Annotated in this window: 46 protein-coding genes (1 of these 46 running past the window's edge); 17 read left to right on the top strand and 29 right to left on the bottom strand. The window is 73.2% G+C overall.

Features of this window, described 5'->3' with window-relative positions; all coding sequences use genetic code 11:
• Positions 1–1,418, bottom strand: the 5' portion of a protein-coding gene (locus tag FGE12_RS29545; protein WP_153870001.1) for a hypothetical protein. The gene continues 379 nt to the left of window position 1, outside the view; 1,418 of the gene's 1,797 nt are visible here — the first part of the coding sequence; it begins with the start codon at positions 1,416–1,418; its stop codon lies off the left edge, out of view.
• Positions 1,419–1,522: 104 nt separating this feature from the next.
• Entirely contained in the window at positions 1,523–2,257 is a 735-nt protein-coding gene (locus FGE12_RS29540) for a hypothetical protein (protein WP_153870000.1), read from the bottom strand.
• Positions 2,258–2,379: 122 nt separating this feature from the next.
• Between FGE12_RS29540 and FGE12_RS29535 the strand changes: the two genes are divergently transcribed.
• Positions 2,380–3,570 (top strand): acyltransferase, encoded by a 1,191-nt coding sequence (locus tag FGE12_RS29535; RefSeq protein WP_153869999.1) that lies wholly within the window; start codon positions 2,380–2,382, stop codon positions 3,568–3,570.
• A gap of 57 nt (positions 3,571–3,627) precedes the next feature.
• Positions 3,628–4,146, top strand: coding sequence for a GNAT family N-acetyltransferase (locus FGE12_RS29530; RefSeq protein WP_153869998.1), 519 nt, complete (start codon positions 3,628–3,630; stop codon positions 4,144–4,146).
• 18 nt (positions 4,147–4,164) lie between these two features.
• Here the strand turns inward: FGE12_RS29530 and FGE12_RS29525 are convergent, their stop codons facing one another.
• On the bottom strand, positions 4,165–5,178 hold the full coding sequence (locus FGE12_RS29525; protein WP_153869997.1) for a bile acid:sodium symporter family protein: 1,014 nt from the start codon (positions 5,176–5,178) through the stop codon (positions 4,165–4,167).
• Between the two features lie 162 nt (positions 5,179–5,340).
• Between FGE12_RS29525 and FGE12_RS29520 the strand changes: the two genes are divergently transcribed.
• Complete coding sequence (locus FGE12_RS29520; RefSeq protein WP_153869996.1) at positions 5,341–7,509, top strand: bifunctional alpha,alpha-trehalose-phosphate synthase (UDP-forming)/trehalose-phosphatase; 2,169 nt, start codon at positions 5,341–5,343, stop codon at positions 7,507–7,509.
• Between the two features lies 1 nt (position 7,510).
• Here the strand turns inward: FGE12_RS29520 and FGE12_RS29515 are convergent, their stop codons facing one another.
• The 5 genes from FGE12_RS29515 to rsfS all read right to left on the bottom strand — a co-directional run bounded on the left by FGE12_RS29515 (position 7,511) and on the right by rsfS (position 14,701).
• Positions 7,511–11,230, bottom strand: coding sequence for a DUF3857 and transglutaminase domain-containing protein (locus FGE12_RS29515; RefSeq protein ID WP_153869995.1), 3,720 nt, complete (start codon positions 11,228–11,230; stop codon positions 7,511–7,513).
• Between the two features lie 146 nt (positions 11,231–11,376).
• Positions 11,377–12,102, bottom strand: a complete 726-nt coding sequence (locus FGE12_RS29510; RefSeq protein ID WP_370459205.1) for a double zinc ribbon domain-containing protein — start codon at positions 12,100–12,102, stop codon at positions 11,377–11,379.
• Positions 12,099–13,649, bottom strand: coding sequence for a 2,3-bisphosphoglycerate-independent phosphoglycerate mutase (gene gpmI / locus FGE12_RS29505; protein ID WP_153869994.1), 1,551 nt, complete (start codon positions 13,647–13,649; stop codon positions 12,099–12,101). The genes FGE12_RS29510 and gpmI overlap by 4 nt, the downstream gene beginning before the upstream one ends.
• Positions 13,650–13,688: 39 nt before the next feature.
• Positions 13,689–14,153 (bottom strand): 23S rRNA (pseudouridine(1915)-N(3))-methyltransferase RlmH, encoded by a 465-nt coding sequence (locus FGE12_RS29500; RefSeq protein ID WP_153870012.1) that lies wholly within the window; start codon positions 14,151–14,153, stop codon positions 13,689–13,691.
• Positions 14,150–14,701: a ribosome silencing factor gene (rsfS, locus tag FGE12_RS29495; protein ID WP_153869993.1), complete on the bottom strand. Its 552-nt coding sequence runs from the start codon at positions 14,699–14,701 to the stop codon at positions 14,150–14,152. Before rsfS ends, FGE12_RS29500 begins: the two co-directional genes overlap by 4 nt.
• A 39-nt stretch (positions 14,702–14,740) precedes the next feature.
• On the opposite strand from rsfS, the gene FGE12_RS29490 reads away from it, so the two are divergent.
• Complete coding sequence (locus FGE12_RS29490) at positions 14,741–15,052, top strand: tetratricopeptide repeat protein (protein WP_153869992.1); 312 nt, start codon at positions 14,741–14,743, stop codon at positions 15,050–15,052.
• A 23-nt stretch (positions 15,053–15,075) separates the two neighbouring features.
• Here FGE12_RS29490 and FGE12_RS29485 read toward each other — a convergent pair whose 3' ends face one another.
• The 3 genes from FGE12_RS29485 to FGE12_RS29475 form a co-directional block, all read right to left on the bottom strand.
• Positions 15,076–16,137: a hypothetical protein gene (locus FGE12_RS29485; RefSeq protein ID WP_370459204.1), complete on the bottom strand. Its 1,062-nt coding sequence runs from the start codon at positions 16,135–16,137 to the stop codon at positions 15,076–15,078.
• A gap of 294 nt (positions 16,138–16,431) precedes the next feature.
• The gene (locus FGE12_RS29480; protein WP_153869990.1) at positions 16,432–17,556 is read right to left on the bottom strand and encodes a TetR family transcriptional regulator; all 1,125 of its coding nucleotides are present in this window, start codon (positions 17,554–17,556) and stop codon (positions 16,432–16,434) included.
• 196 nt (positions 17,557–17,752) lie between these two features.
• On the bottom strand, positions 17,753–19,156 hold the full coding sequence (locus FGE12_RS29475; protein ID WP_153869989.1) for a sigma-54 dependent transcriptional regulator: 1,404 nt from the start codon (positions 19,154–19,156) through the stop codon (positions 17,753–17,755).
• A 58-nt stretch (positions 19,157–19,214) separates the two neighbouring features.
• Here FGE12_RS29475 and FGE12_RS29470 point away from each other — a divergent pair, with 58 nt between their 5' ends.
• A complete protein-coding gene (locus tag FGE12_RS29470) occupies positions 19,215–19,811 on the top strand; it encodes an NUDIX hydrolase (protein WP_153869988.1) in 597 nt (198 codons plus the stop codon).
• 27 nt (positions 19,812–19,838) lie between these two features.
• Here the strand turns inward: FGE12_RS29470 and FGE12_RS29465 are convergent, their stop codons facing one another.
• The 5 genes from FGE12_RS29465 to FGE12_RS29445 all read right to left on the bottom strand — a co-directional run bounded on the left by FGE12_RS29465 (position 19,839) and on the right by FGE12_RS29445 (position 27,824).
• Complete coding sequence (locus tag FGE12_RS29465) at positions 19,839–21,092, bottom strand: AI-2E family transporter (RefSeq protein WP_153869987.1); 1,254 nt, start codon at positions 21,090–21,092, stop codon at positions 19,839–19,841.
• A gap of 99 nt (positions 21,093–21,191) precedes the next feature.
• Positions 21,192–22,634 (bottom strand): ATP-binding protein, encoded by a 1,443-nt coding sequence (locus FGE12_RS29460; protein ID WP_194798408.1) that lies wholly within the window; start codon positions 22,632–22,634, stop codon positions 21,192–21,194.
• A gap of 31 nt (positions 22,635–22,665) precedes the next feature.
• Entirely contained in the window at positions 22,666–23,037 is a 372-nt protein-coding gene (locus tag FGE12_RS29455; protein WP_153869986.1) for a response regulator, read from the bottom strand.
• Positions 23,034–23,312, bottom strand: a complete 279-nt coding sequence (locus tag FGE12_RS29450) for a hypothetical protein (RefSeq protein ID WP_153869985.1) — start codon at positions 23,310–23,312, stop codon at positions 23,034–23,036. Before FGE12_RS29450 ends, FGE12_RS29455 begins: the two co-directional genes overlap by 4 nt.
• Before the next feature lie 201 nt (positions 23,313–23,513).
• Positions 23,514–27,824, bottom strand: coding sequence for a collagen binding domain-containing protein (locus FGE12_RS29445; protein ID WP_153869984.1), 4,311 nt, complete (start codon positions 27,822–27,824; stop codon positions 23,514–23,516).
• 153 nt (positions 27,825–27,977) lie between these two features.
• On the opposite strand from FGE12_RS29445, the gene FGE12_RS29440 reads away from it, so the two are divergent.
• Together FGE12_RS29440 and xrtK are read left to right on the top strand one after the other, a co-directional pair.
• Positions 27,978–29,981, top strand: a complete 2,004-nt coding sequence (locus FGE12_RS29440; RefSeq protein WP_153869983.1) for a VIT domain-containing protein — start codon at positions 27,978–27,980, stop codon at positions 29,979–29,981.
• Positions 29,982–30,013: 32 nt separating this feature from the next.
• Positions 30,014–30,739, top strand: coding sequence for an exosortase K (gene xrtK, locus FGE12_RS29435; protein ID WP_153869982.1), 726 nt, complete (start codon positions 30,014–30,016; stop codon positions 30,737–30,739).
• A gap of 101 nt (positions 30,740–30,840) precedes the next feature.
• On the opposite strand, the gene FGE12_RS29430 is transcribed toward xrtK, so the two are convergent.
• On the bottom strand, positions 30,841–32,010 hold the full coding sequence (locus FGE12_RS29430) for a hypothetical protein (RefSeq protein WP_153869981.1): 1,170 nt from the start codon (positions 32,008–32,010) through the stop codon (positions 30,841–30,843).
• 230 nt (positions 32,011–32,240) lie between these two features.
• Complete coding sequence (radA, locus tag FGE12_RS29425; RefSeq protein WP_153869980.1) at positions 32,241–33,605, bottom strand: DNA repair protein RadA; 1,365 nt, start codon at positions 33,603–33,605, stop codon at positions 32,241–32,243.
• Between the two features lie 194 nt (positions 33,606–33,799).
• Here radA and FGE12_RS29420 point away from each other — a divergent pair, with 194 nt between their 5' ends.
• The 6 genes from FGE12_RS29420 (at position 33,800) to FGE12_RS29395 (ending at position 38,689) form a co-directional block, all read left to right on the top strand.
• Complete coding sequence (locus FGE12_RS29420; protein ID WP_153869979.1) at positions 33,800–34,069, top strand: GlsB/YeaQ/YmgE family stress response membrane protein; 270 nt, start codon at positions 33,800–33,802, stop codon at positions 34,067–34,069.
• 112 nt (positions 34,070–34,181) lie between these two features.
• Positions 34,182–35,225: a biotin synthase BioB gene (bioB, locus tag FGE12_RS29415; RefSeq protein ID WP_153869978.1), complete on the top strand. Its 1,044-nt coding sequence runs from the start codon at positions 34,182–34,184 to the stop codon at positions 35,223–35,225.
• A 13-nt stretch (positions 35,226–35,238) separates the two neighbouring features.
• On the top strand, positions 35,239–36,435 hold the full coding sequence (bioF, locus tag FGE12_RS29410) for an 8-amino-7-oxononanoate synthase (protein WP_370459203.1): 1,197 nt from the start codon (positions 35,239–35,241) through the stop codon (positions 36,433–36,435).
• Positions 36,432–37,130: a dethiobiotin synthase gene (gene bioD, locus FGE12_RS29405; protein ID WP_153869976.1), complete on the top strand. Its 699-nt coding sequence runs from the start codon at positions 36,432–36,434 to the stop codon at positions 37,128–37,130. The genes bioF and bioD overlap by 4 nt, the downstream gene beginning before the upstream one ends.
• Before the next feature lie 126 nt (positions 37,131–37,256).
• Positions 37,257–37,535: a hypothetical protein gene (locus FGE12_RS29400; RefSeq protein WP_153870010.1), complete on the top strand. Its 279-nt coding sequence runs from the start codon at positions 37,257–37,259 to the stop codon at positions 37,533–37,535.
• The gene (locus FGE12_RS29395) at positions 37,532–38,689 is read left to right on the top strand and encodes a pyridoxal phosphate-dependent aminotransferase (protein ID WP_194798407.1); all 1,158 of its coding nucleotides are present in this window, start codon (positions 37,532–37,534) and stop codon (positions 38,687–38,689) included. Before FGE12_RS29400 ends, FGE12_RS29395 begins: the two co-directional genes overlap by 4 nt.
• A gap of 15 nt (positions 38,690–38,704) precedes the next feature.
• Here FGE12_RS29395 and FGE12_RS29390 read toward each other — a convergent pair whose 3' ends face one another.
• Together FGE12_RS29390 and FGE12_RS29385 are read right to left on the bottom strand one after the other, a co-directional pair.
• On the bottom strand, positions 38,705–39,943 hold the full coding sequence (locus FGE12_RS29390; RefSeq protein ID WP_153869975.1) for a GAF domain-containing sensor histidine kinase: 1,239 nt from the start codon (positions 39,941–39,943) through the stop codon (positions 38,705–38,707).
• A 117-nt stretch (positions 39,944–40,060) separates the two neighbouring features.
• Positions 40,061–40,933 (bottom strand): NAD(P)-dependent oxidoreductase, encoded by an 873-nt coding sequence (locus tag FGE12_RS29385; protein WP_153869974.1) that lies wholly within the window; start codon positions 40,931–40,933, stop codon positions 40,061–40,063.
• A gap of 148 nt (positions 40,934–41,081) precedes the next feature.
• On the opposite strand from FGE12_RS29385, the gene FGE12_RS29380 reads away from it, so the two are divergent.
• Entirely contained in the window at positions 41,082–42,134 is a 1,053-nt protein-coding gene (locus tag FGE12_RS29380; protein ID WP_153869973.1) for a hypothetical protein, read from the top strand.
• Between the two features lie 13 nt (positions 42,135–42,147).
• Here the strand turns inward: FGE12_RS29380 and FGE12_RS29375 are convergent, their stop codons facing one another.
• The 6 genes from FGE12_RS29375 to FGE12_RS29350 all read right to left on the bottom strand — a co-directional run bounded on the left by FGE12_RS29375 (position 42,148) and on the right by FGE12_RS29350 (position 48,373).
• Positions 42,148–42,678: a glycine cleavage system protein R gene (locus FGE12_RS29375; protein ID WP_153869972.1), complete on the bottom strand. Its 531-nt coding sequence runs from the start codon at positions 42,676–42,678 to the stop codon at positions 42,148–42,150.
• Positions 42,678–44,717: a M13 family metallopeptidase gene (locus FGE12_RS29370; protein ID WP_153869971.1), complete on the bottom strand. Its 2,040-nt coding sequence runs from the start codon at positions 44,715–44,717 to the stop codon at positions 42,678–42,680. The genes FGE12_RS29375 and FGE12_RS29370 overlap by 1 nt, the downstream gene beginning before the upstream one ends.
• 76 nt (positions 44,718–44,793) lie before the next feature.
• Positions 44,794–45,168 carry a response regulator gene (locus tag FGE12_RS29365; protein WP_153869970.1) on the bottom strand — a complete coding sequence of 125 codons (375 nt, stop codon included), beginning with the start codon at positions 45,166–45,168 and terminating at the stop codon, positions 44,794–44,796.
• Positions 45,165–45,608 carry a response regulator gene (locus tag FGE12_RS29360; RefSeq protein ID WP_153869969.1) on the bottom strand — a complete coding sequence of 148 codons (444 nt, stop codon included), beginning with the start codon at positions 45,606–45,608 and terminating at the stop codon, positions 45,165–45,167. Before FGE12_RS29360 ends, FGE12_RS29365 begins: the two co-directional genes overlap by 4 nt.
• A 141-nt stretch (positions 45,609–45,749) precedes the next feature.
• Entirely contained in the window at positions 45,750–46,526 is a 777-nt protein-coding gene (locus tag FGE12_RS29355; RefSeq protein WP_153869968.1) for a YdcF family protein, read from the bottom strand.
• A gap of 71 nt (positions 46,527–46,597) precedes the next feature.
• Positions 46,598–48,373 carry a phosphoenolpyruvate carboxykinase (GTP) gene (locus FGE12_RS29350; protein WP_153869967.1) on the bottom strand — a complete coding sequence of 592 codons (1,776 nt, stop codon included), beginning with the start codon at positions 48,371–48,373 and terminating at the stop codon, positions 46,598–46,600.
• 278 nt (positions 48,374–48,651) lie between these two features.
• On the opposite strand from FGE12_RS29350, the gene FGE12_RS29345 reads away from it, so the two are divergent.
• Positions 48,652–50,514, top strand: coding sequence for an SLC13 family permease (locus FGE12_RS29345; RefSeq protein WP_153869966.1), 1,863 nt, complete (start codon positions 48,652–48,654; stop codon positions 50,512–50,514).
• Here FGE12_RS29345 and FGE12_RS29340 read toward each other — a convergent pair.
• Complete coding sequence (locus tag FGE12_RS29340; protein ID WP_153869965.1) at positions 50,511–51,140, bottom strand: tRNA-(ms[2]io[6]A)-hydroxylase; 630 nt, start codon at positions 51,138–51,140, stop codon at positions 50,511–50,513. The genes FGE12_RS29345 and FGE12_RS29340 overlap by 4 nt on opposite strands.
• A 259-nt stretch (positions 51,141–51,399) precedes the next feature.
• Here FGE12_RS29340 and FGE12_RS29335 point away from each other — a divergent pair, with 259 nt between their 5' ends.
• Both FGE12_RS29335 and FGE12_RS29330 read left to right on the top strand, forming a co-directional pair.
• The gene (locus FGE12_RS29335; protein ID WP_153869964.1) at positions 51,400–53,025 is read left to right on the top strand and encodes an MFS transporter; all 1,626 of its coding nucleotides are present in this window, start codon (positions 51,400–51,402) and stop codon (positions 53,023–53,025) included.
• A gap of 78 nt (positions 53,026–53,103) precedes the next feature.
• Positions 53,104–53,694, top strand: coding sequence for a YdeI family protein (locus FGE12_RS29330; protein ID WP_153869963.1), 591 nt, complete (start codon positions 53,104–53,106; stop codon positions 53,692–53,694).
• Between the two features lie 10 nt (positions 53,695–53,704).
• Here FGE12_RS29330 and FGE12_RS29325 read toward each other — a convergent pair whose 3' ends face one another.
• Both FGE12_RS29325 and FGE12_RS29320 read right to left on the bottom strand, forming a co-directional pair.
• Positions 53,705–54,154: a hypothetical protein gene (locus tag FGE12_RS29325; protein WP_153869962.1), complete on the bottom strand. Its 450-nt coding sequence runs from the start codon at positions 54,152–54,154 to the stop codon at positions 53,705–53,707.
• A gap of 47 nt (positions 54,155–54,201) precedes the next feature.
• The gene (locus FGE12_RS29320) at positions 54,202–55,041 is read right to left on the bottom strand and encodes a GNAT family N-acetyltransferase (protein WP_153869961.1); all 840 of its coding nucleotides are present in this window, start codon (positions 55,039–55,041) and stop codon (positions 54,202–54,204) included.
• Positions 55,042–55,769: the final 728 nt, after the last annotated feature.

Below are 55,769 nucleotides of genomic sequence, written 5' to 3'. Positions count from 1 at the left end.
GGCGGCGAAGGCGGATGGTCGCGCACGAAGCCGTAGAAGCCGATGTCCTGCTCGGCCACGTGCGGCGCCGCGTAGTGGAGGTTCATGGCCACCGTCCAGTTCTCCTCCGGTGGCGCGTCGAAGGTGAAGATGAAGTCGCCCCCTTCGCGCGCGTAGCTCCAGGTCACGGCCTTGTAGACGACCGGGTTGAGGCTCGGGGTGAGGTAGCTCGCATTCACGCGGAGCGTCTCGGAGTGCCGCGGCGTCGCAGGGGCCAGCTCGATGCGGAGAGCGGACACGCCGAAGGTCTCGGCTCCCCAGCTCAGCAGCTCCTGCAGCATCGCCAGTCCCTTCGAGAGCGTGGAGCCGGGCGGCACCAGCGACGCCGTGAGCGACCGGTAGCTGGAGAGCACGCGGATGCGCTTGGGCTGCTTCTTGACGAAGTCGGCGGTGAACGAGCCCGCCAGGCTGAGCGCGGATGCCGCGCTCACCCGGGGCCCGACCGACAGGGCCTGGCTGGACGAGGAGCTGTCCATGTCCTCCACGAGCGCGGTGCCGAAGCGCTCGATGGCGCACGCCGTCCCCTTTCCGGCCTCCTCGAGGATGTTGAGCAGCCGGCCGAAGGCAAAGAGATTGCCCATCGCAGCGCGGAGTGCGGAGACCCGCGAGCCGCCCACCTCGCGCACCTCGCGGTAGGTCTGCACCGGGTTGATGCCCGTCAGCTGACCCTCGATGTGTGCGAAGACCTGGTCCATCCGCTTCTGCGGGTCCACACCCTTGACGCACCAGGGCTCGCCCTCGAACAGGGCGGCCTTCACCAGCGCGGCCGTGGGCCCAGCCCCCGAGCTGCTCGAGACGCCGACCAGGCCCGGGTTGGCCGCGATGTAGAGCGCCGCGTCGGCGCGCTCGGCGTCGCTGGCCTGCGCGAGCAGCGCCTCGACCTGCTGCGCCAGCTCCTCACCCTTCGCGGACAGCTCTGCGAGCTGCGACTCGCTGTAGGACTCGGTGGCGCGCAGCGAGAGCTGGGTCTGTGCCATGGCGGCGCGGCTGGCGCTCACGGCCTCGGTGATGCGCGTCGCGGGGTCGGCCACCGGCGCCGCCGCGTCCACCCGCAGCTTCACCGTCGCCTTGCGCCCGCCGTCCAGCTCCACCTGCAGCGCGTACTCCCCAGGCGCCTGCTGCGGGAGCTCCAGTCCGAGCTGGCTCACGCCCACGCGCGCGAGCTGCACCGGCGCGTCCCCGAGCGTGGCCGGGTACGTCTGCTGCGCCAGCGTGGTGCCGCCGGACACGTTCAGCGTCACCAGCGCCGTGGGCAGGTAGCTCGCCCTGTCCGGCGTCAGCGCCAGCTCGGAGCTGCCACCGGAGCCGTCGGAGCCACCCGGCGCACAGGACGCGGCGAGGGCCAGGGTGAGCAGGGCGAACAGCGGGAGGGCGCGCATGGGGGACCTTTGCAAGACCAACGACCGGAGCGAGGCCGGCACCATTGCAAAGGTGTGATTCCAGCGGCAAGGGGGCCTCCGCGCTCGCCCGCCTGTCCAGCGCCTCAGAAGAGGGTGAAGTAGAGCGCGAGCGACGCGTAGGCGCCGTGCACGTGTCCCGTGTAGGTGTCGTTCAGCGCCCCCTCCGCGGTGTTCAGGAGGGGTTGGGCGAGGGTGGCGAAGGGCTCGGAGACCTCGGCCTCGAGTGAGCTGGAGGCCGCGAAGGTGGTGAAGCCCCCGAGGCCCAGCTTCAGCTTCAGGCGCGCCGGCAGCGTCCACTGCCAGCCCAGCTCGAGCGCGCCCTGGTGCAGCGTGGAGTGCACGCGGGCGAGTGCCACCTCATCCAGCAGGTCCGGCGGCACGTCGATCCCCAGGGCGCGGAACAGGGTGCGCGTGCTCGTCACGTTGCCGCCCAGAGTGATGAGCGTGTAGCCGCCGGCGAAGTAGAAGCCGCGGTGCGGGAAGGGTCGCCAGCCGAGGAAGGTGCGCCACACCACCGCGCTCGAGAGCGAGTCCTCGACGAGCTGCGCGTCGTCCCTGCCGTACGCGCCCGTGCGCACGAGCACGTCGTCGAGCGTCTCCAGGTAGGAGCGGGGCATGCGGCCCACGGACGTGGACAGCTGGACGCGCCCGGGCAGCTCCAGCAGCGCCGCCGCATGGACGGAGAGCGGGAAGTCCGTGCCGGCGCCGAGCGAGAGCGAGACGGGCGACGCGGGGCGCGGCTCGGGAGCCACCGGCTCAGGGGCCGTGGGCGCGGCCTGACTCAGCACCACTGCGAGCACTGCGGCAGTGGCGGACATCACGGAGCTCCCGGGCTGCGCGCGGACATGCCCGAGAGATGGGGCCGGAGCGCCCCTTCCGCCAGCCCGCGCGCCTGCCTGGTCGCTCACGCCCGCGGGGGCGGCCCTGGTATCAGTAGCGGATGGACTCCGCGCCCCGCGCTTCCAAGCCCACCGAGCCCGCCGAGCCCCTTGTGTCACGCAACGCGGGCATCGACCTGCTGCGCGGCCTGTCCATCCTACTCGTGGTGCTGCACCACCTGGGGCTGCGCATCCCGCTGCGCAAGACGCTGCTGGGAGAGTTCCTCCCGGTGCGCCTGCTCAACGCGCTCAACTACAACGGCTACGAGGCCGTCTTCGTCTTCTTCGTCATCTCGGGCTTCCTCATCACCCGCGGCGCGCTGCTGCGCTGGGGGCGGCTGTCCGAGCTGGACCTGCGGGCCTTCTACGCGCGCCGCTTCTCGCGCATCGTGCCGTGCCTCGTCGCGCTGGTGGCGGTGCTCGGCGCACTGCACCTCGTGGGCGCACCGGACTACGTCATCGAGCGTCCGGGGCAGTCGCTCGCGGGGGCCATCGTCGCCACCTTCGGCCTGCACCTGAACTGGTACGAGGGGATGAAGGGCTATCTGCCCGGCGGCTGGGATGTGCTCTGGAGCCTCTCCATCGAGGAGGTGTTCTACCTGGGCTTCCCGCTCGCGTGCCTCCTCGCGCGGCGCACCTGGGTGCTCGCGCTCGCGCTGGTGCCGCTCGCGCTCTCGCTGCCGTGGATGCGCGCGGCGCTCGCGGGCAACGAGATCTGGCAGGAGAAGGCCTATCTGCCGGGCATGTCGGGCATCGCGCTGGGCGTGCTCGGCGCGCTCCTCGCCGCGCGCTGGAAGGCACCCTCCCGGGCCTGGACCCGCGCGCTGCTCGCGCTGGGCACCGCGGGGCTCGTCGCCGTGCTCTTCTGGGAAGGGCCGCTGTGGAAGGTGCTGAAGGATGGCGTGATGCTGTGGCTCACGCTCTCGGCGCTCGCGCTGGTGCTGGCCTTCGACGCGCATCCGCCGCGAGCGCTGCGCGCGACCGCGTGGCTGCGCGCGTGGGGGCGGATGAGCTACGAGATCTACCTCACGCACATGTTCGTCGTGTACGCGGCGGTGCGGCTCTTCCGCGCGGGCGGCGGCGAGCTGCGCCACGGCTGGCTCTGGTACCTGCCGGTGGTGCCGCTGTGTGGCCTGCTCGGGTGGGCGACGGAGCGGTGGCTCTCCGTGCCTTGCGAGCGCTGGCTGCGCGCGCGGCTGCTGCCCACCGCCTCCCGCGCCGAGGCGCGCGGCGAGGTCGCGCTCCGCGGCTGAGCCCGGGAAGCGCACAGCGAAGCGCAGGACGCGCTGCACGAGCGCTAGGATGCCCCCATGCATCCCGCCTTCGAGAGCGCCGCCACCGAGCGGCTGCTGCTGCGTCCCTTCCGTGAGACCGACCTGCAGGTGATCTTCGCGCTGCACAGCGATCCGGAGACGAGCCGGTACCGCGTCTCCGGGACCATGCGCTCGCTCGACGATGCGCGCGCGCTGCTCGGCCCGTGGCTCGAGGACTGGGCCGAGCGCGGCGTGGGCTACTGGGCGGTCGCGCGGCGTGAGGCGCCCGGGGTGGTGGTGGGCGTCGGGGGCGTGCGGCACAAGGAGCTCGAAGGCCGACCGGTGCTGAACCTTGCCTACCGCCTCGATCCCTCCACCTGGGGCACGGGCTTCGCCACCGAGGTCTCCCGCGCCGCGATCGACCTGGCCCGCGTGCACTTCCCCCGCATCCCCGTGGTCGCCGTCATCCACCTTGAGAACGCTTCCTCCATCCGGGTGGCGGAGCGGCTCGGGATGCGGATGGACCGGGTCATCGACTACGAGGGCACGCCGCACCGGGTGTACGTCGCGGACTGAGGGCCTCCTGGGCGCGCCTCAGGGTGGGTCCTGGAGGCGGCGCGCGTAGCGCTCGGCCATCAGTGAGCACACGAAGAGCTGCGCCTGGTGGTAGAGCATCAGGGGCAGCACGATGAGCCCCAGCGCCGGGTCCGCGCCGAAGAGCAGGCGCGCCATGGGCACCCCCGAGGCCAGCGTCTTCTTCGAGCCGCAGAACACGGCGGCGATCTCGTCCTCCTTCGTGAAGCCCAGCGCGCGCGAGGTGACCGTACTCAGCCACAGCACGAAGGCGAGCAGCGCGAGGCTTCCGACCAGCGCGATGCCCACGGTGGCGTAGCCGTAGCGGGTGAACACCCCCGTGGCCACCGAGTCGCAGAAGGACGCGTAGACGAGCAGCAGGATGACGGCGCGGTCCACGCCGTGGGTGGAGCGGCGGATGCGCTCGGCGCGCGCGCCCAGCAGCGGGCGCAGCGCCTGGCCCAGCGCGAGCGGCAGGAGCAGCAGCAGCGCGAGCTTCCCCACCGCCTCGCCCAGGGGCAGGGCCTGGCTCTGCGTGTGGCCGAGCACGCGCAAGAGTAGCGGCGTGAGCACCACGCCCAGCGCGCTGGAGAGGCTCGCGTCGAAGATGGCCCCGGGCACGTTGCCGCGCGCGACCGCCGTGAAGGCCACCGAGGACGAGATGGTGGAGGGCACGGCGCACAGGTAGAGGAAGCCCAGGCTGAGCGCCGGCGGCAGCCAGCGCCCCGCGAGCGCGTCCGCGAGCAGCCACAGGAGCGGGAAGAGCCCGAAGGTGAAGGCCTGCACGAAGAGGTGGAGGCGCCAGCGGCGCGCACCCTCGGCCAGCGCCGCCGGCGAGAGCCCCAGCCCGTGCAGGAGGAAGACGAGGAAGATGCCCGCGTCCGCGAGCAGGTCCGCGTGCAGGGGGCCGCCGCTGCGGCCGAGGCCGGGCAGCAGCACCGCGAGCAGCACTGCGGCCGCCATGCCCAGCAGGAACCGGTCGCGCGCGAGGCGCCGCAGGGCGGAGAGGGGAGCGGGGAGGGCGGCGGCGCGCATCGTCCCGGAGGACCTAAGCACGCCGCGATTCCTCCGGGAGCGACTGCCTGCCTGGTCAGGGGCTTGGCGCGCGGCGTCCGGGGCTGCGAGGGCGTAGGACGTTCACGAGGGGACGGAAAGGCCTCACGCCGCGCACCCGCAGTGATTACTGCCATAGGGCCCATGGCCCGCCTCCTGCTCGTCTCCAACCGCCTGCCGGTCACCGTGAAGCTGGACCGGGACACCGTCTCCGTCGTCCCGAGCGCGGGCGGGCTGGCCACCGGGCTCAAGGGGCCGCACGAGCAGTCGGGCGGGCTGTGGATCGGCTGGCCCGGAGACGTGTCGCGCCTCAACGGCGCCCAGCGCGCGGCGCTGGACGTGCAGCTGCGCGAGCTGCGCTGCGTGCCGCTGCACCTGAGCGCGAGCGAGGTGAGCCGCTTCTACGAGGGCTACAGCAACCGCTTCCTCTGGCCGCTCTTCCACTACCTCGTCGAGCGCATGCCCAACCAGGACCGCGACTGGGAGGCGTACCGGCGCGTGAACCAGCGCTTCGCGGACCTCGCGGCGAGCCACTACCAGCCCGGGGACACCATCTGGGTGCACGACTACCAGCTGATGCTGGTGCCCGGCATGCTGCGCGAGCGGCTGCCGGACGCGCGCATCGGCTTCTTCCTGCACATCCCCTGGCCCTCCTCGGAGATCTTCCACACGCTGCCGCGCCGCGCGGAGCTCTTGCGCGGGCTGCTGGGCGCGGACCTCATCGGCTTCCACACGCTCGCCTACGTGCGCCACTTCGCCAGCGCGCTCCTGCGCATCCTGGGCGCGGAGCTGAGCGTGGACCGCGTGGCCTACGAGGGGCGCGAGGTGCGCCTGGGCGCCTTCCCCATGGGCATCGACGCGCAGAGCTTCGAGAGCCTCTCGCAGGACCCCGCGGTGCAGGAGGAGGCGAGGAGCCACCGCGAGCACGCAGGGGACCAGCGCCTGGTGCTGGGCATCGACCGGCTCGACTACACCAAGGGCATCCCGCGCCGCATGCTCGCGGTGCAGCGGCTGCTGGAGCGCGAGCCCGCCTGGCGCGGGCGCCTGCGCTTCGTGCAGGTGGCGGTGCCCAGCCGCACCGGCGTGGAGGACTACGCGGTGTACCGCGAGAAGGTGGACGAGCTGGTGGGGCGCATCAACGGCGCCTACGGCAGCGTGGACCGCGTGCCCATCCACTACCTCTACCGCTCCTTCACGATGCGCCAGCTCACCGCGCTCTACCGCGCCGCGGACGTGCTGCTCGTCACCCCCATCCGCGACGGCATGAACCTGGTGGCCAAGGAGTTCTGCGCCGCGCGCACGGACGGCGACGGCGTCTTGGTGCTCAGCGAGTTCGCGGGCGCGGCGGCCGAGCTGGGCGAGGCCGTGCAGGTGAACCCCTACGACGTGGACGGCATGGCGGACGCGCTGCAGGTGGCGCTCGAGATGCCCGAGCCCGAGCGGCGCGAGCGCATGCAGGCGATGCGCCGGCGCGTGCGCCAGAACGACGTGCACTGGTGGGCGCGCACCTTCCTCTCCGCCCTGGAGGAGGAGCCGCCCCCGCGCGCGAAGAGCGGCGGCCCCGCGGTGGAGGCGGCGCTCGCGCGCATGAAGGCGGCGCCCCACCTGGTGCTGCTCTTGGACTACGACGGCACCCTCAAGGGCTTCGCCCCGCGCCCCGAGCTCGCCGCCCCGGACGCGGGCCTGCGCACGCTGCTCGAGCGCCTGGTGAAGCGGCCGCACACGAGCGTGAGCCTCATCAGCGGGCGCAAGCGCGAGACGCTCGAGGAGTGGTTCGGCCCGCTGCCGCTCGGCCTGCACGCGGAGCACGGGCTGTGGAGCCGGCTGGGGCCGGGCCAGCCGTGGACGATGCTGCCGGACGTGCCCACTGACTGGAAGCCGCGGGTGCGCGCGCTGCTGGAGGCCTTCGTCGCGCGCGTGCCCGGCAGCCTCATCGAGGAGAAGACCGCGGCGCTCGCCTGGCACTACCGCCAGGTGGACTCGCAGTTCGGCGCCTACCAGGCGCGCGAGCTGCGCCTGCACCTGGCGGAGACCTTCGCGCAGGGGCCGCTGGAGGTGCTGCCCGGCGACAAGGTGGTGGAGGTGCGCCCGCGCGGGGTGAACAAGGGCCGCGTGGTGGGCGCGGCGGTGGGCGCCGCGCCCAAGGGCGCGCTCGTGGTGGCCATCGGGGACGACCGCACGGACGAGGACATGTTCCAGGCGCTGCCCGAGGGCAGCCTCGCCATCCACGTGGGCAGCCGCCCCACCAGCGCGGGGCTGCGCATCCCGGACCCGGCCGCCGTGCGCGCGCTGCTCGGCCGGCTTCTGGATTAGCTCAGGGCGAGGGACTCGCGGCGGTGGTCCCGCCGGACACCGCCGTCACCTTGCGCGCGAAGGCCTGGTCGATGCGGCCGAGGAAGGCGCGGAAGGCGGCGTAGTCCTCGGCCTTCACGCGCGCGGTGGTGAGCGCGAGCTCGCCCTCGGCCACGAGCTGCCCGTTCTCCATCCGCTGCGTGAGGCGCACGCGGCCGAAGGGGGTGGTCTCCTCGTAGGCGGGGGGCAGCTGCGCCACGCGGTAGCCCTGCGGCAGGTGGTAGCGCAAGGAGAAGCGGTTCACCCACGGGGTGCTCATCACCAGGTCGTAGTGGCGCTCCACCAGCGGCGCGTAGGTCTGCACGTAGGAGCGCGGGCTGCCGAAGGCGAGGAAGCGCAGGGCGCCGGGGCCGGCCTCCGCGTAGCGCGGCACGCGCATCTGGAAGTCCACCGCCACGTCCTCGTCCAGGCGCGTGGGGTCCGAGAGCTTCACCTCGTTCACCGTGAGGCCCGGGAAGGTCTGGGCCCAGGCGCGCTCGAGCGTGCTCTTGCGGGTCGCGGGCGACTGGTAGGCGCGCCGGTACTGCGGGGCGCTCTGGCCCGCGGCCTTCGAGCCACCCGCGAGCGCGGCGCTGCCGTCCGGCTGCAGCGTCACCTCGAGCGAGAGCTGGGTGAGGTTGTCCTCGGGGCGCGCCTCCGGGGTGGTGAGGAAGCGGCTCACGCCGTTGGGCTCCACCACCAGCACGTTCGCCACGCGGTCCGCGCTGGGCAGCTCCTTCGCGCCGTGGAACTCGGCGGTGCCGTCCAGGTAGAGGTCGAACTGGGGCACGTAGGCGATGGCGTGGTTGAAGGCCGCGAGGCTCGCGGGCTCGCCGCTCAGCTGCCCCAGGTCGCGCATGCGAAGGAGCACCAGCCGGCTGTCCACCCCGGCCACCTTGAGCATGGCGTGGATGAGGCTCGCCTTGTCCTTGCAGTCGCCGAAGCGCCTGCTGAGGATGCGGTCGACGCGGTAGGGCTTGTAGCCGTGGATGCCGAACTCCAGCGCCACGTAGCGCGTGTTCGTCACCACGAAGTTGTAGATGGCGCGCACCACCGCGAGCTGATCCTTGCGGTCCACCTTCGCCTGGGTGAGCACCTGGTCCACCGTGCGGCGCAGCTCCTCGTTGGGGGTGAGCTGGTCGCGCACGAGGCCCCAGTAGTAGCGGCCCACCTGCTCCCAGCTCTTGTAGGTGGAGACGTGCAGCTGCGTCGCCACCTCCGCCCAGCCGGGCATGCCGGGCTCCGGCACCACCTTGGACACGCTCTTCGCGCTCCAGCGGTACAGGGTGCGCCCGCCGGGCAGCTGCTCCTGCTGGTGGCTCAGGCCTCCCACCTGCTTCTGGTTCCAGTACAGCGGGCGGCCCTCGGGCATCTCCACGAGGAACTGGTAGCGCACCTTGGGATAGGTGCTCTGCACGCTGTCCACGTCACCCCAGTAGTCCGACAGCAGGTTGTCCTGCGCGGTGTCGTCGAGGCGGTACTCGAGCTCGAGCAGGTCTCCCACCGCGAGCGCGCTGAAGGAGAGCACCTTGGCGCGCACGTCGTAGTACATGCTGCTCTGCGTATCGTTGATGTTGCGCTCGTTCTCGCTGTAGCCGTCCACCACGGTGCCGTCCGGCTTGGTGATGCGGGCGCGCAGGATGCGCACCTCCTGGCGGTCCGGCGAGTAGGTGATGGGGAAGGTGCGGAAGGCGTCCAGGCCGCGGGTGTTGAGCACCTTCACCGCGAGCTGGTTCTGCCGGCTGCTCAGCCCCGAGCGCTGCACGCGCACGAAGGTGCTGTCCACCACCAGTACCGCGTCCTCGTTGGCGAAGGCGTCCGCCTCGCGCACCAGCGGGGCCACGTCCACCCGGTACTGGGTGCTGCCGCCCTCGTCCTCGCCCTTGAGGGTGCGCAGCACGTCGCGCAGGCCCGGGTTCTGCGGGCGCAAGGTGAGCGAGCGCTCGAAGGCGGCGAGCGCATCCGCGCGGCGGCCCGCGGTGAGCGCCACGTGGCCCTCGCGCTCGTACACCTCGGGCTCGTCGGGGCTGAGCGCGCGCGCCTCGGCGAAGAGGCGCGTGCTCTCGGCGGCCTGGCCGTTCGCGCCCAGCAGCTCGGCGAGCTGCAGGCGCACGCCGTTGTCGAAGGGGTCCTGCGCGAGCAGGGCCTGCAGCTCCTTCGCCGCCCCCGCCACGTCCGCCATGTCCGCCAGCTTGCTCGCGAGCGCGCGGCGGCTCGCGCGGTCGTCCGCGCGCAGCTGCAGCGTGGCGCGCAGCCGCTGCACCATCTCCGCGGGGCGCTCCATGCGGGCGCTCGCGCGCGCGGCGGCGCGCACCACCGAGGGCTGGCGCGGCAGGCGCTGCAGGCTCTCCTCCAGCAGGGCCTGCGAGCGCGGCTGCTCCCCCAGCGCCTCGAGCGCGCGCGCGAGCATGAGGCGCGCGGAGGCGCTGTCCGGCGCGTCCCTCACCGCCCCCTCCAGCAGGGGCAGGGCGCGCTCGGGGTGGTCCTGGCGCAGCTCGTGCTCGGCGAGCGCCACGCGCGCATCCACCGAGCGCAGGCCTCCGCCGGGGCCGCCGGCCGCCGCGAGCGCGCGCTCGAGGAAGCGGCGGCGCAGGTTGAGGTCGTCGTCGTGCAGGGCGGCCGTGAGCATCTGGGCCTCGGGGTCCTCGGGCAGCAGCTGCGCGGCGCGCTCCGCCTCCACCGCGGCGGTGTGCTCGCCCTCGTCGTAGGCGCGGTTGAAGGCGAGCACGCGCGCGTAGTCCAGGCGCAGGTTGCCGTCCTGCGGCGCCTTCGCGACGAGCGCGGCGAGGCGCTCGGTCACGGTGGGCATGGGCCTGGGCGCGGGCGGCGCGCCCTTCGCGAGCGCGGGGAGCACGTCCGGCAGCACGGCGCGCGCGGGCGCGTCACCGGTGGCCGCGGGCGTCTGGCGCAGCGCGAAGCCCAGGGCGCCCGCGTCCTGGCACACCTTGAGCAGCACGCGGTTGAGCCCGGGGCGCAGCTGCACGGAGACGCGCGCCTGGTCGGGGCGGGGCGCGTTGTAGTGGTCGCTCGCGAGCGCGCGCTCGCCGTTCACCCAGAGGCGGAAGGCGCCCGAGGTGCCCACCGAGAGCGCGGCGCGGGTGGCGCGCGTGGCCTCGAGGTAGGTGAGCGCGTAGGCCACCACGCCGCGGTTGGGGCGCAGCGCGGCGCCCAGGTCCACGCTGCCGTCCAGGGGGCGCACGGGGAGCTTGCGCCAGGTGAGCTCGCGCCCGCCCACGCCGCTGTACTTCTGCGCGAGCGAGAGGCCCGCCGCCTCGGGGCCGAAGTCGCGGTCGCACCCCGCCTTGCCCTCGTTGTCGAAGCCGCCCACCACGTAGAAGTCCCCCACGAAGCCCAGCGCGCGCGCCTGCTCGGCGGCGGCATCCAGGCGGCCGCGGCCGCGCTCCAGGTCCAGCAGCAGCAGGCGCGCGGTGTCGCGCGTGCCCGGGTCCGTGCCCTTGCGCGCGAGCACCTGCTCGTACACGGCGGCGAGCGGGGCGAGGTCCTCCACCTCGTCCGCGAGCCCGTGCAGGCGCACCAGCTGCGCGGCGCCGCGGGGGCTGCCCGCGAGCTGCAGCGCGCGCGCGGAGGCCTCGCGCACCTGGGCAGGCACCGGGTCCCTGTCCGGCGCAGGGGCGCCGGCCGCGGCCCCGGACGGGAGGGGGGCGAGGGCCAGCAGGAGGAGGGGGAGGGTCCAACGCAGCATGGAGGGGGTCCTTCGGCGAGGCGGGAGGGCAGGCCCTTGTGTAACAGCCGAGCAGCCGCACACAAGGCGCGCAGGGTAACGCCTGGTGCCCTGTGGAGCTTCCATGACCTTCCACGGAAGCAGGCGGCCAGGCGCGAGGCCCAGCGTCAGGCGCTGAACGCCCGGGCGAGGGTGAGCACCTGCACCTGCCCCGCGCCGCCCGAGCGCAGGGCGGCGGTGGCGGCGCGCGTGGTGGCGCCGGTGGTGAAGACGTCGTCCACCAGGAGCACGTCCGCGCCCGCGAGCGCGGGGCCCACGGCCTCGAAGACGCCCTCCACGTTGAGGGCGCGCTCGGCCTCGCTCAGGCCCACCTGGCGGCGGGTGGGGCGGGTGCGCGCGAGCACGTCCAGGCGCAGGGAGCGGCCGGTGGCCCGGGCGAGCTCCGCGGCGAGCAGGCCCGCCTGGTCGTAGCGCCGCTCGCGAAAGCGCGCCGCGTGCAGCGGGAGGGCGACGATGAGCCGGGGCGCCTGCGCGAGGAAGCTCTGGGCCTCCCCGGCGAGCAGCCGGGCGAGGCCGGGGGCGAGCTCCGGGTGGTCCTCGTACTTGAAGCGCTGGATGGCGCGCGCCACGGGGCCTGCGTGGGCGAAGGGCGCCCAGGCGCGGGCGAAGGGCGGCGCGCTGCGGGTGCAGCGCGCGCACGTGCCGTCCGCGCTCTCGAAGCGGCCGGGCTCGGCGCAGCGCGGGCAGTGCGCGGGCGGGGTGCGCTCCACGGCGAGGTCGCAGGGCTCGCAGAAGAAGCCGTCGGCGGGCAGCACCCGCGCGCAGCCGAGGCAGGAGGGCGGGTAGAGCAAGTCCAGCAGCGCGCGCCCCAGCCCTGCTGCCGCCTCTCTCACGGCAGCAGGCCCTGGCGGTTCATCGCCTCGGGCTGCGGCAGGCCCATCACTTTCAGCAGCGTGGGGGCGATGTCCGCGAGGATGCCGGGGCGCAGCCGCTGCCCGCGGAACTCCGGGTGGATGAGGTAGAAGGGCACCGGGTTGAGCGTGTGGCTCGTCATCGGCTCGCCCGTCTGCGGGTCGGTCATCTGCTCCGCGTTGCCGTGGTCCGCGCTCACCGCCATCACCCAGCCGTTGCGCGTGCACGCGGCGCCCAGGATGCCCAGGCACTCGTCCACCACGCGCACCGCCTTCATCGTGGGCTCGAGCATGCCGCTGTGGCCGACCATGTCCGGGTTGGCGAAGTTCACCAGCGCGAAGTCGTAGTTGCCGGAGTCCAGGCGCTTCACCAGCTCCGCCGTCACCTCGCGCGCGCTCATCTCCGGCTTCAGGTCGTAGGTCTTCACGTCGCGCGGGGAGGGGATGAGCACGCGGTCCTCGCCGGGGAACACCACCTCGCGGCCTCCGTTGAAGAAGAAGGTCACGTGCGCGTACTTCTCCGTCTCCGCGGTGCGCAGCTGGTGCAGGCCCGCGCGGGAGACAATCTCCGGGAAGATCTCCGTGGGCTGGTCCGGCGCGAAGGCCACCGGCAGCCCGAAGGTCTCGTCGAACTGGGTCATGCACACGTAGCGCCCCAGGTGCAGCCCGCCGCGGTCGAACTCCTTGAAGGAGTCGAAGGCGAGCGCCTGGGTCATCTCTCGCGCGCGGTCCGCGCGGAAGTTGAAGAAGAGCACCACGTCCCCGTCCTGGATGCGGCCCACGGGGCTGCCGTCCCCGGCGGCGATGACGGTGGGCTTCACGAACTCGTCCGTCACCTTCTCCGCGTACGCCGCGCGGATGGCAGCGAGCGCGTCCGGGGCCTTGGGGCCCTCGCCGCGCACCATCGCGTCGAAGGCGAGCTTCACGCGGTCCCAGCGCTTGTCGCGGTCCATCGCGTAGTAGCGCCCGCTCACCGTGGCGATGCGCGCGCCCGTGCGGTGCACCACCTTGGAGAGCTCCTCCACGTGGCCCAGCGCGCTCTGCGGCGGCGTGTCGCGCCCATCGAGAAACGCGTGCACGAACACGCGCGGCAGGCCGCGCTCCTTCGCCGCCTCGAGCAGCCCGTACAGGTGCTCCATGGAGGAGTGCACGCCGCCGGGGCTCGTGAGCCCGAGCAGGTGCAGCGCGCGCCCCTCGCTCTTCGCCTGGTCCATCGCGGCGCGGATGACGGGGTTGCGCCCCAGCTCGCCGCTCTCGGTGGCGCGGTTGATGCGCACCAGGTCCTGGTAGACGATGCGGCCCGCGCCGATGTTGGTGTGGCCCACCTCGCTGTTGCCCATCTGCCCGTCCGGCAGGCCCACCGCGAGCCCGCTCGTCTGCAGCTCGGCGAAGGCCGCGTCGTGCGCGAGCTTGTCCAGCTGCGGCGTGCCGGCGAGCAGGATGGCGTTGCTGTCGCGCTCCTTGCGGATGCCCCAGCCGTCCAGGATGACGAGCAGAACCTTGTGCGCAGGCTTGGCCTTGGAAGTCATGGCCTGACTGTATGCAGCGGGTCCGGGGTGCGCTACGGCCTACTTGTGGTAGGGCTCGCCCTTGAGCAGCGTGAACGCCCGGTAGATCTGCTCCACCAGCACCACGCGCGCGAGCCGGTGGGGCAGGGTCATCCTGGAGAGGCTCAGGGTGAGGTGCGCCGCCGCGCGCACGCTGTCCGCGAGCCCCTCGTCCCCGCCGATGACGAAGAGCAGGTCGCGGCTGCCGCCCTGCGCCTTGCCCACGTAGCGGCTGAGCTCCACCGAGTCGAGCAGCTGGCCGCGCTCGTCGAGCGCCACGAGCCAGTCCTGGGGCTTGCGCCGCTGCAGGATGGCCTCGGCCTCCAGGCTCTTCGCGTCGCCGGACTTGAGCTTCTTGCCGCTCGCCTCCGGCAGCTCCACCAGCTCGAAGCGCGTGTAGTGCGCGAGCCTTTGCGCGTAGGTCTGGACCGCGGGCTCGTACAGGCCCGAGCGGTCCCTTCCCACGCTCAGGACGCGGACCTTCAGGCCACCTGCTCGCGGGCGGCGTCCGCCCACAGGCCCTCGAGGTCGTAGAAGGCGCGCACCTCCTCGAAGAACAGGTGCGCCACCACCTCGCCGTAGTCGATGAGCACCCACTGGCCCGTCTCGGTGCCCTCGTGGCCGATGGGGCGCAGGTTCTCGCTCTTCTTCATCTCGCTGAGCACGCCGTCCGCCATGGCGCTCACCTGGCGGTCGCTCTCGCCCGAGGCGATGACGAAGTAGTCCGCGTACGAGGTCATCCCGCGCACGTCCAGGATGAGGACGTCCTTGGCCTTCTTGTCCAGCACCAGCTGGGCAATCTTGCGCGCGAGCGCCTGGGCGCGCGGGTTCTCCGCGGGGCCGGCGGGGACCGGGGCAAGCCCTGCGGGCAGCTTCTTCTTCGCGGGCTTCTTGCGCGCGAGGCTCTTCTTGGCCGGGGCCTTCTTCTTCGCGGCCGCCGCCTTCTTCGCGGCCTGCGCCTTGCCCTTCGCCTTGCCGGCCTTCGTGGAGCCCGGGGCCTTCTTCTTCGGGGACGTCTTCTTCTTCGTAGCCATGAGGGCAAACACCCTATCGCTGAGTTATAGAGCGCGTCCATGAGCGACACGCGCCTCGAGCAGTTCAAGCAGATGGTGGCCGAGTTCCCCGACTCGCCCATGGGGCACTTCTCCCTGGGCAAGCTCTACCTCGAGCGGCGCGAGTTCTCCGAGGCCGCCGGCTGCTTCGAGCGCGCGGTGGCGCTGGACCCCACCTACGCGGCCGCCCTCGTGAGCCTCGGGGACGCGTACGCCGGCGCGGGCCAGCCCGAGCGCGCCCGCGAGGTGCTCGGCCGGGCGCGCTCCACCGCGCTCGCCCAGAGCCACCAGAGCCTCGCCGAGGACATCGACGCGCGGCTCGAGGACCTCTAGCTCAGCGCCGCTTCACAGCCTCTTCAGAGTCTCCACGTCACCCCCACGCCCGCCATGCTGCGCGTGTAGCTCAGGCCGTTGCGCGGCAGGCGCGTCCCGTAGATGCCGCCGGACAGCTCCAGGTCCAGCGAGCGGGTGAGGGGGCGCACGAGGCGCAGGGAGAGGTTGTTCTGCGCCTCCTCGTCCTCGGTGAGGATGATGTCCGGGGAGAGGAACACCCCGTCCGGGTAGTGGCTGAGCACGAGCGCTCCCTGCGCGAGCAGCGTGAACTGCAGGGGCAGGTGCACCCCGGCGCTCGCGCTGAGCCGGTGGCGCAGCAGGGTCTCGCCGTAGCTGTTGCTCGCGAGCTCCTGGAAGCCGTAGCCGAAGGAGAGGGCCACCGGCCCGCGGTACGCGTAGCCCACGCCCGCCGAGAGCTCCTGGTCCTCGCGCCGGCCCAGCGCCGGGCTCACGAGCTCCGGGGCGCTCTGGGCCCCCACGCCGTAGCGCCGCCGCCCCCACTCCCCCGAGGCGCTGAGGCTGTGGCGGCGGTCGATGCGGTAGCGCCCGGTGAGCGAGAGCTCGGGCCCGCCGAAGTCCGCGCGCTCGTCCGGCCGGTACACGAAGCGGTGGGCGCCGGCGCGCAGGCGCACGTCGAGCCGCACGTCGGGCACGTACTCGAGGAAGGCGCTCGCCCCCAGGTCCGAGTAGGCGCGCGCCCCGCCGCGCCGGTCCTTCGCGCGCGCCTCCACCCCGGCGCCCAGGGTGGGGCCCAGCGCGTGGCTCGCCTCCACGGTGCCCGCCTGCACCAGCAGGCTCTGCGAGCGGTAGCGCAGGTAGAGCCTGGTGCCCAGGTCGTAGCGGCCCACCAGCTGGTAGCGCTCGGCGGTGTAGCGGCCCGCGGCGCTGCCCAGCAGGTGCAGCCCCACGTCCGGCTGGGCGCTCGCCCCGCTCCCGTCCGTCTCGGTGAAGTCGCGCGGGGCGTTGCCGTCCACCAGCGTGCCCGCGCTCAGCCGCAGGCTGCCCTCGCGCACCGCCTGCGCCCGCACGGGCAGCGCGAGGCCAGTGAGGAGCAGCAGCAGCAGGAGCGGGAGGGTGGAGCGCACGCGGCCCCGCACCTTAGCGCGCCCCCCCGGGGGCCGGTCGCTTCTCTGCAGCGGGTGGGCTGCGGGCGTGCGCCCCTGCGCTTGCCTCGCGCCCCCTGCGCGAGCGCCCTGCTCCTCCTGCTCGCCTGCGCCTGCTCGCCCTTCCTGGACGTGCCCGAGGTGGAGCTGCAGCCGTACGTCAGCGCGCCCACCAGGAGCATCGTCGTGCGCGGCAAGGGCCGCGTTCCGCCCTCTGACGTGCGCCTGCAGGCCGTGGTCTCCCTCGCGGTGAAGGTGAAGCTGCTGTCGCGCGCGCTACTCGCGCTCCCGGCCTCGCGCCTCGAGCGCCGCCGCGCGCCGCTCCAGCTCGCGCGCCAGGGCGTCGAGCCGCGCTGCCTCGGCCTCCAGCTGTCCCAGGTCCTCGGGGGCTCCGCCCGCGAGCGCCTGTGCGCGCACCCCGCCCACCTGCGGGCGCAGGTCGCGCGCGCTGGAGGTGGGGGAGGGCGCGCCCGCGGGCGAGGAGGTGGGCGGCGGGGGCTGGTCCGGGGCGCCGGGCGGTGTGGGCGCGGGGGTGGCGACGATCGGGGCAGGCTCGCCCGGGTCGCCGGCGCCGACCTGGCCTCCGCCGGTGGGCGGCGTGCGCTCCACGCGCAGGGCGCTGCCGCCCTCGCGCCGCACGTTGAGGCGCCGGTCCTGCTCGTCGAACATCGCCTCGTCGCCGAGGAAGTCGCTCATGCGCCGCTCGAGGTCGCGCGCCTCGCGCAGCTCGGCGATGTGGCCCTGCAGCACGGCGAGGCGCTGGCGCACCTTGTCGCGCGAGTCGCGCAGCGCGTCCGCCTGCTGCAGCAGGTCCTCGGGGTCGTCCGTGCTGGCCGGTCCCTCGGCCGCGAGCGCGGGCAGCTCCCCGGCGGGCAGCGCGGCGCGCACCCCGTCGCGCTCGGCGCGCAGGGTGCGCATCTGCGCGAGCAGCGCCTCGCGCGCCTCGCGCTCGGGCGTGGCCTCCCACGCCGCGCGCAGCCGCTGCAGCTCCGCGCCCAGCGCCGCGTGCAGCGCGAGCGCGCGGGTGCGGCTCGCGCCCTCCGCCGCCGAGGCCTGCTGCGCGAGCCGCGACAGCTCCTCGGAGAGCTCCTGCGAGCGGCGCAGCGCGCCCTCCAGCTCGTCGCCCGTGCGCAGCTTGCCCTGGCGCTCCGCCTTCAGCTCCTCGATGCGCGCCCCCAGCGCGTTGAGCTCGGTGCGCAGCGCCGCCTGGCGCGAGCGCAGCGCCGCGAGCGCTGCGCGCGCCTCGGCCGCCTCGCTGCGCGCCCGCGCGAGCGCTCCTGGCGCGCCCGGAGCCGCAGTGCCCGGGGCCCCTGCCGTGCCCGCGTCCGGAGCGGCCGCGCGCGCGCCGGCCGGGACCAGGGCGAGGGCGAGCAGCAGGGCGAGCAGGGGGCGGCGCGGCATCACGGGTGGCAGGGGGTGAGCAAGGATGGTGCCACGGAAGGGCCCGGCGCGGGGGGCGGCGCGGGCGGGGAAGTCCGGGGGGTTGGCCGCCGGCCTGCCCCGGGGTCTGGGGCAGGAGGCCGGGGGCGGACGGCAAAAAGTCGCGGGGCGGCGGATTTCCGAGGGGGGTGGGCGCGGGAGGGGCGCGCACCCGCACCTACTCGTGCGGCTCGCCGCGGGGCAGGAAGCCGTACTTCTCCAGCTTGTAGTACAGCGCGCTCGTCTTGATCCCGAGCAGCCGCGCCGTCTCGGTCTTCACCCCGCCCGCGCGCTCGTAGGCGCGCGCGATGAGCTGGCGCTCGAGGTCCTCGAGGATGTCCGGCAGCGGCCGGTCCCCGGAGGGCACGGGCAGGGCCCCGAGCGCGCGCGAGGGCGCGGCGGGGGCGAGGTGCGAGGGGAGGTCCGCCTCGGTGAGCAGCTCGCCCTCGGCGAACACCAGCGCCTGCTCCACCACGTTCTCCAGCTCGCGCACGTTGCCCGGCCAGGCGTGGCGCGCGAGCGCCGCGAGCGCGCCCTCGGTGAGCCCCTGCACGCGCCGGTTCACGCGCGGGCCGTGCTTCTGCACGAAGTGGCGCGCGAGCAGCGGCAGATCCTCGGGGCGCTCGCGCAAGGGCGGCACGGTGAGCGGCACCACGTGCATGCGGTAGTAGAGGTCCTCGCGGAAGCGCCCCGCCTTCACCTCCGCCTGCAGGTCGCGGTGGGTGGCGCTCACCACGCGCACGTCCACGTGCAGCGTCTCCTCGCCGCCCACGCGCTCGAAGGTGCGCTCCTGCAGCACGCGCAAGAGCTTCGTCTGCACGCTCGCGGGAATCTCCCCCACCTCGTCGAGGAAGAGGGTGCCGCCGTCCGCGAGCTCGAAGCGCCCGAGCTTGCGGCGCACCGCGCCGGTGAAGGCGCCGCGCTCGTGGCCGAACAGCTCGCTCTCCAGGAGGCTCTCGGCGAGCGCCGCGCAGTGCACCACCACGAAGGGGCCGTCCTTGCGCGGGGAGAGCGTGTGCAGCAGCCGCGCCACCAGCTCCTTGCCGGTGCCGCTCTCGCCGCGCACCAGCACGGTGGCGTCCGTGGCGGCCGCGCGCCGCACCTGGGCGAGCAGCCGCTGCACGGGCTCGCTCTCGCCCACCATGGCGCCGTGGCCCGCCGCCGCGTCCACCGCGAGCGCCTGCGCGTGCGCGCTCAGGCGCTCCACCTGCTTGCGCGTGGACGCGAGCTCCAGCCCCTTGTCCACCTTCGCGCGCAGCACCTCGGGGCTGAAGGGCTTGGTGATGAAGTCGAAGGCGCCCTCCTGCATCGCGCGCACGGCCGTCTCGATGGTGCCGAACGCCGTCACCACCAGCACCACCGCCTGCGGCGCCTGGGCGCGCAGCGCGTGGGTGAAGGCGATGCCGTCCATGCCGTCCATCTTGAGGTCCGTCACCACCAGGTCGAAGGGGGCCTTGGTGTAGGCGGCGAGCCCCTCGCTGGCGCTCTTCACCGCGGAGACGGAGTGGCCCGCGCGGGTGAGGGTGAGGGTCATGCCCTCGCGCAGGCTGTCGTGGTCATCGATGACGAGGATGCGGGCCATGGCGCTCCAGTGGTGCAGGCTTCCCGCCTCCGCGTCAACCCCGGGCTAGAGTGCGTCCATGCCCGCCGACGCGCTCGTCCAGCTCCTCGCCCAGCACCGCCCCGCAGACCCGAAGGAGGCGGGAGACCTCGAGCGCATGCGCGAGTGCGCGCGCTCGCTCGCCGAGCCCTTCAGCCGCGCGCAGGCCGACGCGCACTTCACCGGCAGCGCCGTGGTCACCGACCCCGCGGGGCGCCACGTGGTGCTCGTGCACCACGCGAAGCTGCACCGCTGGCTGCAGCCCGGCGGCCACGCGGACCCGCAGGACGGAGGCCAGATGCAGGCCACCGCGCTGCGCGAGGCGCAGGAGGAGACCGGCTGCCGCGTCTTCCTCCACCCGTTCGCCCCCGAGCCCCTGGACGTGGACGTGCACAGCATCCCCGCGCGCCGCGACGAGCCCGAGCACCACCACCTGGACGTGCGCTTCCTCGTGGTGGCCGAGGACCCGGAGCAGCTCGCGCACGACCCGGCCGAGTCCTTCGGGGCGCAGTGGCTCTCCTGGGACGAGGCGCTCGCGCGCGCGGACGAGGCGCCCCTGCGCCGGCTGCTCGAGAAGGCGCGCGCCGTGGCCGAGAAGTCCCCTCTCCCGCTGGGAGCGGGGCAGGGTGGGGGATGAGCCGAGGGCAGTGCGGCCTCACCGGGCTCACGGCGCCTTGCGGGGCGCTGCCTTCGCGCCCTCCTCGCCCGCGGTGACCGGCACGTCCTCCGCGTCCTCCTGCCGGGCCGCGTCCTCCTGGCGGATGTCGTCGGCGATCTGCACGGCGATCTGCGCCGCCTCGCTCGCGGGCGCCCCGGCCGCCGCCCGCGCGTACTCGCGCTCGGCGCGCGCGTCGCGGTGGCGCAGCGCCGGGTCGTCCCCGTCCTCTCCCGGCAGCTCCAGGCGCAGCTCGCGGATGGCCATGAACAGGCCCGCGGCCACCGGCAGCGCGAGCAGCGCGCCGAGGATGCCCAGCAGGATGCCGCCGCACAGCAGCGCGAGGATGACGGCGGAGGCGGGCAGGCGCAGCGCGCGCCCGTACACGCGCGGCACCAGCACCCGGCTCTCGAACTCCTGGTAGGCGAGCATCGCCGCGAGCACCACCAGCGCGGGCCCGGTGCCGCGCGAGAGCGCGCCGAGCACCGCCGGGGTGGTGGCCAGGACGGCCCCGATGAAGGGCAGCACGTCCGTGAGCCCCGCGAACACCGCGAGCGCGAGCGCGTTGGGCACGCGGAAGGCGAGCAGCAGCGCGAGCGCGAACACGGTGATGCACGCCGAGGTGATGATCTGGCCGCGCATGTAGCCGCCCACGATGGTCTGCAGGTTGAGCAGGATGCGCGCGGCGCGCACGTGGTAGCGGCGCGGCATCAGCGCGTAGAGCGCGCCGCGCGTGCGCTCCGGATCCACGAGGAAGTAGAACGAGAGGAAGATGCAGGTGAAGCCGTAGCCCAGCAGCTCCACCGCCCTGCCGGAGAGCGCGAGCACCTGCGTGCCCGCCACGCTCAGCGCCTCGGACGAGCCGCCCTGGCGCACCGTCTTCGCGAGCGACGCGAAGGGCCGGTGCACCTCGAGCCAGCGGGCCGCGGTCTCCTGGTAGCCGGGGGCGGCCTGCACCAGCTCCGTCACCTGCTTCACCAGCGCGGGCAGGGTGAGCACGCCCAGCAGCACCGCCACCACCAGCAGCCCGAAGAACAGCGCCGCCACCGCCCAGGGCCGGCGCAGGCCCCGCTCCTCGAGCCGGCCCACCAGCGGGTTGAGCGTGCCCACCAGCACCAGCGTCACCACCACGAGCAGCACCACCTCCCACAGCTCGCGGAAGAGCCAGATGCCCGCGGCAAAGGCGAGCAGCCGCCACAGCGTCCTCCAGGGCAGCTCGAGCCGCAGGGTGTGCACGACGCGTGGGGGGTCTTGCTCGGCCATGGGGCCTCCCCCGCGAAGATGGGACCGGGCCGAGGCCGGGACAACGGGCTGCCAGGCAGGCGTGCGGGCAGGGACCCCACCGCCCGCCTGGGCTCGGGCTCAGGACGCCAGGGGCAGTTGCAGGGTGAAGCAGGTGTCACCGGGGCGCGAGCGGAAGCTGAGCTCCCCGCCGTGCGCGCGCGCCACCTTGCGCGCGAGCGCGAGCCCCAGGCCGCTGCCCTTCTGCCGGGTGGTGAAGAAGGGCTCGAAGATGCGCGCCTGCAGCGCCTCGGGCACCCCGGGCCCCGCGTCCACCACGTGCACGCGGTAGAGCGCCCCCTCGCGCACGCCCTCCACGCGCACGGCGGCGCCCTCGGGGCTCGCCTGCACCGCGTTCTTCACCAGGTTCACCAGCGCGGCCACCAGCAGGCTGCCGTCCGCCTCGAGCACCGCCTCCTGCACCTGGACGTGGAGGCGCACCCCGCGCGCCTCGGCCTCCGCGCTCAAGAGCGCCACCGCCCCCTCCACCAGGTCCGGGGCGCCCAGGGGCGCGCGCTGCACGGGCTGCTCGCGCGCGAAGGCGAGGAAGTCCTCCACGATGCGCTGCAGGTAGGCGATCTCCGCCTGGATGCGCTGCACGTGCCCGGGCGCCGCGTCCTGCGCCCCCGCGCGCAGGTCCTCCTCGAGCAGGCCTGCGTACAGCGCGATGCCGCCCAGGGGGTTTCGCACCTCGTGCGCGACGCCCGCGAGCATCAGCTGCATCTGCCGGTCGCGCGCCTCCAGCGCCCCGCGCATGTGCTCCAGCTCGCGCGCGAGCACGCCGATCTCCCGGGTGGGCTCGGGGCGCACGGGGGTGGCGAGGTCGCCCCCGCCGATGCGCTCCGCCGCCGCCATCAGCCGGCGCAAGGGGCCGGAGAGCCCGCGCGCGGTGGCCACCGCCACCATCGCGAGCACCGCGAGCGCCACGGCGCTCAGCAGCGCGAAGGCGCGCGCGAGCCGGCGCAGCGGGCCGAAGAAGGCGGCGCTGCCCTCCACGCCCACCACCCCCACCACGCGCTCGCCCTGGCGCACCGGCGCATAGCCCGTCTTGTACAGCTGGCCGTCCGCGCCGCTGAAGAGCACCTGGCTCGCGGCGCGCCGCCCCGCGAGCACCGCCGCGAGCTCCAGGCGGTCTCGCGCGAGCTCGGGCAGCTCGGTGCCCACCGGCAGCCCGCCGCCCGCGTCCGCCCGCACGCGCCCCTCCACGTCCACCGCGAAGACGCGCCGCGCGCCGGCCGCCGCGCGCACCTCCTCGAGCACGCGCGCGAGGTTGCGCCAGGTGCGCGTGGGCGTGGGCGGCACGTCGTCTCCCGGCTCGATGGACAGCATGCGCTCGGCGCTCACCTGGCTCGCCGCGGTGGCCGCGAGCCCCGAGAGGCTCGCGCCCAGCTCCTCCTCCAGCAGCGCGCGCGCGAGCGCGTAGCCGGCGGCGCCCGTGAGCAGCAGGAACACCAGCGTGGGCAGGAGGAACGCGGCGAGCAGCCGCGCGGACAGCGACTGCAGGAGGGAGCTCGGGGAGCGCACGTGGGCCGCAAGCCTAGTGCAACACGCCCCGCTAGGGCGCGTGCGGGAAGCGCTGCGGGTCCAGCCAGTGCAGGAGCTCGCCGATGTCGTAGGGCTTGCGCAGCACGCGCGCCACCCCGTCCCCCGCGATGGGGCCCTCGTAGTAGGTGGTGACGAGCACCCGCAGCCCCTCGAGCGCGCCCTTCTCCGAGAGCCGCTGCAGCAGCCCCGCGCCCCCCAGCCGAGGCATCAGCCAGTCCAGCAGCACGGTGCAGGGGCGCGGCAGCACGGGCAGCAGCTCGAGCGCCTCCAGCCCGTCCGCCGCGGTGTGCACGGAGAAGCCTTCCTCCACGAGCACGTCCGCCAGCGCATCGCGCATGTCCGGGTCGTCCTCCACCAGCAGGATGGGCTCGGCGCTGCTCACGGCGCACGCTCCTGCACCGGCACCGCCCAGAAGGAGAGCTTCCCCTCGTGCACGCGCGCCGCGGTGCCCAGCGCGAACCAGCGGCCGTCGCGGCAGGTCCACACCGGCGTGGGCAGCTCGCCCTCGCTCTGCGCCTGCTCCCACTCCTCGCGGGTGAAGGCCGGGCCGTTGCCGCGCGCGTCCGCGCACAGCATCACCGCCTCGCGCTCGAGCGAGGGGTCGCGCGTGTGGATGACGTGCGTGGCAACGAAGGGCCTGGTGAAATCGAGTTGCATTGGCGCGCGCAGACTCGGGCTTTCGCGTGCGGGCCACGACAAAAAAATCACGCGCGTGCTCGGCCCCCGACTCGGGAGATGAAGTCTGTTCGGGGGCGATGTAGGTGTGTCCCACGGGCCCGAGGCGCGGGCCCGAGGGGCAGCTTGGACAAACTCTTGCGCCCTGCGGGCCCGGCGGACAGCGCCGAGAGGCGCTCGCGCTCAGGGGAGGTCCACGCGGAACGTGCCGCTGCGCTGCGGCTCGGTGTCGGGCGCCGAGGCGAGCGAGTAGAGGATGTGGCGCGCGTCGCGCGAGAAGTACGCGTGGTTGCCCTCTCCGTACGAGTACAGATAGGCCAGGTCGGAGTCGATCGCGAAGGAAGCGCCCGCGGGATTCTCCACCCAGAACAGGCCTGCGGCGGAGAACAGCGCGCGCGAGCCATCGGCGCTGAAGCCGGCCTGGCGCGCCTCCGGGCCAAGCCGCCGGGCGCCACTTCCGTCCAGCCGCACCGCGCTGAGGGAGGGGCGGCCGTCCGCGTCCTCGGAAGCCACGAGGAGGCGCTCGGCGGACGCGGCGTAGACGTTGACGGGGCGGCGCACGCGCACGTGGAGGTCCACGGCCTTGCCGGCCGCGAAGTCGAGCAGCACGAGGTCCCCTCCGGTGAGGTCCACGTTGTGCAGTGCGAGCGTGCGCACGTCGTCGAGGTTGCGCACCTCGGGCGCGAAGCCCGTGCCGAAGCTGCGCACCGTGCCGGCGCCGGGATTCAGCTCGGAGAGGGCGCCGTCGGCGTCCGAGACGAAGAGGGGGCGAGCGTAGGGAGGCCAGGCGTAGGCCGGAGGCACTGCCGCGTGCACCCCCGTGAGCAGCGTGCTCAGCCCGCTGCCTTCCCGGAAGGCGTGCAGGGTGAGCACGTCCTGGCCCGTCACGTAGGTAAAGCCGTCCGCGGAGGCGCGGAAGTCGCGGGCGCCTGCCTCCAGGTTCGTGACGACGCCGGAGTCCAGGTCCACGGCGAAGGTGGTGCCGCGATAGGTGTTCCCGGTGCCGATCCGGTCGAGCGGCGGACGGTCCCACTGGTACAGGCGCTCGAGCACCGTCTTCGTGCCCAGCTGGGCGTCGGTGAGGAGCAGCGTCTGCTCGTTCCCTTCGCTGCTCAACATCAGGCCCCAGCGCCCATCCGCGCCCAGCCTCCCGTCGGTCCAGAGCGGGTCGAGCGTGAGCACGCGCGGCGTGCCCGGGCCGAACTGCACGTGCAGGCTGCGGGCAGTGTACAGGTACCACTCGTAGCGCCGCGCGTAGGCGCCGAGCTCTCCGGGCCCCTGCGCGACCAGTTCGTAGTTTCCGGGCACGACGAGGCGCTGTCGGGTGCGCAGGTCGTAGAAGGCGGTGCAGCCCGAGCCGGACGGCGCGTCCGCGGTGCAGCGCCAGGCTTCCGTGGTGGTTGCCGCCTGAGTCCACGTGAAGGCCACCAGGTTGCCCTGGGCCGTCAGCGAGAAGCCCGGGCTGCTGGAGGCGACATCGCTCGGCTTCGGGCCGGGCATCACCTCGTGGACGGCGCCCCGCTCCAGGTCCACGACTAGGGAGCGGATGCCCGCGGTCCCAGCGCAGTAGCCCGCCCAGACGTGCCCATTCGTGGAGACGCGGGCCTCGATCCAGATATCTCCTGTGCAGAAGGGGGTGCTCTCGCCCGCGGTGCCGACCCGCGCTCCGCGCGGGCCCTCCGCCTCGCTCCAGGTCGCGCCGTCGCCCGCGAGACGTGCGTCCCGCAGCGCCTGTGTGCTTAGCACGCGCGCGGTGCGGCTTCGGCGGTCATACCCCGTGAGCACGCCGGGGTTGCCCGTGTTGCAGAGCGCGGCCTCGGGATTGGCGACGACCAGCGCCCCCGGGCACGCGGTCACGGAGGTGGCGGCGTCGAAGCGCAGCTCTCGTACCTCGGCCGGAGCGAGCGTGGACACCAGTGCCCGCCGCCCGTCCTCGTCCACGTCGCTGATGAGGGCGTGCTCGGCGAGCAGGGTCACGGCTCCGGTGGCCGGGGCGACGGCCGAGTAGCTCAACAGGGTGCTCGTGCGCTCCGGTGCGTGCCCGACCCGCGCGAAGCTCAGGTCCGGCGCGACGAAGAGCGTGGTGACGGCTGTGACCAGCGGTGTGACGGTGCCCTGCGCGAAGTCGATCCGCTGCAGCGTCCAGCTCCACGGCTCGGGCGCCGTCACGTCGTCCACCGCCAGCGCCAGGGCCCAAGTTCCGGACGGGCTCACGTAGGCTTTCTCGAACCAGCCACTCGCCACGCCACCCTGACGCACGAAGCGGTGCAGGATCCGGTATTGGCCATTCGCTCCCGCGCAGTTGCCGCCGAAGTCGACCTGGTACCAGGTGCTGCCTGCACCGCGCGCGAACTGCGTCGTGACCTGGGGGCCGAGCGCGACAGCCGGGCAGGGGCGGGTGGCCAGCAGCTCGCCCACGGTGCTATCGGGGCGCAGGGTGTAGAGGTCGCCTGCGGACGTGCGCAGGACAAGCTCCGCGGGAAGCTGCCAGGCCTGGGTGACCGGATCGCCCGCGGGCGTCACCGCGTCCAGCGCGCCGGTCCGCAGGTTGCTGCGCATCATCGAGGTGCCCGCCTGCACGGAGGCGTAGGTGCCCGTCGCATCGAAGCTGAACGGCCAGATCATCGTGTTCGCGAGCGTCACGAAGCCACCCGTCCCCACCTCGTAGGCGTAGGTGCTGGGCTGCCCTCCGTCCACGAAGTTGAGGACGGCGCGGTCCTGGGCCGGCGTGAAGACGGCGCGGTAGAGGGGTCGCGCATCCAGCCGCGTTCCGCGCCGAAGGGTGGTGCTCGCGGGCCGAAACACGCCGGACGCCGCGACGACGTTCTCGAGTCGCGCCTCGGCGAAGCCGGGGGCCGTCAGCGTGAGGGCGTAGATGCCGCCGGGCACGCTCGCGAAGGCGTAGCGCCCGGCCGCGTCGGTGGTCGTGGTCAGCAGCGCCGTCCCCTCGGGCCCCAGGAGCTTCGCGGTGATGCCGGCGTGGCTCGGCGCGCCGAGCAGGAACGCGCTGCCCTCTACGGCACCCGCGCCGGGGGCGGGAGCGCCGGGCGCGAGCGTGAGGGTGGGCACGGACGCCACCTGGCCCACCGTGACCACGACGCCCTCGGCGCGCGCAGGCTCGTAGCCCACCCGCATCGCGACGAGCGGGTAGGTGCCCGGCAGCACGCCCGTCAGCGAGTAGTGGCCCTCAGCATCCGTGTAGCCCACGTACGAGGTCCCGGAGAGGAAGACGGTGGTGTTGGCCAGGTCCGCGCGCGCATCCCCGAGCAGGACCTGCCCGTGCACGCTGCCCACCGGATCCGGCACCGCAGGGACGCGCTCGAGGTCCAGCGTGGGCGCGACGGTGTCCCCGCCCGCGGCCACCGCCAGCGCCTCCTGCCGCTGCGAGGTGAAGCCGTTCGCCGCGGCGACGAGCGCGTAGTTGCCCGGCACCACGCTGCCCAGGAGGAACGCGCCGGTCTCGTCGGTGTAGGTGATGCGGTCGGTGCCCTCCAGGTAGACGAGGCTGCCCGCATTGCCGCTGGCTGCGCCCGCGCGGGTGACGCGCCCCACCACGCGCCCGAAGGGGCTGGAGCTGGCGTCGAGCGGAGCGAGCGCAGGCAGCGTCACGCGGGTGCTCTGGCCCGCCTCGGCGAGGAAGGGCGCGGAGCTGCGCGTCACGTAGCCCGGCTTCGCCATCACCAGCGTGTACGTGCCGGGCAGCACCGGCGCGAGCGTGAAGCTCCCGTCCGCGGCGCTCAGCGCCGAGAGGCTGGTGCCCGCGAGGAACACGGTCACTCCGCCGTGATCGTTGGCGCCGACCAGCTGCACCTGCCCCGTCACCGCTCCGCTCGCGTTGCCCACGGGCGCGAGGCGGAGGGTCCCGACGTCCACCGTCTGCCCGGCCTCGAGCCGCAGCGCGCCCACGCGCGCCATGCCGAAGCCCAGGTGCTGGGCGCTGAGCGCATAGGTGCCCGGCGCGATCCCCTCCAGGAGGAAGTCACCGTTGGAGGCGCTGAAGGCCACGTGGCCCGTGCCCTCGAGGTACACCTGCACGCCGGCGCTGTCGGTGCTGGCACCGTCCAGCAGCACCTTGCCCTGCAGCCGCGCGGTGCTCGCGGGGGGCGGCTGGAGGCGCTCGAGGCGCAGCGCGCCGGCGGTGGCACTCGCGCCAGCACTCACCGTCACACTGCTGCGCTGCGGGCCGTAGCCGGGGGAGCGTGCCTCAAGCGCGTAGGTGCCGGGCGGGAGCCGGCTCAGCGTGAAGGCGCCGTCCTCGGCGGTCGTCGCCGCCTGGTCGGTGCCGAGCACCAGCACCGAGATGCCGCCGTGCGCAGTCTGGTCCGCGTAGGTGGCGGTGCCGCTCACGCGTCCGACGGCCTCGACGCACACCCCGGCCTCGGCGACGAAGCCCGCGGGGCACTGCATCGCCACCGGCTCGCTCCTGCTGCAGCCCGCGAGGACACCGAGCATCGCGAGGAGGAAGTACGAGCCGACGTTCCGGCACAGCGACATGGGCGCTCCAGGAACCTGCCGCGGAGGCGCGGCAAAAGTCTGGAAGACTTAGCACACCTCGCATTCCCCGGCGACCTTCACCCGGGCCGCTTTCCGGGGTGCGGCCGCACGGCCGCGCCGCGCGCTGGCGCAGCCGATGCACTGGGAGGGGGCATGCGCCCACATGCCCTCACTGCCCTCCTGCTGCTCTTCGCCCCGGTTGCCCTCGCCGCCGCGCCGCCGGACAAGACCCTGTCCCCCTACTTCTTCGTGGAGGGTGCGGAGGGCACCGACGCGCTCCCGCTCAAGGACACCTCCGCGCAGCTGGAGGTCACGGGCGTCATCGCGCGGGTGAAGGTGACGCAGGTCTACGCCAACGAGGGGCAGGTGCCCCTGCACGCCCGCTACGTCTTCCCGGCCTCCACCCGCGCCGCGGTGAACGCGATGCGGATGCGGCTCGGCGACCGCACCATCGAGGCGCGCATCCGCGAGAAGCAGGCCGCGCGCGCGGAGTTCGCGAAGGCGAAGCGCGAGGGCAAGAGCGCCTCCCTGCTCGAGCAGGAGCGCCCCAACGTCTTCACCATGGACGTGGCCAACGTGCTGCCCGGAGACCGCATCGAGGTGGAGCTCGAGTACACCGAGCTGCTGGTGCCCACTGAGGGCATCTACGAGCTCGTCTTCCCCACGGTGGTGGGCCCGCGCTACTCGAACCAGACGGAGGAGAGGGCATCCGAGGAAGCGAAGTGGGTGCAGAGCCCGTACCTGCACGAGGGCAAGGCCCCCACGTACGGCTTCCACCTGAGCGGCCGCATCTCGAGCGCGCTGCCCCTGCGCGACCTGTCCGTCCCCAGCCACGCGGTGGACCTGCGCTGGAACGGCAGCAGCGAGGTGGGCTTCGCGCTGAAGCCCACGGAGCTCGCCGGCGGCAACCGCGACTTCGTGCTGCGCTACCGCCTCACGGGCGAGCGCATCGAGTCCGGGCTGATGCTGCAGCAGGGCGGTCCGGAGAACTTCTTCCTCCTCCTGTTGGAGCCGCCCGCGCGCGTGCGCCCCGAGCAGCTGCCTCCGCGCGAGTACGTGTACATCCTCGACGTCTCGGGCTCGATGCGCGGCTTCCCGCTGGAGACGGCGAAGCGGGTGATGCGCGAGCTGGCCGCCGGCATGCGGCCGCAGGACTCCTTCAACGTGGTGCTCTTCTCCGGCGCCCACGCGCTGATGGCGCCGCGCTCGGTGCCCGCCACGGCCGAGAACGTGGAGCGCGCGATGAACCTCATCGACTCGCAGAGCGGGGGCGGCGGGACGGAGCTGCTGCCCGCGCTCGAGGAGGCGCTCGCGCTGCCCGCGGCGCCGGGTGTCGCGCGCAGCTTCGTGGTCGTGACGGACGGCTTCATCAGCCAGGAGCGCGGCGTGTTCGAGCACATCCGCAAGAACCTGAACCAGGCGAACGTCTTCTCCTTCGGCATCGGCTCCTCGGTGAACCGCTACCTCGTGGACGGCGTGGCCAAGGCGGGCGGCGGCGAGCCCTTCGTCGTCACCACGCCGGAGGAGGCGCGCACGGAGGTGACGCGCTTTCGCAAGTACATCGAGTCGCCCGTGCTCACGGACATCCGCGTGTCCTACGAGGGCTTCGAGGCCTACGACCTCGAGCCGCCCGCGCTGCCGGACCTGCTGGCGAGCCGCCCTCTCGTCATCTTCGGCAAGTGGCGCGGCAAGCCCCAGGGCCGCATCACCGTGCGCGGCGTGAGCGGGGAGGGTCCCTTCGTGCGCAGCGTGGACGTGGCCGCGAGCAAGCCCTCCACCGAGTACTCCGCGCTGCGCTACCTGTGGGCGCGCGCCCGCATCTCGGCGCTCTCGGACTTCAACCTCAACCAGGAGTCGGACGACGAGAAGCAGGAGGTGACCCGGCTCGGGCTCCAGTACAACCTGCTCACCCGCTTCACCTCCTTCATCGCCGTGCACGAGCAGGTGCGGCGCACCCCCGCGCAAGGGGAGGGCAAGGACGTGAAGCAGCCCCTGCCGCTCCCCGAGGGCGTGAGCGACGCCGCCGTGGGCGAGCCCCCGGTGCAGTACGGCGCGGAGCCGGAGCTCACGGGGCTCGCGCTCTTCGCCCTCACCCTGCTCGGCGTCACCGCCGCCCTGCGCCGCCGGGCCGGATTCGAAACGAGGAGGGCAGGGTGAGCCCGGCAAGTCCCCTCTCCCGCTGGGAGAGGGTGAGGGATTACCGGCCTGCGCACCGTCGAGCTGTCGCACTCCTCCTCCTCACGCTCCTCTTCGCTTCGGGCCTCGGCCTGAAGGCGCACGCGGCGCGCACGGACGCCCGCGGCCTGCGCTGGCTCCTCGCGCCCACCGCCACACTCGTGACGAGCGTGAGCGGAGTGCCCTTCGAGGACGAGGGCGGCGCGGGCCTGCTCAACCGCGAGCGGCGCTTCGCCATCGTGCCGGCCTGCGCCGGGGTGAACTTCCTGGTGGTGGCGCTGTGGACGCTGGGCTTCGGCTTCGTGCGCGCGCAGGCCTCGCCCGAGCGAAACGCAGCGGTCGCGACGCTGTCCGCCGCCGGCTCCTACGCCATGACGCTGCTCGCCAACACGGCGCGCATCCTCGGCGCGCTCGCGCTGCATGCGCGAGCGCAGTCCCTCGCGGGGCTCTCGCCCGCCGAGCTGCACCGGCTCGAGGGGATCGGCGTGTACCTCGTGGCACTGTGCGCGGTCTTCTGGCTCGCCTCGCGCCTCGCCGGCGAGCCGCTGCGGCTCGCCCTGCCACTCTGCTGCTACCTCGCGGTGACGCTCGGGCTCCCGCTGCTGCGCGGCGCTCCAGGAGGCCCGCTCTTCTGGCGCCACGCCGCGTGGGTGTTCGCCGGCGCTGCGCTCGTGGCCATCGTAGCGTGGGGACTCTCACGGCGTACGAGCCTCACCTCCTTGGGGCCTCGCTCGAATTGAGCGCGATGCTGTGCGTGCCCAAGCGGCGCGGGGCGCCCAATTCAAGTGGCTTGCATCCGCCGTAACCCCGCTGCCGCGTGTGCTCTCTCAGTTCCGCGCGCTCAGCGGATGCGCACCGCGTCCGCGATGACGACGCTCCCATTGCCGGCCCAACGCGAGACGCGGATGCGGTTCCAGCCGCGGGTGAACTTGAAGCTGCCCAGCGCATTCCAGCGGCCGCCGTTGAGCTGCTGGTTCGCGGTGACGCTGCCCACCTGCACGCCCGCGGCGTTGACCGCGAGGAAGGGCGTCGCGCTGGAACGGTTGCTGCCCGCCGTCCACCACGCGTCCACGGTGCGGGTGGCGTCCGCGGAGAGGTAGAACCAGAAGTCCGCCGCGTCGCTCACGCTGGCCACGCTCGCGTAGTAGTAGCCGGTGCCGTAGTAGCCCGCGGTGGAGGTGGCAGCGGTCCAGTTGGCCGAGACCTCCGAGCGCGCGAGCGCGGCGTCGTTCCGCGCGTTGTTGCTGTCCACGATGATGGTCGCGACGCTGCTGCTGCCCCAGGCGGCATCCGACTTGAAGTTCGCGTACAGCAGCGCGACGAGCGAGGAGCCGCCCCACTGGCTCGTGCCGCACTGGGCTGCATAGGCGCCCACCCAGGGCGTGTACGTGTAGAGCGCGGCGGTCGCGTTGTTCGCGGGCGTGACGCTGCAGGGGTCCAGGGTCTGCTTGGTGACGCCCTTCTTCCACCCGCTCACCGTGGCGCGCCCCACCTCGAGGTCCGCGAGGTAGCCGCGGAACTTCGCCGCCGAGCACTCCACCTGGTTGCCGAAACCCGCCCACGAGCCGTCGCAGCTGCCGCTGTCCGGGCACGCGCAGCCGGTCGCCTGGGCGAGGTTGTTCGAGGTGCCGCTGCGCACCAGCCCCGACTCGGCCTCGATGCGCGCGAGCATGTACACGGGGTTGATGCCGTAGGCCCGCGAGCGCTCCACCACCAGCGTGGCGGCGCTCTTGCCCCACGCGGGGTCGCTGTAGTGGGCGAGGTAGCTGCCCTTGGCGGTGAGGAAGCCCTGCACCTGCGCCACCGTCACCGTACTGCCGCCCGTGAGGTCCGCGTCGCTCATCAGGTTGTGCCGGTCCAGCGTGCCCAGCGCGGAGTCCAGCTGGACGAGCCCGGGGCTGCGCGGGTCCTCGGCGAGGTGGCCGCCGGTGAGCTCGGACTCGGAGGGGCCGCAGGCCGCGGCGAGGAGGAACAGACCCAGCGCGAGACGCGCACCCTGCTGCAGCCGCATGACGATCCCGGCGCGCGGTTACGGCGGGGCTCCGACCATCGGAGCGCCCGGAAGCCGCGCGAGCGGGGCGAGCGCAGAGCACGCACAGTGCCAGACCTGCGAAGGGGCCCTCCAGCGCCTCCGGGCGCTGCGGGGACGCGAAACTTCCGCGCCTCCTGCACGGGTCGTAAAGCCTCTTGGCAGTGCGGCTGACGCGGGCGGCGACAGTGGAGTGTCGCCTTCCCGGACAGCTAGTCGAACATCGCGCTCAGCGCCTCGGTGAGCGTCTCCACGCCCACCACGTGCAGGCGCTTCTCCTCGAGCCGCTTCGCGCTCCCCTTGGGCAGCACCACGCGCTTGAAGCCCATCTTCGCGGCCTCGGCGATGCGCGGCTCGGCCTGGCCCACGGCGCGCACCTCACCCGCGAGGCCCACCTCGCCGAGCACCAGCGTGTGCGGGTCCAGCGGGCGGTTCTGCAGGCTGCTCACCAGGGCAGCGCACACCGCGAGGTCGCAGGCGGGCTCGTTCAGGGTCATCCCGCCCGCCACGTTCACGAAGATGTCGCAGCCCACCAGCGGGATGTCCTCCTTCTTCTCCAGCACCGCGGCGAGCAGCGCCACGCGGTTGGTGTCCACGCCGATGGCGGTGCGCCGCGCGGTGCCGTAGCCGGTGGGGGCCACCAGCGCCTGCACCTCCACCAGCAGGGGCCGCGTGCCGTTGAGCGTGGAGGTCACCACGCTGCCGCTCTTGCCCGCGGGCCGCTCGCTGAGGAACAGCGCGCTCGGGTCGGCCACCTCGATGAGGCCCGCCCCCTTCATCTCGAAGACGCCGATCTCGTTCGTGGAGCCGAAGCGGTTCTTGTGCGCGCGCAGGATGCGGAACGGATGCCCGCGCTCGCCCTCGAAGTAGAGCACCGTGTCCACCATGTGCTCGAGCACGCGCGGGCCCGCGATGCTGCCGTCCTTCGTCACGTGGCCCACGAGGAAGGTGGGCACGCCGCTGCGCTTCGCGTACGCCATGAGGCGGCCCGCCACCTCGCGCACCTGCGAGATGCTGCCCGGGGCGCTGCCCAGCTCCGGCAGGTACATGGTCTGGATGGAGTCCACCACCAGGGCGCTGGGCTTGAGGGTCTCCGCCGCCGCGAGCACGCGGTCCGCGTCCGTCTCCGCGAAGAGGTGGATGCCGTGGCTCTCCACGCGCAGGCGCTCGGCGCGCATCTTCGTCTGGCGCAAGCTCTCCTCGCCCGAGACGTAGAGCACCGGGCCGTCCTTCGCGAGCCGGTCCAGGGCCGCGAGCAGGAGCGTGCTCTTGCCGATGCCGGGGTCACCGCCCAGCAGCACGAGGCTCCCGGCGACGACGCCCCCGCCCAGCACGCGGTCGAACTCGGCGATGCCGGTGCGCCGGCGCGCCTCCACCTCGGCGCTCACCTCGCGCAGCAGCACCGGCTTGCTCGCCCCACCCGAGGCGCCCCACGCCGGGCGCCGCTCGCTCTCCGGGGTGTCCTGCGCCTCCTCGAGGAGGCTGCTCCACGCGCCGCAGTCCGGGCACTTGCCCAGCCACTTCGCCGTCTGGTACCCGCACGCCTGGCAGGTGTAGTGCGTCTTCGCCTTCGCCATGCCGAGGGTTTAGCGCGTCCCCCTGACGCCTCCCGCCCCTTTTTCCAGCGCCCGGGCTCAGCAGGCGGCCAGGCGAGCGAAGCGGGCTCGCGGCTTGTCGCACGGAATATGCAAGCACAGCTTTGAACCCATGAGCCGCTGCGGATGTCCTCCGCACGGCGAACCACCGCGACTACAGGGAGAGGGACAACATCATGGGGATCATCGCGTTCATCGTCGTCGGCATCATCGCGGGGCTCATCGCCCGCGCGCTCATGCCCGGTAACCAGTCCATGGGCCTGGTGGCCACGGCCATCCTGGGCATCGTGGGCTCCTTCGTGGGCGGCCTCATCGCCTCGCTCTTCAGCAGCGACGGGCACGTCTGGGACCTGCACCCCACCGGCCTCATCTTCAGCGTGATCGGCGCGATGCTGGTGCTGCTGCTCGTCGGCATGGCCAACGGCCGCCGCCACCTGCACACCTAGGCGGGCAGGGGATACAGACTCGTCAACCCTGCCGCTTGCGGCGGTTGACAAGGGCTGGGGGTGGGCGCGAGGGTTCGCGCCCACCCCTTTTTTTTCAGGCCCCGAGGCGCCCATGTCCGAGCACGCGACCGAGACCGACACCGACACCCTGACGGGCCACGCCCACTACGCGAAGCCCCTGCCCGAGGGGCTGCAGCTGCGCCACGACTGGACGCTCGCCGAGGTGAAGGCCCTGTACGAATTGCCGCTGCTGGACCTCGTCCACCGCGCGCAGACGGTGCACCGGCAGGTGTTCACGGACAACAAGGTGCAGCTGTGCAGCCTGCTGTCCATCAAGACGGGCGGCTGCCCGGAGGACTGCGGCTACTGCCCGCAGGCGGCGCGCTACCACACCGGCGTGAAGGCCGAGAAGCTGATGCCGGTGCCCCAGGTGCTCGAGGCCGCCGCGAGCGCGCGCGCCGCCGGCGCCACCCGCTTCTGCATGGGCGCGGCCTGGCGCGAGGTGAAGGACGGCGCCCAGTTCGACAGCGTGCTGGAGATGGTGAAGGGCGTGCGCGCGCTGGGCATGGAGGCGTGCGCGACGCTGGGCATGCTCAGCGACTCGCAGGCCCAGCGCCTCAAGGAGGCGGGCCTCAGCGCGTACAACCACAACCTGGACACCTCGAAGGAGCACTACGGGGACATCATCTCCACGCGCACCTACGACGATCGCCTGCGCACCCTCTCGCGCGTGCGCAACGCGGGCATCAGCGTGTGCTGCGGCGGCATCATCGGCATGGGCGAGAGCGTGGAGGACCGCTGCAACCTGCTGCTCACGCTCGCCAACCAGGAGCACCACCCGGAGAGCGTGCCGGTGAACGCGCTGGTGGCGGTGGAGGGCACGCCGCTCGCGAACCAGAAGCGCGTGGAGACGCTGGACATGGTGCGCACCATCGCCACTGCCCGCATCCTCATGCCCGCCTCCATGGTGCGCCTGAGCGCGGGCCGCATGCAGATGAACGAGGAGGCGCAGCTCCTGTGCATGATGGCGGGCGCCAACTCGCTCTTCTTCGGCGAGAAGCTGCTCACCACCGGCAACCCCCAGTACGAGAGCGACATGGCGCTGCTCGAGAAGGCCGGCATCCGGCCGCTCGAGCCCAACGCCGGCGCGCGCTAGGCCGATGAGGGCCGTGCCGCACGCCCCGGGCCTGCCCGCGCAGGCCTGGGCCGAGGAGGAGCTCGCGCGGCTCGAGGCGCAGGGGCTGCGCCGCACGCTGGAGCCGCACGCGGGCGCGCAAGGGGCGCAGCTGCAGGTGGGCGGGCGCACCCTGCTCAACTTCTCGAGCAACGACTACCTCGGGCTCGCCGCGCACCCTGCGGTGCGCGCCGCGGCCGCGCGCGCGCTGGAGGCGCACGGGGTGGGCGCGGGCGCGAGCCGGCTCGTGGTGGGCGACACGCTCGCGCACGGGCGCCTGGAGGCGCGGCTCGCGCGCTTCGAGGGGGCCGAGGCGGTGCGCCTCTTCAACTCGGGCTACGCGGCGAACACCGGCGTGCTGCCCGCGCTGCTGGGCCCGCAGGACGCGGTCTTCTCGGACGCGCTCAACCACGCGAGCCTCGTGGACGGCTGCCGCCTGTCGCGCGCGCGCACGGTGGTGTACCCGCACGCGGACGTGGGCGCGCTCGCCCGGGCACTTCGGGACACGCCCGCGCGCCGGCGCCTCATCGTCACGGACGCGGTGTTCTCCATGGACGGGGACCTGGCGCCGCTCGCCGAGCTGGTACAGCTGGCACGCGCGCACGGCGCCGCGCTGCTGGTGGACGAGGCGCACGCGACGGGCGTGCTGGGCCCGAGGGGCGGCGGCCTGTGCGAGGCGCTGGGGCTCGCGGACGCGGTGGACATCCGCATGGGCACGCTCTCCAAGAGCCTGGGGGCCTTCGGCGCCTACGTGGCGACGAGCCGCGCGGTGGCGGACCTGATGGTGAGCCGCGCGCGGCCGCTCGTGTTCAGCACGGCGCTGCCCGCGGCGGTGTGCGCCGCGGCCGAGGCGGCGGTGGACCTCGTCGAGCAACAGCCGCCGCTGCGCGCGCGTCTGTGGCGCCACATCCACGCCTTCAGCGAGGGGCTGCGCGCGCTCGGCCTCCCCGCGGAGGCGCGCAGCGCGGTGTTCCCGGTGGTGCTGGGCAGCCCCGAGCGCGCGCTCGCCGCGGCGGCGTGCCTGCGCGAGGCGGGGTTGCTCGTGAAGGCCATCCGCCCGCCCACCGTGCCCGAGGGGACGAGCCGCCTGCGCTTCTGCCTCTCCGCGGCGCACGAGGACCACCACATCCAACAGGCGCTCCACGCGCTGGCCGCGTTGGACCTGCGCACCCCCGCTCCCCGAGGACCATGACTCCGCGAATCTTCGTCACTGGAACCGACACCGGCGTGGGCAAGACGCAGGCCTCCTGCGCGCTGCTGCGCCTCATGTCGGACGCGGGCCTCGCCCCGCGCGCCTTCAAGCCCTACGAGAGCGGCTGCCGCTCGCTCGCGCGCCCCGAGGACGCCCAGGCCCTGCGCCGCGCCGCGCGCAGCCTGCAGTCGCTGGACGAGGTCTGTCCCCAGCGCTACCGGCTCCCGCTCGCCCCCGGCATCGCGGCGCAGCGCGAGGGGCGCGAGAGCTCCTGGGCGAAGACGCTCGGGGCGTGGCGCACGGTGGGGCAGGGCGCGTGCGTGGTGGAGGGGGCGGGCGGGCTCTTCGTGCCGCTGGACCCGGAGCACGACGTGGTGGACCTCATCGCGGAGCTCGGCCTGCCGGTGCTGCTGGTGGCGCGCGCGGGGCTGGGGACGCTGAACCACACGGCGTTGAGCCTCGAGGCGCTCGGGCGCCGGCGCATCCCGGTGGCCGCGGTGCTGCTCAGCCGCACGGCAGACGTGGACGACCCCTCCGAGCGGGACAACGCGCGCCTCATCGCCGAGCGCCACGGCGTGCGCGTGCTGGGCCCGGTGCCCCACGAGCCGGACGCCGCGGCCCGCGCCGCGGCCTTCCGCCGGGCGCTCGCGCCGCTGCTCCCGGTGCTACAGGCCCGAAGCGCCCAGGGCCGGTAAATCGGCCTCCGGCGCGCTTCCGAGAGGGAGCGCGCGGATCTTCCGATACGCACGCTGCGCAAATTTTCGGGCGGATCGGTCGCTGAATTGGACGGGTGCTTTTTCCCGCGCGAGAACGCCTCGGCAATGGCGGACATCATCGATCTCTCGCTCGTCACCGATGCCAGGCGCTACCTCCACAAGCTGCTGGATGCGCGCGGCATCGCGTACTTCCTGCGCAAGGACGGGCAGCGGCTCTTCGAGCTCGAGCCCTCCAAGGTGGAGCTGGTGGTCCGCACGGTGACGCGCACGCGCCCCGCGCACCTGCCCAGCCCGCACCCGCGCGCAGTGGAGCACTGCCGCCAGGAGGTGCGCCGCGTGCTCATCCGCCGCGTGGTGGACGCCATGCTGCAGACGGGGCTGTGAGCCGCTTCTCCCGGCGCACGCTCTTTCCCCGCGAGCCCAACGCGCTCGCCCTCGCGCTCTCGGCCGCCCGCGCCGAAGGGCGCCCCCTGCTGGACCTCACCGAGTCCAACCCCACGCGCGTCGGCCTCCCCCGGCCCCCGCCCGGGCTGCTCGCCTCTCCCGAGGCGCTGGACTACGCGCCCGAGCCCCTGGGGCTCCCGGCTGCGCGCGCCGCGCTGGGCGCCTTCCTCGGCCTTCCCCCCGAGCACCTGGTGCTCAGCGCGAGCAGCAGCGAGGCCTACGGCTGGCTCTTCAAGCTGCTGTGCGAGCCGGGCGACGAGGTGCTGGTGCCCGCTCCCGGCTACCCCCTCTTCGAGCACCTCGCGCAGCTGGAGGGCGTGGCGGCGCGCCCCTACCGCCTGCCGCTCGCGCACGGCTTCGGGCTGGACGTGGAGGAGCTCTCGCGCGCGCTCACCCCGCGCACCCGCGCCATCGTCGTGGTGAACCCGGGCAACCCCACCGGCCACTTCCTGCAGGAGGGCGAGCTCGCGCAGCTCGCGAGCCTGTGCGCCGCGCGCGGGCTCGCGCTGGTGAGCGACGAGGTGTTCGCCCCGTACGCGTGGGCGGGGTCCGCCGAGGGCCGGGTGGCGAGCGTGGCGGGGCGCGCGCTGCCCATGCCCACCTTCTGCTTGGGCGGGCTCTCCAAGGGGGCGGGGCTGCCGGGGCTCAAGCTGGGCTGGCTGCACGTGGGCGGCCCCGAGGCCGAGCGCGAGGAGGCACTCGCGCGCCTGGAGCTGGTGGCGGACACCTTCCTCTCGGTGGGCACGCCCGTGCAGCAGGCCCTGCCCGCGCTGCTCGCGCACGCGCCGGCGTTCCAGCGGGCAGCGCTCGCGCGCGTGGCGCAGAACCGCGCGGCGCTCCGGGCGGCGCGGCCGGCGCACGCCGCCTGGGACCTGCTGCCCGCGGAAGGGGGCTGGAGCGCGGTGCTGCGCATCCCGCGCGAGCCCGGCGAGGAGGCCACCTGCCTCGCGCTGCTCGCGGCGGGCGTGCTCGTGCAGCCCGGCTACTTCTACGACTTCTCGGGCGGCGCCTTCCTCGTCCTCTCGCTGCTGGTGGAGCCCGCGGTGCTCGGGGCAGCGCTGCCCCTGCTGCAGCGGGTGCTCGCGAGCAGCTGAGGCGCCCGCGCGCGCTCAGCCCCGCGCCGTGCTGCGCGGCAGGGTGAACTCGAACACCGCGCCCCCCGCCACCGCGTTGCTGCCGCGCAGCGTGCCGCCGTGGGCACTCACCAGCCCGTAGGCGATGGAGAGGCCCAGCCCCACCCCGCGCCGGTCGGTCTGCTCCGTGCCGCGGCGGAAGGGCTGGAAGGGCTGCGCGAGCAGGGCCTCGGGCAGGCCCGGCCCCGAGTCCACCACGCTGAACGCCACGTGTCCGTCCTCGATCCGCGCGCTCACCCGGATGCTCCCGCCCTCGGGCGTGAACTTCACCGCGTTGCCCACCAGGTTGGAGAACACCTGGTGGATGCGGTCCGGGTCGCACTCGACCGCGGCGCGCAGCTCGGGGAGCTGGATCTCCAGCACCTGGTTGCGCTCGCTCGCGAGCGGGGCGAACTCCGCCACCTGGTCCAGCAGCCCGTGCAGGTCCACCGGCACGGGGCGCACGTGCAGCGCGCCCGCCTCGATGGCGGCCATGTCCAGCAGGTCCGTCACCATCCGGTCCATGCGCCACGCCGCGCGCTGGATGCGCTCGAGGTGGTGGCGCGCGCGTCCGTTGAGCGCGACCACCAGCGGGCCCAGCATCGTCGCGCTCATGGTGATGGTGGCGAGCGGGTTCTTCAGGTCGTGCGACACCGTGGCCACGAACTCGCGCCGCAGCGCCGCTTCCGCCTCGGCGCGCTCGCGCGCCCGCTGCTCCAGCGCGTAGAGGCGCCCGTTGTCCACGGCCACCGCCGCCGAGTCCGCGAGCGCCTGCAGCAGCTGCACCTCGCGCGGCGTCGCGCGCCGCGAGGTCGCCCAGTACGCCCCGATGGCCCCGATGGGCTCGGCGCGGCGCAGGGGCACCATGGCGAGGCTCTTCACGAAGGTCTGCCGGTACACCTCGTGCGGGACGCGCGGGTCCGCGAACACGTCCTCGATGACGGCCGGCTCGCGGTGGAGGATGGCCCACCCGGACACGCAGCTGCTCATCGCGAAGCGGTGCCCCTTCCACAGCGGCGCGATGGCGTCCTCGTCCGCGTAGTGCACGTGGTCGCCCTCGCGCAGCACGAAGGTGACGCCGTCCGCGCCGGTGAGGGCGCGCGCGGTGCGCCGCACGAAGGCCATCACGTCGTCCAGCTCGCGCAGGTACGCGAGCTCCTGTACCGCCTCGAGCAGTGCGCCCATGTCCTCGCGGGAGAGCTCCTCGCGGGAGAAGGGCTCGGGCATTCGCCGCATGAATGGCCTCCGTCCAGTGGGTGTGGAGGGTCCAATCGGCGGCGTGCGCGCACTATTCCGCCGGAGGGGGCGGGGGGCTCGGGCCCTGCTGCTGCGACCGCTGCTGCGTATTCCCGCTCAGCGCCCCACGGCCTCCGCGAGCGCCGCCATGTCCTCGCCGCCCAGCCCCTTCTCCAGCGCGCGCTCGAAGTGGCGGATGACGCCCTCCATCACCGGCAGGGACACCTTCGCGGCCGCCGCGGCCTCGCGCACGAGCCGCGCGTCCTTGAGCGCGAGCTGCAGCGGGAAGCTCGCGGGGTAGCTGTGCGCGAGCATCAGCTTGCCCTTGAGGTGCGCGTACTTCACGTCCAGCCCGCCGCCGGCGATGACCTCCAGCAGCCGCTCCTCGGGCACGCCCACGCTGCGCGCCACCGCGAAGGACTCGGCGAGCGCGCCCAGCAGCCCCACCAGCCACGCGTTGACCACCAGCTTGGTGCGCGTGCCCTGGCCCGCGGCGCCCAGCGGCAGCGTGCGGCTGCCCACCGCGGAGAAGACCCGCTCACACGCCCGCAGCGCCGCCTCCTCCCCCGAGGCGAGCACCAGCAGCTGGCCGGCTTCCGCCGGCTCCCGGGTGCCGAGCACCGGCGCATCCACGTACGCGACCTCCCGGCCCGCGGCCGCCGCCATCAGCCGCTCGGTGGCGGCGATGCCCACGGTGCTCATCTGCGCCCACACCGCGCCCGGGTCGAGCGAGGCGAGCACCCCGTCCGCGCCCGTCATCACCGCCTCCACTGCCGCGCCGTCCGAGAGCATGGTGAGCACCACCCCGGCGCCCCGGGCCGCCTCGCGCGCGCTCTCGCAGGCCCTGGCCCCGGCCTCCTCCAGCGGGCGCAGGCGCTCGCGGGTGCGGTTCCACGCGCGCACCTTCAGCCCCGCGCGCAGGAGGCTTCGGCCCATGCCCGTGCCCATCAGCCCCGCGCCCAGCAGCGCCACCGTGTCGGTCTGTCGCATGGCGTTGGGGGTATGCCCGCGGGCTCCCCGCGTCGAGAGGGACGCCGGGCCAGGGTGCCCTGCGCACGCCTGGCCGACTGCTCAACAGGCACCCGGGGCCCCGGGCGCGCGGTTGGCCCGGGAGGGCGCGCGGGGGAGACTGCAGCCCATGGAATCGCTGCTGTCCTTCCGCCCCGCGCTCGCCGACCGGCTGGCTCCGCTCGCGCGCGCGCTCGGGCTGGAGCCGGGCGTGGGGACGGAGGTGCTGGTGGAGGCGGTGGTGCAGGTCTCCAGCTTCCACGAGGAGGGCTTCCCGCTCGCCCCGGTGGTGTTCATCGGCCGCGGGCTCGAGGAGCTGCTGCAGGCCGTGCACGGCACGCACCCGGTGCTGCTGGGCAGCGGGGTGGTCTCGCTCGAGTGCGTGCGGCTCGCGCTGCGCAGTTGCGCGCCGCTCGCCGAGGGGCGGCAGTGGGCGATCGTGCTGCTGGTGGGGGAGGGGCAGCTGCAGTTCGGGGTGTTCTGCACGGACCGCTCCCCGCTGCGCGTCACCTCCTTCGAGGCGCTGCGCACGCTGCCTGCGGACGCGCCGCCGCTGGTGGGCATCACCTCGCTGGGCGAGCGCGTGGTGGGAGTGCGGGGCCCCGGCGGGGCGAACCTCTTCTTCGACTTCTCGGGCACCGCGCACCTGGAGAGCGGCAGCCCGATGCGCGTGCTCGCGGACTTCGTGGAGGCGGTGACCCGCGACGTGCCCGAGCCGCTGCGCCCCCAGCTGCGCGCCTTCTACTACCGCATCGGGGTGGAGGTGGTGAGCGGCGCCCACGGCGCACTGGTGGCCGTGCTCGATGCGCGCGCGCAGGCCCCGGACTTCCTCTCGGACGGGCTGTGGCTCGCGGAGCCCCTGGACCTCACCGCGCTCGCGCTGCGCTACGAGGCGGAGCACGGCGAGCGGGACGCGCTGGGGCTCATCGCGTACGGCAGCCTCTATCGCCGGATGATCGGCATGGACGGCATCACCGTGTTCGACTCGCGCGGGCGGCTGCTCGGCTACAACTGCTTCATCCGGCAGCAGGTCATCGGCCAGCCCGCGCGCAAGGTGGTGGGCGGCGCGCGGCGCCGCGCCTTCGAGGTGCTCTGCGGCGAGGTGGGCCACAGCCTCGCCGCCGCGCTCTACCGCTCGCGCGACGGGGCGGCCGAGTGCCGGCGCGCCCCGTCCCAGAGCTGAGCGCCCCTGGCTCTCAGCCGTGCGGCGGCACGAGCGTGAGGTCCACCATCAGGTCGTCGGTGAGCCGGCTCTCCACCTCGCGGCGCAGGAGCTCCAGGTCCAGGTGCGAGGTGCAGCGCAGGTCCGCGGTGGCCTTGAACAGGGCCTCGCCGGACATGGGGGCGCTCACCGACTCGGTGGAGAGGTCCACGATGCTCACCCCGCGCCGCGCGAGCGCGCCCGTCACGTCGCGCACGATGCCCGGGCGGTCCGCCCCGGTGAGCTCCAGGTGCAGCCGCTGCTCGCCCAGGGGCAGCTCGCTGGGCGGGTCGCGGTCCACGCGCACGCTGAGGCCCTCCACGCGCTCGAGCTCGCGGGTGAGCGCCTCGGCGTGCGCCTCCTCGACGGACACCTGCAGGATGCCGGCGAAGCGCCCGGACAGGCGCGCCATGCGGCTCTTCTCCCAGTTGCCGCCGTGGCTCGCCACCGAGTGCGAGAGCGCGCTGACGATGCCCGGGCGGTCCGGGCCGGTGAAGGTGACGACGAGGGAGATGCGGGCGCTCATCACCACACCTCGCAGCGCTGCGCGGCCGGGCGCACCATGGGCGCGCCGTCCTTGCACTGGAAGGCCTGCTGGAACTCGCGCAGGTTCGAGAGCGGTCCCACCACCCGGTACTTGCCAATGGGGTGCGGGTCTCCCTGCACCATCAGGCGCTGGGTCTCGGGGCGCACCGCATCGCCGCGGAACTGCCCCCAGGCGATGAAGAACTGCTGCTCGGGGGTGAAGCCGTCCACCGTGGGCACCGGCGTGCGCTTCATCGCGCGCTGCAGGGCGCCGTAGGCGATCTTCGCGCCCGCGAGGTCCCCGATGCTCTCGCCCAGCACCAGCTTGCCGTTGTGGAAGACGCCGCCCTCCACCGGGTACTTGTCGAACTGCTGCACCACGCAGGCGCCGCGCTCGGAGAAGTGCTTCAGGTCCGCCGGCTGCCACCAGTCGCGCAGGCGCCCCTGCGCGTCGAACTTGGCGCCCTGGTCGTCGAAGCCGTGGCTGATCTCATGCCCGATGACCACGCCGATGGCGCCGTAGTTCACCGCGTCGTTCGCCTCCATGCTGAAGGCGGGCGGCTGCAGGATGCCCGCGGGGAAGACGATCTCGTTGAGCGAGGGGTTGTAGTAGGCGTCCGAGGTGGGCGGCGTGATGTCCCAGCGGCCGCGGTCCACCGGGCGGTTCACCGTGGAGAGCGCATCGCGCATGGCGAACTTGCGCCCCGCCACCACGTTCTCCCAGTGGTGCGCGCGGTCCACCTTCACGCTCGAGTAGTCCTTCCACTTGTCCGGGTAGCCGATCTTCGGGTTGAAGGTCGCGAGCTTCTCGAGCGCCTGCTTCTTCGTCTGCGGCCCCATCCAGTCCAGGCCCTGGATCGTGTCCCCCATGGAGGCGAGCAGGTCCTTCACCATCACCTGCATGCGGGCCTTCGCCGCGGGCGGGAAGTAGCGCTCCACGTACTTCTTGCCCAGCGCCTCGCCCAGCAGCCGGTCCGTGGACTCCACGCAGCGCTTCCAGCGCGGCTTCAGCTCCTTCGCGCCGCCCAGGTACTGCTGGTCGAAGGCGAAGTCCTCCTGCACGAAGGCGCGCGTGAGCTGCGGCGCGGCGGCGCGCAGCACGTGCCAGGTGAGGTAGGTCTTCCAGCGCGGCAGCGGCGTCTCCTTCAGCTGCCGGTCCAGCTCCTGGAGGAACTTGGGCTCCATCACGTTGAGGTCCGCGCGCTGCACGCCCAGGCGCCGGTAGTAGCCGGCCCAGTCGAAGGCGGGCGCGAGCTTCTGCAGCGCCGCGAACTTCATCATGTGGTCGGTGTTGGCGGGGTCTCGCAGCGCCACGTTGTCCAGGGAGGCGCGCGCGAGCTCCGTCTCCATCGCGAGCACGTCCTCGCCCGCCTGCTTCGCCTCGGCCTCGCTGCGGCCGGCGAGCTGGAAGAGGCGCGCCACGTGCGCGCGGTACTTCTCGCGCGCCTCGACGAAGCGCGGCTCGGTCTTCACGTAGTAGTCGCGGTCCGGCAGCCCCAGCCCGCTCGCGAAGAGGTGCACGATGACGCGCGTGGGCTCGGCGTAGGCCGACTGCGCGGCGAGCCCGAAGGGCACCGGCAGGCTCATCTGGTGCAGCGTGGCGATCATCCCCTGCACGCCCGCCCCGTCCTTCAGCGCGGCAATCTGCTGCAGCAGCGGCTCCACGGGCTGCACCCCGCGCGCCTCCACCGCCGCCTCGTCCATGCAGGCGCCGTAGTGGTCCCCGATGAGCTGCTCCACGCTGCCGGGCTTCCAGTCGCGGCGCTGGGAGACCTCGTCCAGGATCTCCTTCAGCCGCTCCTTCGCGCTCTCACCGGCCTGCCAGCGGCGGCTCCAGCGCACCATGGACGGCGGGATGGGGTTCTGCTGGCGCCACGCCCCGTTGGCGAACGCGTAGAAGTCCGTGCAGGGGTCCACCTTGCGGTCGAGGTCCCCCACCTCGATGCCCTTGAGCGCAGGGGCAGGGGCAGGTGGGGAGGATGCGAGCGCTGGCAGGGCAGCGCCGAGCGCGAGGGTGAGCAGCGTGCGTCCGAGGCGCATCGGGAGGCTCCTTCCGGGGCGGGCCCGGGCTGTGAGTGCTCGGACCACACCACACCCGGGGGGCCTCCTGCATTCCTCAGGCGACCCTTTGCTGTACTGGAAGGCAGTGCGCGCGGGCGAGGTCCAGCAGGCGCCCGGCGGACACGGGCTTGGTGAGCAGCCCCAGCACCCCGGACGGAGGCCTCGCGAGGTGCGCCGAGAGCACCACGATGGGCAGCGGGATGGGGCACACGCGCCGCGCGAGGTGCGCGAGGAACTCCTCGCCGCACATCCGGGGCATGTGGATGTCCAGCAGGATGAGGCCCCACTCGGACACGCGCACGAGCTGGGTCAGGGCCTCGCGCCCGTCCGCCGCGCAGTGCACCTCGTAGCCGGCGAGCTCGAGCAGCTCCTGGTGCGCCGCGCGCAGGTCCGTGTCGTCCTCGATCAGCAGGATGGGCATCCGGCTCATGCGCCCTCCGCCCCGCTCTGCGCGCCGCCCTGCGCTCCAGGCGTCCCGGCGCGCAGCGAGGCGAGCACCGCGCGCAGCTCCGCCTCGAACGCGGGCACGGCCGAGGGGTGCGACGGCTTGCGCAGGAAGCCCACCAGGTTCGCGAGCTCCGCGGGCGGGTGCAGCCCGGCGGAGGTGACCACCAGGATGGGCACCTTGGGGAAGGCCGGGTTGCGGCGCATCTCGGCGTAGAAGTTCCAGCCGTTCACGCCCGGCAGCAGCAGGTCCAGCACCACCAGGTCCGGCGGGGGCTGGCTGCGCAGGTGGCCCAGCGCGGTGAGCCCGTCGGGCTCGTGCACCACCTGCGCGCCGGCGGCCGTGAGGCACTGGGCGATCTGCTGGGCGTGGTGGGCCTCGTCCTCGACGAGGAGCACCCGGAGCGGGCCTGGCTGCGAAGTCATGGGTGCCGGGACGCTATGTCACGCGTCCTCCCGCGCCCAGCAAGCCGCCCGCGCGAGTGGACAGCAGCCTGGACTGCAGGACGGGGCGCGCCGCCCCCCCCCCGCTCCCGCAGTCCGGGCACCCGCACGCGCCGTGCGGCTTCAGGGCGCGCTGTAGCCGCGCAGCCGGTAGACGGCGCGCCCGGCGAGCTCGCGCAGCGCGAGCTCGCTCTCGTTCAGGTGCGCCGCGCGCGGCAGGGAGCTCGTGAGCAGGCCGCCCCAGGTGGGCGGCACCGCGCGCACGTCCACCGCGAGCGTGTCCGGCTGCAGCCCCACCGCGCGAAAGCAGCCCACCGCGCGCGGCAGGTGCGCCGCGCTGGTGACGAGCAGGAGCGAGCCCCAGCGCTCGCGCTGCACCACGCGCGCGGCCTCCAGCGCGTTCTCGCGCGTGTTGCGGCTCTTCGCCTCGAGCACGAGGCGGGAAGGGGAGATGCCCCAGCGCGTGAGCAGCCGCGCCATCGCCTCGGCCTCGAGCGGCTGGCCGGGGTCGATGGCCCCGCCGCTCAGGAGCGCCTGCCGCGCGTGCCCGCCCTGCAGCAGCTCGAAGCCCTTCTCCACCCGCTCCGCCGCGGCGTTGAGCTGCACCTCGCCGCTCGCGCGCGTGGCCCCCGGCTCCAGCGCGCCCCCGAGCACGATCACCGCGTCGTAGGTGTGCTGGGGCCGGTAGCTCGAGCGCGCGCCCGACTCGGTCAGGTACATCAGCGCGTTGGACACCGGCTGCACGCTGAAGAGGTACAGCAGCGCGAGCGCCCCGAGCGCGAGCGTGCGGCTGCCGCGCGGGCGGCGCCGGGCGAGCAGCAGCGCGAGCGCGCCCAGCAGCAGCGCCCACGCGAGCGGGCTGAGCAGCACGTCCAGCAGCTTGGAGAGGAGGAGGAACATGAGAAAGGGCCGCCCCCAGCGTGCTGGGAGCGGCCCTGGATCTACCCGATTCCCGGGGGCCTACGCGCCGATCAAGCTTCGATGCGGCTCATCAGCAGCTTGCGCTGCAGCATGAGCGACTCGGGCGCCTTGCTGCCCAGCTGCTCGAAGAAGGGCTCCTGGCTCTTGAACTCCGCCTTCCACTCCTCGGGCTTGATGGCGGTGGCCTCGGCCATCTGCTCCTTGGAGACGTCCAGCCCCTTGAGGTTGAGGTCGCCCTCGCGCGGCACCCAGCCCAGCAGCGTCTCCTGGGTGGCGACGCGGCCGTGCACGCGGTTCACGATCCACTCGAGCACGCGCATGTTGTCGCCGTAGCCCGGCCAGATGAACTTGCCGTTCGCGTCCTGGCGGAACCAGTTCACCTGGAAGATCTTGGGCAGCTGCTTGATGGAGCTCTGCATGTCCAGCCAGTGCTGGAAGTAGTCGCCCATGTTGTAGCCGCAGAAGGGCAGCATCGCCATCGGGTCGCGGCGCACCACGCCCACCTTGCCGGTGGCCGCAGCGGTGGTCTCCGAGCCCATGGTGGCGCCCAGGAACACGCCGTGGGTCCAGTTGAAGGCCTGGAGCACGAGCGGCACGGTGGTGGAGCGGCGGCCGCCGAAGATGATCGCGCTGATGGGCACGCCCATCGGGTCGTTCACCTTGGGGCTGAGCGCGGGGTTGTTGCTCGCCGGCGCGGTGAAGCGGCTGTTGGGGTGCGCGGCCTTCTCGCTGCTGCCCTTCTTCCAGGGGCGGCCCTGCCAGTCGGTGAGCTCCTCGGGCACCGGGCCGTCCATCCCCTCCCACCACACGTCCCCGTCCGGGGTGAGCGCCACGTTGGTGAAGATGGTGTCCTTGGCCACGCAGGCCATGGCGTTGGGGTTGGTCTTGTTGTTGGTGCCCGGCGCGACGCCGAAGTAGCCGGCCTCGGGGTTGATGGCGTAGAGGCGGCCGTCCTTGCCCACGTTCATCCAGGCGATGTCGTCGCCCACGGTCTCGATCTTCCAGCCCTGGTACTCCTTGGGCGGGATCATCATGGCGAAGTTGGTCTTGCCGCAGGCCGAGGGGAACGCGGCCGCGACGTAGGTGGTCTCGCCCTGCGGAGAGGTGACGCCGAGGATGAGCATGTGCTCGGCGAGCCAGCCCTCGTTCTTGCCCAGGTAGCTGCCGATGCGCAGCGCGAGGCACTTCTTGCCCAGCAGCACGTTGCCGCCGTAGCCCGAGCCGAAGCTCCAGATGGTGTTGTCCTGGGGGAAGTGGCAGATGTAGCGGCGCTCGGGGTTGAGGTCGCCCGTGGAGTGCAGGCCGCGGTTGAAGTCGTTGCTGTCGCCCAGCATGTCGAGCGCCTGCTTCCCCATGCGCGCCATGATCCGCATGTTGAGGACCACGTACGCAGAGTCGGTCAGCTCCACGCCCACCTTGGCGAAGGGGCTGCCGATGGGGCCCATCACGTAGGGCACCACGTACATGGTGCGGCCCTTCATGCAGCCCTCGAAGAGGTTGCCCAGCTTCGCGTAGGCGGCGTCCGGGTCCATCCAGTTGTTGGTGGGCCCCGCGTCCTCCTTGTTGGGCGTGCAGATGAAGGTGAGGTGCTCCACGCGCGCCACGTCGTTGGGGTTGGAGCGGGCGTAGTAGCAGCCCGGGCGCTTCTCCTGGTTGAGCGGCATCAGGATGCCGGCCTGGACGCACTCGTCCGTGAGGCGCTTCTTCTCCGCCTCGCTGCCGTCACACCAGACGATCTGGTCCGGCTGGGTGAGCTTGGCCATCTCCGCCACCCACCCGAGCAGGTGGGAGTTCTTCGTCAACGCATTGCCCTGCACGGAAGCCATCTGGTTTTCCCTCGTTTCTCGGAAGTCGTTGCCCCCCGCGCGGCTCGGCTGGTGGGCCTGCGACCAGCCCGCGCGGGAACAGGACGCACCCTTCGGCAAGGGCCCTGGAAAAGCAACATCTGCCACCCCGCCCACCCCTCCGCCAGCCGAAGGAAACCCTAAACTTTACTAATCCACAGCCCAGCTTTCATAAATTGGACGCTCGGTGCGCGCCACCCCCTCACCATCCGCCCCGGGCGGTCCCACCTTGGGGGAACAGGGAGGCTTGAGGGGCCCGAATGGCCGTCGCGATCGTGCTGGGTGTGGTGGTGCTCGCAGTGGTGCTCTTCGCGATCGAGTCCATCCCGATCGAGGTGAGCGCGCTCACCGTGGTGTGCCTGCTCGCGCTCACGCGGGTGCTCACCCCGGAGCAGGCCTTCGCGGGCTTCAGCAACGACACCGTCATCTTCATCTTCACCCTGCTCGCGATGACGCAGGGCCTGGCGAGCACCGGCGTGGTGCAGCTCATCGGGCAGCGGATGAGCTTCTTCGCGCGCTTCGGGCACCAGACCTTCGTCTTCGCGATGATGGTGACGGTGGGGGCCTTCAGCAGCCTCGTCTCCAACACGGTGACCACCGCGGCCTTCCTGCCGGTCGCCATCGGCGCGGCGAACCGGGCGAAGGTGCCCAAGAGCAAGGTCCTGCTGCCGCTCGCGTACGCCTCCATGCTGGGCGGCACCATCTTCCTCTACGGCACCAGCACGAACCTCGTGGTGAGCGAGGCGCTGCAGCAGCGCGGGATGAAGGGCATCGGGGTGACCGAGCTCACGCCCCTGGGGGTGCCCATCGCCGTCGTGGGCATCCTCGTGGTGGTGCTGCTGGGGCCGCTGCTCCTGCCGGTGCGCAAGGGCAAGGAGGGCGCGAGCGAGTGGACCTTCCGCGAGTTCATCGCCGAAGCGTGCCTCCCGGCGGGCAGCCGCTACCTGGGCAAGCCGCTCGCGGAGATCAGCGAGGGGCTCGGCATCCGGGTCATCGGGCTGGTGCGCAACGGCCAGAGCCTGCCTGCGCTCCCCACGCACGTGCTCACGCGCGAGGACCGGCTGCTCATCGAGGGGCAGCGCGAGGACATATTGCGGGTGAAGGACCTCCAGGGCATCGAGATCCGCGCGGACGTGCGGCTGCAGGAGGACGAGACGCTGGGCAAGGACCTGGTGATGGTGGAGGCCAGCGTGCCGCCCGGCAGCCCGCTCATCGGGCGCACCCTGCGCGAGACGATGTTCGCGGACCGCTTCGGCATGGTGGTGCTCGCGCTGCACCGCCGGCCCAACATCCAGCGCCTCACGAAGCTGCAGCTGCTCGGGCGCATCTTCGGCGGCAACTCGCTCGCGAGCCTCGACCTCAACGTGGGCGACGTGGTGCTCCTGCGCGGCCCGCGCGAGCGCGCCCCGGCGCTCCTGCAGAACAACCTGCTCATCGTGCTGAGCGACGTGGAGCACCAGGCGCCGCGCTACGCGAAGGCGCTGCTCGCGCTCGGCATCTTCCTCAGCGTGCTGGTGGTGGGCTCGCTCGAGCTCGTCCCGCTCTCGGTCGCGGGCCTCGTCGGCATGCTGCTGATGATCGCCACCGGGTGCGTGGACTCGCGCCTCGCCTTCCGGGTGGACTGGCGCGTGGCGCTGCTCATCGGCTCCATGCTCGCGCTCGGCGTGGCCATGGAGACGAGCGGCGCGGGGCGCTTCCTCGGCCAGAAGGTGGCGCTGCTGGCCAACACGGGGGTCGGGGGCCCGCGCGGCGTGATGCTGGTGCTGATGCTGCTCACCATCCTGCTCTCCGCGCCCATGAGCAACCAGGCCGCGGCGCTCGTGGTGCTGCCGGTGGCGATCAACGCGGCCACCCAGCTGGGCGTGGACCCCCGCCCCTTCGTGATGGCCGTCACGCTCTCGGCGAGCTGCTCCTTCATCACCCCGCTCGAGCCCAGCTGCGTGATGGTGTACGGCCCCGGCCACTACCGCTTCACCGACTTCTTCCGCCTCGGCACCCCGCTCACCGCGGTGCTCGTGGCGCTGCTCATGTTCGCGGTGCCGCTGGTGTGGCCCTTCGACGGCCCGGGCGCGAAGGGTGCGCCCCCCGCGCGCGCAGCGCCGGTGAGCGCGCTGCAGCGCTAGTGGATGGCCGCGCGCAGGCCCACCGCCACCACCACCTCCGCCTCGCGCGCGAGCAGGCTCTCGAGCCGCGCGCCCACCTGCGCCTCGTCCCCGCCCGCGGCGGCGAGCGCGAGCCGGTGGAAGAGGGCCTGGTGCCCGTCCTCGCTCTGCGCCAGCTCCGCGTAGAAGCGCTTGAGCGGGGGCTCCTCGAGCCCCTCGGCCAGCAGTGAGAGGCGCTCGCAGGAGCGCGCCTCGATCACCGCCGCCACCAGCAGCCGGTCCACGCGCCGCTCGGCGGCCCCGTTGCGCACCCAGGTCTGCAGCGCCTGGGCGTAGGGGTCTCCCCCGTCGCGCCCGAGGGTGAGGCCGCGCGCCTCCAGCAGCTCGAGCACCTTCGCGAGGTGCGCGCTCTCCTCGCGCGCGAGCCGCGCCATCTGCGCGGGCAGCCCCGGCAGGTCCGGGTAGCTCTGGATGAGGCTGAGCGCGTTGGCGGCCGCCTTCTTCTCGCAGTGGGCGTGATCCACCAGCACCTCGTCGAAGCGCGAGAGGGCGAGCGGGAGCCAGCGCGGGTCCGTGGGCTGGTGCAGCAGCACGGGCCCTGCTCCGGAGAGCGGGCGCCGGCGGGCGGTGGGGGTGGAGGAGCTCATGAGGGCGCTGGGCACAGAAGGCCGGCGGACCCTAGCGCATTCCCCGGATGACGCGCCGCGTCTGTGGCCGTGCCAACGCCTGCTGGTCGCCATAACTTTCTTTGCGCAACGCAAGGGTCCTACAACCCCAGACAGCGCACGTGCGCTTCCAGCGCGCGCGCCTGTCGCACGGCAGAGCAGGCCCACCCGCCGCACCGGGGAGACGACCGTGGCACAACCCGCAAGTCAGAGCGTTGAGATGGTGGAGGCCGCGAGGCCCATGACCAGTGAGGAGCGAAAGGTCATCTTCGCCTCGTCGCTGGGCACCGTCTTCGAGTGGTACGACTTCTACCTCTACGGCTCCTTGAGCGCCGTGATCGCGAAGCAGTTCTTCTCGGGCGTCAATCCCACCGCCGCCTTCATCTTCGCGCTGCTCGCGTTCGCGGCGGGCTTTGCGGTGCGCCCCTTCGGCGCGCTCTTCTTCGGGCGCCTCGGCGACCTGGTGGGCCGCAAGTACACCTTCCTCGTCACCATCCTCATCATGGGCCTGTCGACCTTCATCGTCGGCCTGCTGCCCAGCTACGCCACCATCGGCATCGCGGCGCCCGTGATCCTCATCTTCCTGCGCCTGCTGCAGGGGCTCGCGCTGGGCGGCGAGTACGGCGGCGCGGCCACCTACGTGGCCGAGCACGCGCCGCACGGCAAGCGCGGCAGCTACACCGCGTGGATCCAGACCACCGCCACCATGGGCCTCTTCCTCTCGCTGCTCATCATCCTCGGCTGCCGCCTGGCCGTGAGCGCCGAGGACTTCGACCGCTGGGCGTGGCGCATCCCGTTCCTGCTCTCCATCCTGCTGCTGGGCGTCTCCACCTGGATCCGCCTCAAGCTCAGCGAGTCTCCCGCCTTCAAGCGCATGAAGAGCGAGGGCAAGACCTCCAAGGCCCCGCTGCGCGAGTCCTTCGCCCACTGGCCGAACCTCAAGATCGTGCTGCTCGCGCTCTTCGGCGTGGTCGCGGGGCAAGCGGTGGTCTGGTACACGGGCCAGTTCTACGCGCTCTTCTTCCTCACCCAGACGCTGAAGGTGGACGCGCAGCCGGCGAACCTGATGATCGCCGCGGCGCTGCTCATCGGCACGCCCTTCTTCGTCATCTTCGGCGCGCTCTCGGACCGCATCGGCCGCAAGCCCATCATCATGGCGGGGCTGCTGCTCGCGATCCTCACCTACTTCCCGCTCTTCAAGGGCATCACCCACTTCGCGAACCCCGCGCTCGAGGGCGCCATCTCCACCGCGCCCGTGGTCGTCTCGGCGGACCCCGCGGACTGCTCGGTGCAGTTCAACCCGGTGGGTACCTCCAAGTTCACGTCCTCCTGCGACGTGGCCAAGGCGGCGCTGGTGAAGCGCGGCGTGCCCTACTCGAACCACGAGGCCCCCGCCGGCACCGTCGCCAGCGTGAAGGTGGGCGACACGGTCATCCCCTCGTATGACGCGACGAAGGCCGCGGACGCGAAGGCCGAGGGCGCGCGCTTCGAGGCCGCCGTGGGCAAGGCCGCCACCGGCGCGGGCTACCCCGCCAAGGCCGACTCCAGCCGCATCAACTACGTGATGACCACGCTGCTGCTCACCATCCTGGTCATCTACGTGACCATGGTCTACGGCCCCATCGCCGCGATGCTCGTGGAGATGTTCCCCACCCGCATCCGCTACACGTCCATGTCGCTGCCGTACCACATCGGCAACGGCTGGTTCGGCGGCTTCCTGCCCACCACCGCCTTCGCGATCGTGGCGGCCACCGGCAACATCTACTCGGGCCTCTGGTATCCGATCATCGTCGCCGCCATCACCCTGCTCATCGGCGTGCCCTTCGTGCGCGAGACGCGCAACAACAACATCTACGCGCACGACTAGTGCCTGAGCCGTGAGCACCCCTGGGCCCCGCTCTCCTCCGTCGGGAGCGGGGCCCTCGTGCGTCTATACTTCGCGCCCATGGCAACGAAGACCCCCAAGCCCGAGCTCGAGGTGCGCGCCTTCGCGAACCCGCGCGCCTTCGACACCTGGCTCGCGAAGCACCACGCGCGCTCGCCGGGGCTGTGGCTGAAGCTCGCGAAGAAGGACTCGGGCACGCCCTCCGTCACCTACGCGGAAGCGCTCGAGGTGGCGCTCGCGTGGGGGTGGATCGACGGCCAGAAGGCCTCACACGACGAGAGCGCCTGGCTGCAGCGCTTCACCCCGCGCACCGCGCGCAGCCCCTGGTCGCGCATCAACCGCGACAAGGCGCTCGCGCTCATCGAAGCGGGGCGCATGCAGCCCGCGGGGCTCGCCGAGGTGGAGCGCGCGAAGGCCGACGGGCGCTGGGAGGCGGCCTACGCCTCGCAGAGCCGCGCCAGCGTGCCCGAGGACCTCGCGAAGGAGCTCGCCACGCGCCCGCGCGCGGCCACCTTCTTCGCCGCGCTCGACTCGGCCAACCGCTACGCCATCCTCTACCGGCTGCACACCGCGAAGAAGCCCGAGACGCGCGCGAAGCGGCTCGCGCTCTTCGTGGGGATGCTAGAGCGCGGCGAGAAGATCCACTCCTGAGCTGGACGGCTCAGGGCTGCAGCGGCGCGGGAGCCACCTCGGGCGCGCTCCCGAGCCGCAGCGCCGCTGCGCCCGCGAACAGCGCCGAGAGCGCGCAGGAGACCAGCGGCGCGATGAAGAAGAAGCGCCAGCTGAGCACCGCGTAGGCCGCCGCGCCGAGCGCGAGCAGCACCACCAGCGGCCGCACCGAGGTGCCGTGCTGGCGCGCGAGCGTCCCCGCCTGCCACAGCGCCACCACCATCACGAAGGCGCCCGCGCTCATGAACCACTGCCCGCCGAGGAAGAAGTCCCACAGCGTGCGCGGCGTGCCCATCATGTCGAACTGGTAGCCCCGCATCGCCGCGACCACCGCGTCCTCCGCGGGCCCGGCCGAGTGCTGGCTCAGCACTCCGAAGGTGTGCCCCACGGCGAAGACGGCGAGCAGGACGGCGGAGATGCGCAGCAGGACGTGGGGCTTCATGGGCGGGCCTCGGGGAGAGGGAAGGGGAGTGCGCCCGCGAGCCTAGCTCAGTCCACCAACACCAGTCGCTGCGGGCGCCCCGGCACGAAGCCCACCTTGCGCGCGATGCCCGCGAGGCTCGCGTTCTGCTCGTCCACGCGCAGCGTGAGTCGCGGCAGCGAGGAGAGCAGGTGGCGTGAGATCTGCCCGAGGCACAGCGTGGCGTGGCCCTTTCGCCGCTGGCCCGGCAGCGTGTACAGCCCCTCGAGCTCGGCGCCGTGCTGCGAGCGGCTGCCCACGTCCACCTTGAAGACCAGCGCTCCTGCCTCCTCGAGCACGTAGGTGCGGCGCGCGCGCACGCGCCGGCGCACCCGCGCTTCGAAGAGGCCCGCCCCGTCCGCGAGCGGGTCGCGCTCCAGCCCCTCGCGCACCGCGCCCAGCGCGAGCGGGAGCAGGCGCGGCAGGTCCTCCTCGCGCGCGAGCCGCAGCGTGGGGTTGGTGAAGGGGCCCAGGTCGTCCGCCGAGACGCCGAAGAGCCGCTGCACCCGCGAGAGCCGCGGCGTGCGCGGGCACAGCGCGCGCATCAGGGCATCCACCGCAGGCTTCTCTCCGAGACAGGCCTGCACGCGCAGGTCCTTGCCCAGCGCCTCGGTGAAGGCGCCCACCGCGGCGGCGTCGAGCGCGCTGGGCACCAGCAGCCCGCCCCCGCCTCCGACGAAGAGCACGCCCGTCAGCGCGCCTGCCTCGAAGCGCCCCCAGAAGGCACTGCCGCCGGGACCGGGACGTGCCTCCAGCCCGTACTCCTCGGCCAGGCCGAGCAGGTACAGGTGGTGCACCGGGTCCTTCGACAGCAGGGCGCGCAGTGCCTCTGCGTGGGAGGGCCCCAGCTGTTCGATCGAGGAGGACATGCGCGCGCAGGGCAGGGGCAACCGGTGGGCGTCACCTTACGCGAAAATGCCGGCGCGCGCGGAATGGCCCGGGCCTCCCGGTCGACCGACGCGGGCAGTGACCACGGAATCCAGCGCGGTCAAACGGAAGAAAGTGGGTGCAGCCGTCCCCTCTCCCTCTGGGAGAGGGTCGGGGTGAGGGATGAATCCGCCCGCTGTGCCCAACGCGCATCAGCTCTGTGGGAAAGCCGGGACGGGACGGGCTCCCCTCGCATCCGCCAAGCGCGTGCTGGCACTGCCCTGCGAGGCGCTCCGGGGATGCGCGAGGGAGGGGAGGGGTGTCGGGCCGAGTGCTGCGCGCTGCTGTGTACAAACCTCGGGAGATTTCGAAACCCCCGAGGTTTGTAGACAGCATCGCACCGACCTGCGACCGGGAGGGGCACCCCTCCGGCCGCGAAGTCGCGCGCACCTGTTCTGAGATGTCGGGGGTTTTCCGGTAAGTCTTACCGACCCCGAGGCCCCTCCCCCGCGAGCGGGACTGCCCCACAATGCATGTTGATGCTGATAGCGCCCGGGCGTCCCCCAGGCGTGCGCGTCCCACCGCACGGGAGGCGTGGACGGAACATTTCTCAAGATCCAACACATCTCGGCAGCGCGGTAGGACGGGCGGCATGGCGCCAGCGCTCGTGGTGAGAGAAGCCGAGGAGGAGGCCGTCGCGGTGGGGGTGGAGTACGCGGGGGCGCGGCTG

Source organism: Aggregicoccus sp. 17bor-14, from assembly GCF_009659535.1.
Classification (GTDB): Bacteria; Myxococcota; Myxococcia; order Myxococcales; family Myxococcaceae; genus Aggregicoccus.
This window is presented reverse-complemented; position numbering and strand designations above follow the sequence as displayed.

Coding starts and splice junctions, on each gene's coding strand:
- radA (WP_153869980.1), bottom strand. CDS start 33,605: ATGGCGAAGGCGAAGACGCACTACACCTGCCAGGCGTGCGGGTACCAG.
- bioB (WP_153869978.1), top strand. CDS start 34,182: ATGTCCGAGCACGCGACCGAGACCGACACCGACACCCTGACGGGCCAC.
- FGE12_RS29320 (WP_153869961.1), bottom strand. CDS start 55,041: ATGTCCTCCTCGATCGAACAGCTGGGGCCCTCCCACGCAGAGGCACTG.
- FGE12_RS29520 (WP_153869996.1), top strand. CDS start 5,341: ATGGCCCGCCTCCTGCTCGTCTCCAACCGCCTGCCGGTCACCGTGAAG.
- FGE12_RS29480 (WP_153869990.1), bottom strand. CDS start 17,556: ATGCCGCGCCGCCCCCTGCTCGCCCTGCTGCTCGCCCTCGCCCTGGTC.
- FGE12_RS29335 (WP_153869964.1), top strand. CDS start 51,400: ATGACCAGTGAGGAGCGAAAGGTCATCTTCGCCTCGTCGCTGGGCACC.
- FGE12_RS29330 (WP_153869963.1), top strand. CDS start 53,104: ATGGCAACGAAGACCCCCAAGCCCGAGCTCGAGGTGCGCGCCTTCGCG.
- FGE12_RS29350 (WP_153869967.1), bottom strand. CDS start 48,373: ATGGCTTCCGTGCAGGGCAATGCGTTGACGAAGAACTCCCACCTGCTC.
- FGE12_RS29340 (WP_153869965.1), bottom strand. CDS start 51,140: ATGAGCTCCTCCACCCCCACCGCCCGCCGGCGCCCGCTCTCCGGAGCA.
- FGE12_RS29490 (WP_153869992.1), top strand. CDS start 14,741: ATGAGCGACACGCGCCTCGAGCAGTTCAAGCAGATGGTGGCCGAGTTC.
- FGE12_RS29475 (WP_153869989.1), bottom strand. CDS start 19,156: ATGGCCCGCATCCTCGTCATCGATGACCACGACAGCCTGCGCGAGGGC.
- FGE12_RS29530 (WP_153869998.1), top strand. CDS start 3,628: ATGCATCCCGCCTTCGAGAGCGCCGCCACCGAGCGGCTGCTGCTGCGT.
- FGE12_RS29430 (WP_153869981.1), bottom strand. CDS start 32,010: ATGCGGCTGCAGCAGGGTGCGCGTCTCGCGCTGGGTCTGTTCCTCCTC.
- FGE12_RS29345 (WP_153869966.1), top strand. CDS start 48,652: ATGGCCGTCGCGATCGTGCTGGGTGTGGTGGTGCTCGCAGTGGTGCTC.
- FGE12_RS29535 (WP_153869999.1), top strand. CDS start 2,380: ATGGACTCCGCGCCCCGCGCTTCCAAGCCCACCGAGCCCGCCGAGCCC.
- FGE12_RS29380 (WP_153869973.1), top strand. CDS start 41,082: ATGGAATCGCTGCTGTCCTTCCGCCCCGCGCTCGCCGACCGGCTGGCT.
- FGE12_RS29390 (WP_153869975.1), bottom strand. CDS start 39,943: ATGCGGCGAATGCCCGAGCCCTTCTCCCGCGAGGAGCTCTCCCGCGAG.
- FGE12_RS29355 (WP_153869968.1), bottom strand. CDS start 46,526: ATGTTCCTCCTCCTCTCCAAGCTGCTGGACGTGCTGCTCAGCCCGCTC.
- rsfS (WP_153869993.1), bottom strand. CDS start 14,701: ATGGCTACGAAGAAGAAGACGTCCCCGAAGAAGAAGGCCCCGGGCTCC.
- FGE12_RS29445 (WP_153869984.1), bottom strand. CDS start 27,824: ATGTCGCTGTGCCGGAACGTCGGCTCGTACTTCCTCCTCGCGATGCTC.
- FGE12_RS29375 (WP_153869972.1), bottom strand. CDS start 42,678: ATGAGCGCCCGCATCTCCCTCGTCGTCACCTTCACCGGCCCGGACCGC.
- FGE12_RS29370 (WP_153869971.1), bottom strand. CDS start 44,717: ATGCGCCTCGGACGCACGCTGCTCACCCTCGCGCTCGGCGCTGCCCTG.
- FGE12_RS29525 (WP_153869997.1), bottom strand. CDS start 5,178: ATGCGCGCCGCCGCCCTCCCCGCTCCCCTCTCCGCCCTGCGGCGCCTC.
- FGE12_RS29325 (WP_153869962.1), bottom strand. CDS start 54,154: ATGAAGCCCCACGTCCTGCTGCGCATCTCCGCCGTCCTGCTCGCCGTC.
- bioD (WP_153869976.1), top strand. CDS start 36,432: ATGACTCCGCGAATCTTCGTCACTGGAACCGACACCGGCGTGGGCAAG.
- FGE12_RS29470 (WP_153869988.1), top strand. CDS start 19,215: ATGCCCGCCGACGCGCTCGTCCAGCTCCTCGCCCAGCACCGCCCCGCA.
- FGE12_RS29385 (WP_153869974.1), bottom strand. CDS start 40,933: ATGCGACAGACCGACACGGTGGCGCTGCTGGGCGCGGGGCTGATGGGC.
- FGE12_RS29450 (WP_153869985.1), bottom strand. CDS start 23,312: ATGCAACTCGATTTCACCAGGCCCTTCGTTGCCACGCACGTCATCCAC.
- FGE12_RS29515 (WP_153869995.1), bottom strand. CDS start 11,230: ATGCTGCGTTGGACCCTCCCCCTCCTCCTGCTGGCCCTCGCCCCCCTC.
- FGE12_RS29420 (WP_153869979.1), top strand. CDS start 33,800: ATGGGGATCATCGCGTTCATCGTCGTCGGCATCATCGCGGGGCTCATC.
- FGE12_RS29540 (WP_153870000.1), bottom strand. CDS start 2,257: ATGTCCGCCACTGCCGCAGTGCTCGCAGTGGTGCTGAGTCAGGCCGCG.
- FGE12_RS29440 (WP_153869983.1), top strand. CDS start 27,978: ATGCGCCCACATGCCCTCACTGCCCTCCTGCTGCTCTTCGCCCCGGTT.
- FGE12_RS29360 (WP_153869969.1), bottom strand. CDS start 45,608: ATGACTTCGCAGCCAGGCCCGCTCCGGGTGCTCCTCGTCGAGGACGAG.
- FGE12_RS29400 (WP_153870010.1), top strand. CDS start 37,257: ATGGCGGACATCATCGATCTCTCGCTCGTCACCGATGCCAGGCGCTAC.
- FGE12_RS29365 (WP_153869970.1), bottom strand. CDS start 45,168: ATGAGCCGGATGCCCATCCTGCTGATCGAGGACGACACGGACCTGCGC.
- gpmI (WP_153869994.1), bottom strand. CDS start 13,649: ATGACTTCCAAGGCCAAGCCTGCGCACAAGGTTCTGCTCGTCATCCTG.
- FGE12_RS29465 (WP_153869987.1), bottom strand. CDS start 21,092: ATGGCCGAGCAAGACCCCCCACGCGTCGTGCACACCCTGCGGCTCGAG.